The organism is Rothia sp. P13129, assembly GCF_048512865.1.
Lineage (GTDB): Bacteria > Actinomycetota > Actinomycetes > Actinomycetales > Micrococcaceae > Rothia.
The window spans coordinates 57672-115342 of sequence record NZ_JBLXYA010000006.1; the positions used below are offsets into that span (position 1 = coordinate 57672).

At 48.3% G+C, this 57671-nt stretch carries 54 protein-coding genes and 1 tRNA gene (2 of these 55 cut by a window edge); 16 read left to right on the top strand and 39 right to left on the bottom strand.

Translation table 11 applies throughout. The features are described from left to right. Nucleotides 1-168 carry the 3' portion of a glycosyltransferase family 2 protein gene (locus ACN081_RS05475; RefSeq protein WP_419107195.1) on the top strand. The gene continues 804 nt to the left of window position 1, outside the view, so the window shows 168 of its 972 coding nt (coding positions 805-972); its start codon lies off the left edge, out of view; its stop codon occupies nt 166-168. Nucleotides 169-214: 46 nt separating this feature from the next. After that, on the top strand, nt 215-1276 hold the full coding sequence (locus ACN081_RS05480; RefSeq protein WP_419107196.1) for an acyltransferase family protein: 1062 nt from the start codon (nt 215-217) through the stop codon (nt 1274-1276). Between the two features lie 54 nt (nt 1277-1330). On the opposite strand, the gene ACN081_RS05485 is transcribed toward ACN081_RS05480, so the two are convergent. The 9 genes from ACN081_RS05485 to ACN081_RS05525 form a co-directional block, all read right to left on the bottom strand. Next, nucleotides 1331-2320, bottom strand: coding sequence for a 4-(cytidine 5'-diphospho)-2-C-methyl-D-erythritol kinase (locus tag ACN081_RS05485; protein WP_419107197.1), 990 nt, complete (start codon nt 2318-2320; stop codon nt 1331-1333). Nucleotides 2321-2342: 22 nt separating this feature from the next. Then, on the bottom strand, nt 2343-3242 hold the full coding sequence (rsmA, locus tag ACN081_RS05490; protein WP_419107198.1) for a 16S rRNA (adenine(1518)-N(6)/adenine(1519)-N(6))-dimethyltransferase RsmA: 900 nt from the start codon (nt 3240-3242) through the stop codon (nt 2343-2345). A gap of 63 nt (nt 3243-3305) precedes the next feature. Further along, a complete protein-coding gene (locus ACN081_RS05495; RefSeq protein ID WP_419107199.1) occupies nt 3306-4397 on the bottom strand; it encodes a TatD family hydrolase in 1092 nt (363 codons plus the stop codon). 45 nt (nt 4398-4442) lie between these two features. Beyond that, a complete protein-coding gene (rsmI, locus tag ACN081_RS05500; protein WP_419107200.1) occupies nt 4443-5417 on the bottom strand; it encodes a 16S rRNA (cytidine(1402)-2'-O)-methyltransferase in 975 nt (324 codons plus the stop codon). Next, nucleotides 5374-6975, bottom strand: a complete 1602-nt coding sequence (locus ACN081_RS05505; RefSeq protein WP_419107201.1) for a dolichyl-phosphate-mannose--protein mannosyltransferase — start codon at nt 6973-6975, stop codon at nt 5374-5376. The genes rsmI and ACN081_RS05505 overlap by 44 nt, the downstream gene beginning before the upstream one ends. 36 nt (nt 6976-7011) lie before the next feature. Next, nucleotides 7012-8142 carry a TIGR01906 family membrane protein gene (locus ACN081_RS05510; protein WP_419107202.1) on the bottom strand — a complete coding sequence of 377 codons (1131 nt, stop codon included), beginning with the start codon at nt 8140-8142 and terminating at the stop codon, nt 7012-7014. Nucleotides 8143-8261: 119 nt separating this feature from the next. Continuing rightward, nucleotides 8262-9509 (bottom strand): Ig-like domain-containing protein, encoded by a 1248-nt coding sequence (locus ACN081_RS05515; protein ID WP_419103356.1) that lies wholly within the window; start codon nt 9507-9509, stop codon nt 8262-8264. Between the two features lie 240 nt (nt 9510-9749). Further along, the gene (locus ACN081_RS05520; protein ID WP_419103421.1) at nt 9750-10019 is read right to left on the bottom strand and encodes a DUF3499 family protein; all 270 of its coding nucleotides are present in this window, start codon (nt 10017-10019) and stop codon (nt 9750-9752) included. Nucleotides 10020-10039: 20 nt separating this feature from the next. After that, entirely contained in the window at nt 10040-10594 is a 555-nt protein-coding gene (locus tag ACN081_RS05525) for a WhiB family transcriptional regulator (RefSeq protein WP_419103357.1), read from the bottom strand. Nucleotides 10595-10866: 272 nt separating this feature from the next. Here ACN081_RS05525 and ACN081_RS05530 point away from each other — a divergent pair, with 272 nt between their 5' ends. The 4 genes from ACN081_RS05530 (at nt 10867) to ACN081_RS05545 (ending at nt 14606) form a co-directional block, all read left to right on the top strand. After that, nucleotides 10867-11610 (top strand): TIGR03089 family protein, encoded by a 744-nt coding sequence (locus ACN081_RS05530; protein ID WP_419103358.1) that lies wholly within the window; start codon nt 10867-10869, stop codon nt 11608-11610. A gap of 64 nt (nt 11611-11674) precedes the next feature. Continuing rightward, the gene (locus ACN081_RS05535; RefSeq protein WP_419103359.1) at nt 11675-12880 is read left to right on the top strand and encodes a 5-(carboxyamino)imidazole ribonucleotide synthase; all 1206 of its coding nucleotides are present in this window, start codon (nt 11675-11677) and stop codon (nt 12878-12880) included. 1 nt (nt 12881) lies between these two features. Continuing rightward, nucleotides 12882-13493, top strand: a complete 612-nt coding sequence (gene purE / locus ACN081_RS05540) for a 5-(carboxyamino)imidazole ribonucleotide mutase (RefSeq protein WP_419103360.1) — start codon at nt 12882-12884, stop codon at nt 13491-13493. Between the two features lie 123 nt (nt 13494-13616). Then, entirely contained in the window at nt 13617-14606 is a 990-nt protein-coding gene (locus ACN081_RS05545; protein WP_419103361.1) for a lipid II:glycine glycyltransferase FemX, read from the top strand. A 115-nt stretch (nt 14607-14721) separates the two neighbouring features. Here the strand turns inward: ACN081_RS05545 and glpX are convergent, their stop codons facing one another. Continuing rightward, nucleotides 14722-15741 carry a class II fructose-bisphosphatase gene (gene glpX, locus ACN081_RS05550; protein ID WP_419103362.1) on the bottom strand — a complete coding sequence of 340 codons (1020 nt, stop codon included), beginning with the start codon at nt 15739-15741 and terminating at the stop codon, nt 14722-14724. A gap of 231 nt (nt 15742-15972) precedes the next feature. Here glpX and ACN081_RS05555 point away from each other — a divergent pair, with 231 nt between their 5' ends. The 4 genes from ACN081_RS05555 to ACN081_RS05570 all read left to right on the top strand — a co-directional run bounded on the left by ACN081_RS05555 (nt 15973) and on the right by ACN081_RS05570 (nt 20795). Beyond that, a complete protein-coding gene (locus tag ACN081_RS05555) occupies nt 15973-16647 on the top strand; it encodes a DUF4245 domain-containing protein (RefSeq protein ID WP_419107203.1) in 675 nt (224 codons plus the stop codon). A gap of 35 nt (nt 16648-16682) precedes the next feature. After that, nucleotides 16683-17336 carry a carbonic anhydrase gene (locus tag ACN081_RS05560; protein WP_419103364.1) on the top strand — a complete coding sequence of 218 codons (654 nt, stop codon included), beginning with the start codon at nt 16683-16685 and terminating at the stop codon, nt 17334-17336. Between the two features lie 91 nt (nt 17337-17427). Next, a complete protein-coding gene (locus tag ACN081_RS05565) occupies nt 17428-18837 on the top strand; it encodes a class II fumarate hydratase (protein WP_419103365.1) in 1410 nt (469 codons plus the stop codon). A gap of 203 nt (nt 18838-19040) precedes the next feature. After that, on the top strand, nt 19041-20795 hold the full coding sequence (locus ACN081_RS05570) for a pyruvate dehydrogenase (RefSeq protein WP_419107204.1): 1755 nt from the start codon (nt 19041-19043) through the stop codon (nt 20793-20795). Nucleotides 20796-20818: 23 nt separating this feature from the next. On the opposite strand, the gene ACN081_RS05575 is transcribed toward ACN081_RS05570, so the two are convergent. From ACN081_RS05575 to uppS, 3 genes are read right to left on the bottom strand one after another with little or no spacing between them, the layout of a single operon-like run. Continuing rightward, nucleotides 20819-21304 carry an NUDIX hydrolase gene (locus ACN081_RS05575; RefSeq protein WP_419103367.1) on the bottom strand — a complete coding sequence of 162 codons (486 nt, stop codon included), beginning with the start codon at nt 21302-21304 and terminating at the stop codon, nt 20819-20821. Nucleotides 21305-21328: 24 nt separating this feature from the next. Next, on the bottom strand, nt 21329-21862 hold the full coding sequence (locus ACN081_RS05580) for a prepilin peptidase (RefSeq protein WP_419103368.1): 534 nt from the start codon (nt 21860-21862) through the stop codon (nt 21329-21331). Nucleotides 21863-21881: 19 nt separating this feature from the next. Next, on the bottom strand, nt 21882-22643 hold the full coding sequence (gene uppS, locus ACN081_RS05585; RefSeq protein ID WP_419107205.1) for a polyprenyl diphosphate synthase: 762 nt from the start codon (nt 22641-22643) through the stop codon (nt 21882-21884). Between the two features lie 160 nt (nt 22644-22803). On the opposite strand from uppS, the gene trhA reads away from it, so the two are divergent. Next, entirely contained in the window at nt 22804-23490 is a 687-nt protein-coding gene (gene trhA, locus ACN081_RS05590; RefSeq protein ID WP_419103370.1) for a PAQR family membrane homeostasis protein TrhA, read from the top strand. Nucleotides 23491-23522: 32 nt separating this feature from the next. Here the strand turns inward: trhA and ACN081_RS05595 are convergent, their stop codons facing one another. Then, the gene (locus ACN081_RS05595; protein ID WP_419103371.1) at nt 23523-23807 is read right to left on the bottom strand and encodes a hypothetical protein; all 285 of its coding nucleotides are present in this window, start codon (nt 23805-23807) and stop codon (nt 23523-23525) included. A gap of 72 nt (nt 23808-23879) precedes the next feature. Beyond that, a complete protein-coding gene (gene mca, locus ACN081_RS05600) occupies nt 23880-24821 on the bottom strand; it encodes a mycothiol conjugate amidase Mca (RefSeq protein ID WP_419107226.1) in 942 nt (313 codons plus the stop codon). A 188-nt stretch (nt 24822-25009) separates the two neighbouring features. Here mca and ACN081_RS05605 point away from each other — a divergent pair, with 188 nt between their 5' ends. Beyond that, complete coding sequence (locus tag ACN081_RS05605) at nt 25010-25432, top strand: DUF4307 domain-containing protein (RefSeq protein ID WP_419107206.1); 423 nt, start codon at nt 25010-25012, stop codon at nt 25430-25432. A gap of 134 nt (nt 25433-25566) precedes the next feature. Further along, complete coding sequence (gene greA, locus ACN081_RS05610; protein WP_419103373.1) at nt 25567-26064, top strand: transcription elongation factor GreA; 498 nt, start codon at nt 25567-25569, stop codon at nt 26062-26064. Between the two features lie 111 nt (nt 26065-26175). On the opposite strand, the gene ilvA is transcribed toward greA, so the two are convergent. The 20 genes from ilvA to ACN081_RS05710 form a co-directional block, all read right to left on the bottom strand. Beyond that, the gene (gene ilvA / locus ACN081_RS05615; RefSeq protein WP_419103374.1) at nt 26176-27429 is read right to left on the bottom strand and encodes a threonine ammonia-lyase; all 1254 of its coding nucleotides are present in this window, start codon (nt 27427-27429) and stop codon (nt 26176-26178) included. A 76-nt stretch (nt 27430-27505) separates the two neighbouring features. Then, nucleotides 27506-28753: an AI-2E family transporter gene (locus tag ACN081_RS05620; protein ID WP_419103375.1), complete on the bottom strand. Its 1248-nt coding sequence runs from the start codon at nt 28751-28753 to the stop codon at nt 27506-27508. Nucleotides 28754-28885: 132 nt separating this feature from the next. Continuing rightward, on the bottom strand, nt 28886-29755 hold the full coding sequence (locus ACN081_RS05625; RefSeq protein WP_419103376.1) for a Bax inhibitor-1/YccA family membrane protein: 870 nt from the start codon (nt 29753-29755) through the stop codon (nt 28886-28888). Nucleotides 29756-29968: 213 nt separating this feature from the next. Then, nucleotides 29969-30042, bottom strand: a tRNA-Leu gene (locus ACN081_RS05630). 137 nt (nt 30043-30179) lie between these two features. Then, nucleotides 30180-31565, bottom strand: a complete 1386-nt coding sequence (locus ACN081_RS05635; RefSeq protein WP_419103377.1) for an NAD(P)/FAD-dependent oxidoreductase — start codon at nt 31563-31565, stop codon at nt 30180-30182. 226 nt (nt 31566-31791) lie between these two features. Beyond that, nucleotides 31792-33285, bottom strand: a complete 1494-nt coding sequence (locus tag ACN081_RS05640; RefSeq protein WP_419107207.1) for a S8 family peptidase — start codon at nt 33283-33285, stop codon at nt 31792-31794. A gap of 76 nt (nt 33286-33361) precedes the next feature. Beyond that, nucleotides 33362-34303: an exopolyphosphatase gene (locus ACN081_RS05645; RefSeq protein ID WP_419107208.1), complete on the bottom strand. Its 942-nt coding sequence runs from the start codon at nt 34301-34303 to the stop codon at nt 33362-33364. Between the two features lie 18 nt (nt 34304-34321). Continuing rightward, nucleotides 34322-34927: a DUF501 domain-containing protein gene (locus tag ACN081_RS05650; protein WP_419107209.1), complete on the bottom strand. Its 606-nt coding sequence runs from the start codon at nt 34925-34927 to the stop codon at nt 34322-34324. A 46-nt stretch (nt 34928-34973) separates the two neighbouring features. Further along, complete coding sequence (locus ACN081_RS05655; RefSeq protein ID WP_419107210.1) at nt 34974-35615, bottom strand: FtsB family cell division protein; 642 nt, start codon at nt 35613-35615, stop codon at nt 34974-34976. Nucleotides 35616-35915: 300 nt separating this feature from the next. Beyond that, nucleotides 35916-37196, bottom strand: coding sequence for a phosphopyruvate hydratase (gene eno / locus ACN081_RS05660; RefSeq protein WP_419103382.1), 1281 nt, complete (start codon nt 37194-37196; stop codon nt 35916-35918). Nucleotides 37197-37436: 240 nt separating this feature from the next. Continuing rightward, a complete protein-coding gene (locus ACN081_RS05665) occupies nt 37437-38117 on the bottom strand; it encodes a MazG family protein (RefSeq protein ID WP_419107211.1) in 681 nt (226 codons plus the stop codon). 2 nt (nt 38118-38119) lie between these two features. After that, a complete protein-coding gene (locus ACN081_RS05670) occupies nt 38120-39322 on the bottom strand; it encodes an adenosine deaminase (protein WP_419107212.1) in 1203 nt (400 codons plus the stop codon). Nucleotides 39323-39424: 102 nt separating this feature from the next. Then, on the bottom strand, nt 39425-41317 hold the full coding sequence (locus ACN081_RS05675) for a hypothetical protein (RefSeq protein ID WP_419107213.1): 1893 nt from the start codon (nt 41315-41317) through the stop codon (nt 39425-39427). A 47-nt stretch (nt 41318-41364) separates the two neighbouring features. Then, nucleotides 41365-42672, bottom strand: a complete 1308-nt coding sequence (locus ACN081_RS05680) for a thymidine phosphorylase (RefSeq protein ID WP_419107214.1) — start codon at nt 42670-42672, stop codon at nt 41365-41367. 48 nt (nt 42673-42720) lie between these two features. Then, complete coding sequence (locus ACN081_RS05685) at nt 42721-43128, bottom strand: cytidine deaminase (RefSeq protein ID WP_419103387.1); 408 nt, start codon at nt 43126-43128, stop codon at nt 42721-42723. Nucleotides 43129-43246: 118 nt separating this feature from the next. Further along, nucleotides 43247-44533: an ABC transporter permease gene (locus tag ACN081_RS05690; protein ID WP_419107215.1), complete on the bottom strand. Its 1287-nt coding sequence runs from the start codon at nt 44531-44533 to the stop codon at nt 43247-43249. Continuing rightward, nucleotides 44533-45822 carry an ABC transporter permease gene (locus ACN081_RS05695; RefSeq protein WP_419103389.1) on the bottom strand — a complete coding sequence of 430 codons (1290 nt, stop codon included), beginning with the start codon at nt 45820-45822 and terminating at the stop codon, nt 44533-44535. The genes ACN081_RS05690 and ACN081_RS05695 overlap by 1 nt, the downstream gene beginning before the upstream one ends. Beyond that, complete coding sequence (locus ACN081_RS05700; protein WP_419103390.1) at nt 45819-47423, bottom strand: ABC transporter ATP-binding protein; 1605 nt, start codon at nt 47421-47423, stop codon at nt 45819-45821. Before ACN081_RS05700 ends, ACN081_RS05695 begins: the two co-directional genes overlap by 4 nt. A 168-nt stretch (nt 47424-47591) precedes the next feature. Continuing rightward, nucleotides 47592-48689: a BMP family lipoprotein gene (locus ACN081_RS05705; RefSeq protein WP_419103391.1), complete on the bottom strand. Its 1098-nt coding sequence runs from the start codon at nt 48687-48689 to the stop codon at nt 47592-47594. A 259-nt stretch (nt 48690-48948) separates the two neighbouring features. Continuing rightward, on the bottom strand, nt 48949-50202 hold the full coding sequence (locus ACN081_RS05710; RefSeq protein ID WP_419107216.1) for an amidohydrolase: 1254 nt from the start codon (nt 50200-50202) through the stop codon (nt 48949-48951). 560 nt (nt 50203-50762) lie between these two features. On the opposite strand from ACN081_RS05710, the gene ACN081_RS05715 reads away from it, so the two are divergent. Beyond that, nucleotides 50763-51461: a hypothetical protein gene (locus ACN081_RS05715; protein ID WP_419107217.1), complete on the top strand. Its 699-nt coding sequence runs from the start codon at nt 50763-50765 to the stop codon at nt 51459-51461. A gap of 543 nt (nt 51462-52004) precedes the next feature. Next, nucleotides 52005-52778, top strand: a complete 774-nt coding sequence (locus ACN081_RS05720) for a hypothetical protein (protein WP_419107218.1) — start codon at nt 52005-52007, stop codon at nt 52776-52778. A 231-nt stretch (nt 52779-53009) separates the two neighbouring features. Here ACN081_RS05720 and ACN081_RS05725 read toward each other — a convergent pair whose 3' ends face one another. Genes ACN081_RS05725 through sdhC form a run of 4 tightly spaced genes read right to left on the bottom strand, consistent with a single transcriptional unit; the run spans nt 53010 to nt 56476 of the window. Next, complete coding sequence (locus ACN081_RS05725; RefSeq protein ID WP_419102013.1) at nt 53010-53795, bottom strand: succinate dehydrogenase iron-sulfur subunit; 786 nt, start codon at nt 53793-53795, stop codon at nt 53010-53012. A 1-nt stretch (nt 53796) separates the two neighbouring features. Continuing rightward, on the bottom strand, nt 53797-55560 hold the full coding sequence (gene sdhA / locus ACN081_RS05730) for a succinate dehydrogenase flavoprotein subunit (protein WP_419103396.1): 1764 nt from the start codon (nt 55558-55560) through the stop codon (nt 53797-53799). 43 nt (nt 55561-55603) lie between these two features. Next, nucleotides 55604-56092 (bottom strand): succinate dehydrogenase hydrophobic membrane anchor subunit, encoded by a 489-nt coding sequence (locus ACN081_RS05735; RefSeq protein WP_419102011.1) that lies wholly within the window; start codon nt 56090-56092, stop codon nt 55604-55606. Between the two features lie 6 nt (nt 56093-56098). Further along, nucleotides 56099-56476 carry a succinate dehydrogenase, cytochrome b556 subunit gene (gene sdhC, locus ACN081_RS05740; protein ID WP_419103423.1) on the bottom strand — a complete coding sequence of 126 codons (378 nt, stop codon included), beginning with the start codon at nt 56474-56476 and terminating at the stop codon, nt 56099-56101. 323 nt (nt 56477-56799) lie between these two features. On the opposite strand from sdhC, the gene ACN081_RS05745 reads away from it, so the two are divergent. Further along, nucleotides 56800-57671, top strand: the 5' portion of a protein-coding gene (locus ACN081_RS05745) for a mannose-1-phosphate guanylyltransferase (protein ID WP_419107219.1). Its footprint extends 238 nt past the window's final position; only the first 872 of its 1110 coding nucleotides appear in the window; the start codon lies at nt 56800-56802; the stop codon falls past the right edge of the window.

Here is a 57671-nt window from a genome sequence, read left to right on the forward strand (position 1 = left end):
AGCAAGCTTAGCGATGAGCAAATTCAACAGGTCTGGGAAAATATTTCTTCAGGAAAACCTGATGAAAGAATTAAGTTTGCGGCTGAGGGTCCGATGAAACGCAGTAAATTCTTGCAATGGACTTCATGGAATCAACAAAAGTTAGATAGTATTCGTCCCCTTAACTAGATATTTTTATTTTGCTTTATCCATCACCGTTTTCTTCAGAGGAATTATGTCCCACGCACAACCGGTATCTTCTGCACAGATATCAAAAAAACCCAAAACAACACGAGCACAATGGATTGATACAACACGAGGAATAGCTGTATTTTTCGTGATATACCATCACGTCCTTCTATTTATTCAACATAATATAGGCTTATCTGTGCCTCGTTGGCTTCTTCTCTTTGATGATTTTCTTATTCTTTTCAGGATGCCTGCTCTGTGTCTTGTCTCAGGCATATTTCTTTATAAGAAAGTCTACGAACCAGCTGATAAATATTGGGTTAACCGAGTAGCACGTTTAGGATATCTCTACATTGTATGGAGTCTCTTTTACGCTCTTATGCAGGTCGTTCTTGTCTCGGTTAGAACAGAAACCAATCTCACAACCGAACTTCTGCATTGGGCTAAAGTAACGTTAATGCTTCATTCAGAATTGTGGTACTTCTTCGCGCTGATGCTCTTCTACGCGTACTGGCGTCTTACCCTCAAAATACCCAAATCTATACAGTTCCCAGTACTGCTGACGATTTATTTCCTCTACGCGACTGACATCATCAAAACTAGTTCGTGGGGTTGGGACCACTGCCTCCATTACCTCATCTATTTCATGATTGGTGCGTGGTATGGAACGAAAATACTCAACGTTGTTCCTAAAGTTTCTGTATTCCAGGGAATAACGTTAACTGCCGTTTTCTTCGCCTCATTTATAGTTTATGCAATCTGGGGTTTCCGTACCTATTTCCCATGGGCTGAAGCCTTTGTAGGCCCTATAGCACTGGCGTGGTTCATTTGGCTCTGCGACCAAATCGACAAAATCAACGGCATTAACAAACTCACACGTTACTTAGGTTTCAGAACTTTACCCGTTTATGCCTTACATATGGTTATCCTCGACTTCGTGACAAGAGCTACACTGGTAGTCTTTGGTCTACAATTCTCCAAACTAGAATATCTTCTCTTGCCTTGGGGAATTTCTATTATGGTGACTCTTATCTGTCTTTTCATTTGGAAGATGACATATAAAGTGGCCCCTTTCATGTATGACCTGCCTCGCAGGTTCTACCGATAAGAACCTAAAAGAGGGTGTGCGAAACTAAGAATTTTCGCACACCCCATTTTGATGTTATTGAATGTATGCAGCGATAGCGTAACCGCCGCGTCTCCGCAAAGACGATGCAAGTTTTTGAGCTTCTTCTGCCGAGTCCATCAGCAAAACAATGGTGGGGCCAGAGCCTGATACAAAACTTGCAATAAGTCCTTCGGAATCGATCCCTAATACCTTCGTTAGTTCTGGAGCTAAGGTACAGGCAGGTGCCCCTAAATCGTTACGGATATACCGTGAAATTTCATAGAGACGAGCAATAGGTGCGGTATCGGCGACCAAAGCTTCTAAAAGACCGTCGGGAACCGCCAAAACATCTTCTGCAGGTGGATAATCTCCGTGCATACGACCCCTGTCCAACTCATGAAAGACGGTTGGTGTAGAAAGCCCTTGGGCTGAAGAAACCAGCACAACAGGTAAAGGCTCCACGGTAGAAGGTAGTTCCAGAAGCTGAAGTTGATCTCCTACCCCACTGCCAATAGCGACACCCGTGTGAAGGGCAAAAGGAACGTCAGCGCCTAAAGATGCTGCAATACGGTGGTATGCGCTATCAGGTAGTAATGATGTTGTCATAGAACTTTTGAGGAGAAACTCATCTACGGCGCGAATTGTTGCTGCAGCATCAGCTGAACCGCCACCCATACCACCAGCAACAGGAACAGCTTTCACCAAGTGAATACGGAATGCAACGTCATGTGTTCCTAGCCCATGTTCGTGCAGAACAGCCTCAGCAGCACGATACGCAAGATTACGAGAGTCTAAAGGAACAACAGATAGATCGAACACTCCGTCTTGTTGCATTTGGTCTAGTAATGAATCAGAAGCAACTTCTGCACTGAGCGTTATACCGGCATTTTTAGTGCTATGAATACTAATAGTTTCTTTTAATGAAGTTGAAGCGTACAAGCTGGCAACAGGATGATAGCCGTTAGCTTCGGGGGCACCTACCGCAAAATACATATTAACTTTGCCGTATCCGTAAGCAACAACTGATGGTTGGGAAGCACTCATAGGTTCTAACCTCTTCTACCCTTTAGTGAGCTTGTCCGCGAGTCATTGAGCCGTGGTCATAGCCAAGATCGCGAGCTGATTCAGCGATACGAACAAAATCATGAATGGAAAGCTTCTCACCACGCAATGATGAATCAATCCCAGCATGGTTAAGGATCTCTTCAGCTTGAGCCGGCGAACCGGCCCAAACACCCAAAGCAGCGCGTAGAGTCTTACGACGTTGAGCAAACGCCGCATCGATGATAGAAAAAACTAGTTCTTGACGAACATCCGATAAAGGTTGCTCACGTCGGGTAAAGGATACTAACCCAGAATTGATTTTAGGGGCAGGCCAAAAGACATTCTTACCGATAATTCCAGCCTGAGAGACTTCACAGAACCAGCTGGCTTTGAGCGAGGGCACACCATAAATTTTTGAGCCGGGAACTGCTGCAAGACGTTGAGCAACTTCTTCTTGAACCATGACCAAAGCATGACGTAGTGAAGAAATATGGGTGAACAGGTGAATCAGGATAGGAACAGCAACGTTATAGGGAAGATTTGCAACCAGCGCAGTAGGGTTTTGTTCAAGCTGGTATACCTTCATGGCATCACTGTGAATAACGCTAAGGTTTTCCGCCCGTTCTGCTCTGAAGCGTTCTATTGTGTGTGGAAGTTGTTGTGCCAGTGGAGGGTCTATCTCAACTGCAACGACAGCAGCAGCAGCGTCTAAGAGTCCAAGGGTCAAAGAACCAAGCCCAGGCCCAACTTCAAGGACAGTTTCATGAGGATCAATATGTGCTGCTGCCACGATACGACGAATCGTATTCGGGTCAATCACAAAGTTCTGTCCCAAAGTTTTCGTGGGCCGAATACCAAGAGAATCTGCAAGTTCACGAATCTCTTGAGGGCCTAATAGTTGCTGTTCGTTCACACCGTTCATCTTAGCAATCTATGCCAAGAAGAGCATAATACTGGCAAGAATCCACATCACTTATAGCAGGGTTCATCTCATTCTTTCTGCCCACGAGCCGTAAACGATATGTGAGTTTTGGGTCAGTAGTTCACAGAACTGTTCAAGCTCAGATTCTCTGCGTTCTGCCATAAAACGTACCGTATAGTTCGTCATATAAGAGGCGTTAGGTCGCCCGCGATAAGGGTGAGGTGTCAAAAATGGGGCGTCTGTTTCGACCAGAATAAGAGATGGGTCTGCTATTTCTAGTGCTTTTTGGATGCCATGAGAGTTTTTGAAAGTGACGGTTCCTGAAAAACTCATATACCATCCTTGTTCCATGCAGATTTTAGCTAGGTGTTCGTCACCTGAAAAACAATGAAAAACAGTTCTCTCGGGTGCGCCTTCTTCTAGGAGGATACGTACGACGTCCTCATGAGCGTCCCTGTCATGTATTTGAAGTGCTTTACCGTATTTTTTAGCAATACGAATATGTTCACGAAAACTTTCGTGTTGTGGAGAGCGGCCTTCTTCGTCCGTTCGAAAATAATCTAGTCCAGTCTCTCCGATAGCGCAGACTCGTGTCTGTTGAGCTAAACGATCAATAATAGCTAAAGATTCTTCTAGCTTCCCCTGTTGGTGTAGGCGTGGTGCTTCGTTAGGGTGTAAGGCGACAGCAGATAACACTCGTGTATCCATATTCGCTACAGCTAATGAGTAGAGAGAAGACTCAACGTCACAGCCCACCTGAACAACATGTGAGATGCCGAGGGCCTCCCCTGTATCTAAGGCGTCGCGCACGCTAATGTTGACGTTTCCATCGAGTAGATCCATATGTGTGTGGTTGTCGATAACAGGTGCTGGTAAGGGTTCTGGCGCTGGAGGGAAGACAAGGTTGCGAGCGCTTCCGTTCGTTCCGGTGTTTGATCGGCGTCCGGTGCCTTCTCCTGTTTCGGTGTTGTGGAGGTTGTAATGTGAGCTTTCGTAAGCTGGTGGTGTTTGCCCTGTTGTTGGGTGTGGTGTGTTGGTGAAGATACTTTGTTGGGCTTCTTCGGTGGGAAGATGGATACCGAGTTTTTGGGCGTAGTGTGTGAGTTCTTCGGTGGTGAAGTCTCTATCGTTAGGTTGATTTTTTGAGGTGCACATTGGGGTCTCTTTTCAACAGTAGATAGGGTTATGTGGTGTGGGGTGTTAGTTTCGTGAGGCGAGAGTGGCGTTGTATAGCTCTTTTGTGGAGACCCCGTGCTGTTTTCCGATGTGTGCGCAGGCTTGTTTGAGTCGCATACCTTGGTCGACGAGTGTGTGGACTTGGTCGACAAGGCTTTCAGGTTCTGGTGTTTCTGGTGTTTCTGCGCCTGCTACGACGAGTGCGATTTCTCCGCGGATGGTAGTGTTTTGAGCCCATGTTGTCAGTTCGGCGAGGGAGTTGCGGAGTATTTCTTCGTGGAGTTTGGTGAGTTCTCTGCAGACGACGGCTTGTCGGTCTGGGCCGAAGGTTTGGCTCATATCTTGTAGTGTTTTTGCAAGGCGGTGTGGGGATTCGTAGAAGATCATGGTTCGTTCTTCGGTGGCTAGGGAATTGAGGCGTTTGGTGCGTTCGCTTCCTTTACGGGCGAGGAATCCTTCAAAGGTGAATCGCCCGCTGGGAAGACCAGAGACTGCTAGAGCGCTAAGTACTGCAGAGGGGCCAGGCGCGACTGATACGGGGAGGTTTTCTGCGGCGACGGCTTGTGCGGCAATATATCCGGGGTCTGAGATGGTGGGCATGCCTGCGTCGGATAGGAGGAGGACTGTTTCTCCAGAGCGTACAGCGTGGATGATTTCTTCAGTTTTTTGTGTTTCGTTGTGGTCGTGGTTAGTGATAATTTTTGCGTGGGTTTGGAGTCCTAGCCCGCTGAGTAGTCGGCGGAGGGTTCTGGTGTCTTCTACGGCGATGAGGTCTGCTGTTTGTAGGTAGTGTTTAAGTCGGTCTGTCGTGTCGGAGAGGTTTCCGATGGGTGTGCCTCCGAGGATGAGCACTCCGGCAGATTCTGGTGTTGTGGTGTGTTGCAGGGTGTTGGTTTCTGTGTTGTGTGTCATCGGGGTGTTGCTCTTATCTTCAATGGTGGTGAGGGTTGTTTGTTTATATCCAGCGGTTGAACCACATTCGCCAGCGCCAGTGTTCATAAGGAATCATTTCGGCTGTCCATATGGGCAGGTAGAAGATGGTGATAAGTAGTGCGGTGATGATGAAGAGGCCCACGATGATGAGGCCTTTTTTCTTGCGTTGTGGAGTGTCGTTGGGGCGTCCTAGTGCTAGTCCTAGCGTTCCTGCAAGTAGAAGTATGGCGTAGGGTTCAAAAGATAGTGCGTAGAAGAAGAACATGGTTCGTTCTGGGTAGGCGAACCATGGAAAGTAGCCGATAGCGAAGATGGCCCAGAGAGTGGCAAATCTCCAGTCACGTTTGAGGATGACGATGAATAGTGTCAGTGCCATGGTGACGATGAAAGCCCACCAGATGAGTGGGTTTCCGACGTTAAGGATTGCTTCTGAGCATTTTGCGACGGGGCATCCGTTTTCTCCGAGGTGGAGGGATTCGTAGTAGTAGGAGGTAGGGCGTCCAAGGATGAGCCATTGCCATGCTGGTGACTGGTAGGTGTGAGGGCTGTCTAGGTGGGTGTGGAAAGAGTACGCGGAGACATGGTATTCCCAGAGGGAGCGTAGCGCTGGGGGTAGCCAGAGCAGTCCTGCTGTTGGGTGTTTTTCTGCCCAGTGTCGGTGGTAGGCGTTATCGGAGAGGAACCACCCTGACCAGGTGCTGATATAGGTAAGGAGTCCAATACCGATGATGGAGAGGAAGGCTCGTATCCCGTCGTCGAAGATACCGCGTATCCACCATTTTTTGATACCGAGTAGTTGGCGTGCACGGTTGTCCCAAAGGACGGTAATAACACCATATATTGCGATGAAGAATAGTGCGTTCCATTTTGTGCCAACGGCTAGTCCGGCACAGATTCCGGCGAGGATACGCCATGGACGGATACCTATTTTAGGTCCGTATTGCAGTAGTTTACTGGTGGGTTCTCCCCCATTGTGTTGGGCGTTGTGGTGCAAGGCTTGAGCAAGTTTTCTACGTGCTTGTTCTCTGTCGAGAAGGAGGCAGACGAAGGTGGCAAGAAGCCAAAACATGAGGAAGATATCGAGTAGGGCAAGTCTTGATTGAACGATAGCTAACCCGTCGACACCTAGTAGTAGTGCGCTGAGGCTTGCGACGGTAACAGATCGGAAGATAAGCCATCCGGCGAGGGCGATAAGACCAACGCTGAGTGTTCCGGTGAGTGCTGCTGCAAAACGCCATCCGAAGGGGTTGTTGTCTCCGAAGAGTGCCATTCCGAAGGCAATCATCCATTTTCCAACGGGTGGGTGAACGACGTATTCTGCGGTGTCTCGTATTCCGGTAGGTGTTCCGGCGACGAATGTTTCGTTAGCGTGTTCTGACCAGTTTCTTTCGTATCCGTAATGGAGGAGGGAGTAGCCGTCTTTGACGTAGTAGGTTTCATCAAAGACGATGGCGTTGGGGTGGGCAAGGTTCCAGAATCGTAGTGCTCCGGCAAGGAGGACGATGAGGGCGGGGGCAATCCAGCCATAGCGTGGTAGTGCAATGTATTCGACGTGGAGTCGGGTATACAGTTCTTCTAGCTTCCAGCCTTTTGTTAAAGCTATGGGTGTTTGTGGGGCTGTCACTCTTGCTCCCTGAGATTCTGGTTCATGGGGTGTTGTTTATCCAGCTAGTTTTTGGCGGAGTTCTTGGCGTTCTTGTTTGCGTTTTTCTTCTTGTATTTTGCGGTATGTGGTGGGCCAGGTTATGGCTGCTAGAACGGCGATAGTACTCAGGCATAGGGTGCAGAATACGAGTGCTGCGTCAACCCAGAATTGTGGTGGATAGAGTCGGATGAGGGTGTCTGATTCTCTAAATTGCCAGTTTCCTTGGGGGAAGAAGATGTGGTGGAATTGGGTGAAAAAGACGTCCCATCCGGTGATGGCGATAATGGCTAGTACGGCAAGGATGAGTGCAGTGGCAAGGTTTCCGTACCAGATGCTACGACGGATGATTCCTGGTGCTCGCAGGCTTAGGGTTCGTGCGCAAAGTAGTGCGCTGATGATGCTCATGATGGCAAGAACGGTGAGTGTGAGCATGAGGTGCTTGACGTCCGTCATGTGTTGTACTTCGCTATCGAGGAAGAGTTTTTTCCCTTCGAGGTTTTTGATACTGCTGAGGTAGCTAGCTGGTGCGAGGTTGAAGATGTAGTCTAGCCCGTAGTTGCCGTAGGTGAGGCGGTCTTGTGTGTCGAACCCGTAGCGGTCTTTGGGGAATGCGGCGCGGTGGTATTCAATCCAGAGAAAAGTTGAGGAGGCTACGAGTTTGAGGCTGAGGAAGAAGGTGAGTAGTGGTACGCTCAGCCCGATAAGTGTTGCTCGCAGTCCAAGTAGTTTGGGTTTGTCTTCGACGGCGGTTTCTCGTGTGCTGAGGCGTTTTTGTTGTTGTTCGGGATTTTCTTCTGCACGTGCTGCACGTCGTGTGCTGTGTTGTTCTTCTTGGGTAGCTAACGGTTGTTCTGGGGTGGTAGCAGTTTCTTCTGCGGCACTTGTGGTTGGTGCTGTGTGCTGTTCCTGTTGGTTGTGGGATTCAGGCGTTGTACTGGTGTGAAGCACGGGTGAAGGCTGCTTTTGTGATGCCCAAGGGGTGGTGCCGCTATGTACAGTACCTGTATTTGAGGGGTTAGAAGTTTTATCTTTTTCTTGGGTTTCTTGTCTGCGAGCGGAGAGTAGTTCGTCGGCGTTAGCTACCTTATGGGAGATAGCTGGGGACAGTTTTGCCCATTCGTTCCGTCGTTGCGGAGGGGTTGTCATTTTATAGCTCCTGCTCGTGCGCGCTTATTTTTGCTGTACTTGCAATAAGTATAGGTCAGCTCAGATAGTATCAAGTCCCTCACCGGTGTGGGGTGAGGGACTTGAGGTATAGATTATTTTTACCAGTTGCCGACGTATGATTCGTCGTCGTAGTGTTCGAAGGGGATGTTCCAGTCTCCGTAACCGTCATCGGGGTCGGCGTTGGGGTATCCGGTGTTGATGGTTTCGAGGATGTCGCCGACGCGGAATGAGTCGAAGAAGTATTTTGCGTCTGCTGGTAATAATCCGATACAGCCGTGGGAGACGTTGGCGTTTCCTACGTAGGGGTATGCGCTAGGTAGTGCTTGGTGTACGAAGGCTCCCCCTGCGGTGATGCGTGAGGCGTTTGTAGCCCAGAAGGGTTCGTAGTAGTGTGGGTCTCCTTTTTTGAGTCCGAGTGAGCCGGAGTCAAAGAAGTAGGTGCTTGCTTGTTCCATGATGACAAGTTGCCCAGTCACAGAAGGCCATTCGGGGTCTCCTAGGGTGATAGGAGCTTGGTAGACTTGTTCGTCATTGACGTACATGGTGAGTAGTTTAGTGTTGTTATCAGCTAATGCGTAGTGTTTATTGCCAGTGTGGAAAGTTCGTTTGATATTTGCGTTACCGATCATTCCTTGTCCGAAATCTAGTCCAAGGATGTCGATATTGACTGTGACGGTGGAGTTAGGTGCCCAGTAGTTTTCGGGGCGGTAGCGCACCATGTGGTCGGAGTACCAGCGGAATTTTCCAGGTTGTGCTTTGTCGGTGGTGATGGTAATGGCTTTTTCCATGGATGCTTTGTCGATGACCGGTTCTGAGAAGCGGATTTCGATGGGCATTCCAACACCGTAGGTGGCTTCGTTAATGATGTTAGTGTTCGCGTCAGCTTCATATGCGGCGGAGACAGTGGAGAAGGTTGACGTTCCGTTGGTTTTTCCGCCGTCGGGGTCTTCGGCTGTCCAGCTCATGGTGTAGTGGTCTTTGAAGTTGAGGGTTTCGGCGGACGTCCACACGGTTTTGTCGGCATTGTATTCACCGTTAACGGATTCTCCGTCCTCATTTTTGAGGGTGACGTTGCTGAGTGTTCCGCCGGTGACGGTGAGCGTCACAGGGTGAGTGGGGTTATATTCGGTGGTTTTTTTGGCAGGAACAGCTTCGACAGTTCCTGTAAATTTTTTGGGGCTGGGGCTCGCACTTGGTGTTAGGGTTGCTGAGCTATTTGCATGTGGTGTCGTGTTTTTAGTTGCTCCACAAGCGCTCAATGTAGTGAGCCCTAACAATGCCGCCGATGCGCTGAGGAAGGGGCGTCGCGCGAAGGTACGAGAGGAGTTTGGTCGTGTTTGACTCACGAAGTTTATCCACCTTAGTTACTGTGTTTGTGATTACTGAAGAACATACGACGGGGAGGGACTTACCGAGTGTGGTGCGCGTGAATATCCGCCATTTTTAGTGTGGCGGTATCAGTGGCACTGGGGATTGAGGTGAGTCTGTGTGTGTTGTGATGGTGCAAGTTAAACTTGCACTCGAAGTTATCAGTTTACTGATAAGTAGTTTGATATGTAAAGTTCTAAACTGAGAAAAACAGCAGATTAGTCTTGTACGCTACGCAGTGTCGGGTACTCGCGCTCATTGGAGGGGGATTCCTGTGTGTCAGGTTGCGACTCGTCCAAACGCATCACATCCCACCCTTGAGGTGCAGTAAGTCTCTCTGCGTGAAATGCGCAGAGGTCGTAGGCGTGTGGTTCACGGTGTGCCGAGAGCGGACCGATAACTGCCGTTGATTGACTGTATGCATAAGTCAGAGTGAAGATAGCTTCACGTTGGCAGGTTTGTCGTGAGCAAAGGCGAACTTGTGCCATCACAGCGTTTCTCTTTTCTGCTAAATAGTCTGTTTGCGCAGACGACGACGTTCGCGCTCGGATAGTCCACCCCAGATGCCAAAGCGTTCGTCATTATCCATTGCATATTCTAAACATGCTTCACGTACGGGGCATTCATTGCACACACGCTTTGCGTCGCGTGTTGAGCCACCTTTTTCAGGGAAGAATGCTTCTGGGTCTGTTTGTGCACAGAGAGCATCTGCTTGCCAAGCAAGTTCTCCGTCGTCGCCTTCGGTGCTATATAAGCCGGCAGCAGCTTCCCAGAGGGAAAGCGCTTCTGCAGAGAACGGGTCAAGGTTCTTCTTTTGCTGTGGAGGCTGTTTTGCTTTTTCTTTAGCGTCGGCGGCAGCTAGTAAAGCGTTTGCTCGTTCTTCAAGGTATTGAGCGGATTGCATAGTATAACGTTGGGTCTGTGTTCCGCTATATCGCGATTCGCTCCCGTAGTTGCGGTGAGCATACACACCCATTTTCGTCCCTTCCGTGTCCCTATATCGTGGAGGTTTTCTATTGACCAATCTGCTGATTCTTGATTGGCGTGGTTTATTGGCACTCATACACTGTATAGCTCGCAACGATGCTGAAGCAAAATCAAAAGTGCAATAAACCTTGAACCTAATTACACGCGTGTAATACCGGTTTAGTCAAGCTGAGAGCAAAAACTTTTATATTTTATTCACTGAAACAGCGTCTTTTATACCCTCGATGTGGTATCTACCCTACTGTGTTATGCGATGTTTTTCCATATCGGCCAAAAAGTATGGCTCTTATCTCAAAAGTTAAGTGATATACATTATGTTTCGAGGAGTTTTTCGCTAAAGTTATGTGCATGCTCACCCAAAAACCCTCCCAAAACTATTCTTTTGAAAAATTTTTTACCACGCTTAAAACACGTCAAAGCCCAGCTCTTATCTGGTACAGCACCCATTCAGAACGTATTGAACTCTCTGGTCGAGTCCTCGAAAATTGGGTAAGCAAAACAGCAAACCTTCTCAGTGAAGAATGTGAGCTTGATAGTTCAGAACCAATACATTTAAACACCAGCACGCATTGGCGCTCTATCATCATTGCATTAGCTGCCCTCCGCATCGGAGCGCAATTACAGTTCACATCAGCAGAAGAAGAATGTGCCGATATATTTTGTACCGATAACACTGATAATCTTCACAAAAACTCTGCCGAATATCAGCTCATGATTGAAAAAAGCCCTCTCGCACCACGCTTTATGGGTGTTCTACCCGATGACACCATGGATTATTGCGCTCTTGTTCGTTCCTATGGCGATGTCTACCATGGGTTATCAACACCATCTCTCATGGATACCGCCTGGGAAGACACCAGCTATCAGCAACTTCTCAACAATATGGCGCTAACAGTCCAAGAGACATCACCGGAACAGTCCTACGATATGAGCGCTCCTACCATGCTCAACGCTAAGTATCTTCAACAGGTCCTACATTATCTTTCTCAAGGAAAAGCTATTATTCTACGAGATCCGAATGTCCTCTGGAGTGCCGAAGAAATCGATCGTATTCTCCGTGAAGAAAAAGCGGTATGCGCACCAAACCTCTAAGCACCTTTATCGATATTTCATGAAAAGACATTTTTCCCTTCCAACCAGAAAAGAAGGTAGCCTTATGGTTGTGAACTCTCCCATCATTGGCATTGTTGGTGGCGGTCAGTTAGCACGTATGATGGCAGCTCCCGCCCATGAATTAGGTCTTCATCTGAAAGTCATGGCTGAAGACAAAAACTCTTGTGCGCGTCAAACCATTCCTGAGGCACCTGTCGGCGATTACACCGACTACACACAACTTCACGATTTTGCTCAGAACGTTGATGTATTGACCTTTGATCATGAGCACGTCCCCACCGATTTCTTAGAACGGCTCATCAGCGAAGGTATTAACGTTCAGCCACGCCCTCAAGCTCTCATATATGCTCAAGATAAATTACAGATGCGTCAGGCAGTTCACCGCCTAGGATTAGCTAACCCACCGTGGGCTGAGGTACGTACTCGTGAAGAACTTTTTAGCTTTGGTGAAAAATATGGTTGGGATATTGTTCTCAAAACTCCACGTGGAGGGTATGACGGCAAAGGTGTCATGGTTATCAGCTCTCCAGAGCAAGCACACGGCAAAGACGTCGCACGATGGTTCGCTCAGCTTGAACACAACACGGCGTTTTCCTCACTTTTAGTTGAAGAGAAAGTCCCTTTCACGAGAGAGTTATCGGCACTTGTTGCACGCAATGACAACGGAGAGATTCGTCTTTGGGATATTAGTGAATCACGGCAAGTTAATTCTGTCTGCGATGAGGTTATTGCCCCAGCTCCAGCATTATCCGAGCATTTAGCGCAAAAGATACGCGATACTGCACAGACCCTTGCCCGTGAACTTAACGTAACAGGCGTTATGGCAGTTGAGTTATTTGAAGTGCCAGATTCGCCAGAGGGCTTCTACATCAATGAATTAGCAATGCGCCCACACAATACTGGGCATTGGACTCAAAACGGGTCAAAGACCAGTCAATTCGAACAGCATTTACGAGCAGTACTTAATCTTCCTCTAGGAGACACTCAGCTCACAGAGCCTAGTGCACTCATGAAAAATATTCTCGGTGGAACTCATGAAAATATTTGGGAACTTTACCCGCAAGCATTAGCGTTTGAACCTCAAGCCAAAATACATCTTTACGGTAAAGATGTCCGCCCCGGACGAAAAATTGGGCACATTAACATCACAGGTTCTGAACAATCATTACCCCAGCGGCAACTAGCCGCTGAAACATTATCCCGTCTCTTCAGCACTGGCGCAGAGACACTCACCTCTTCAAAGGAGTAACATGATGCTCTCATCGTACGAGAACACCCAGCCCATAGTCGGTATCGTCATGGGTTCTGATTCTGATTGGCCAGTTATGGAAGAAGCTGCTGCCGTTCTTGAGGAATTTGGTATCGCATACGAAGCTGATGTAGTTTCAGCTCACCGTATGCCTGAAGAAATGATTGAGTATGGGCTCCGTGCGCATGAGCGAGGTATTCGTGTCATTATTGCCGGAGCTGGTGGTGCTGCACATCTTCCAGGGATGTTAGCTTCTGTGACGCCGCTGCCAGTTATCGGTGTGCCAGTGCGTTTAAAAAATCTTGAGGGAATGGACTCTTTGTTATCTATTGTTCAGATGCCAGCCGGTGTTCCGGTAGCAACAGTGTCTATCAATGGTGCACGTAATGCGGGTCTTCTTGCTTTACGTATCTTAGGTGCTGGTGTTGATGACCAAGCTCAGCAGATTCAAGCTGATATCAAACAGTTTGCGCAGAATCTCAAACGTTCTGCTCAGGATAAGGGTGCAGTTCTCCGGGCTAAAGTTTCATCACGCACCCAACAGCAAGAAGATGATTCTACAAACCTGCCGACAGTAGAAGATGTACCGTCTGATAAACCTTATGCACCCTAATCATTAGCCCAAAGATATTCGAGCAGTGGAACTTTTTCTTTTCTCTGATTCTTCATTAAATGTGGGATAACTCAGCTGTTATAGAGTGAGCAAAGAGGCTCAGTGTTCGGTATGCTGAAAACCATGAGTAATATCCTGCAATCAGATATTTGGGCAAAGTTCCAAACAGCAAATGGTCACCAGGTGTTCCGTGGTAGCGGAGATGGGTGGAGCTATCTTGCAACGTTAGAAGGCGGTAAAACCGGACGATACCTCTACTCCCCCTATGGCCCTGTTGCCGATAGTTCGGAGGCTTTTGATGAGGCTATCGCAGAGATGAAGAAGGTTGCTGCCGAGAATAAATGCTGGTTTATTCGTATTGAACCTACGCAAGAAGCTATTTGGGGTTCTCGTTCGGCAGATACATTCTTATCTGCACGAGGTTTTAAACTATCTCCACGGCAGATTCAGCCCGGACACACTCAGATTATCGATTTGGAATTATCTGAGGATGAACTCTTACAGCAGATGCAATCCACCAACCGTAACTTGCACCGTAATATTCATAAGAAGGGTATTACCTTTGAGGTCTCACATAATCCTGAGGATATTGAGATTCTTACCAAATATCTAGAGCAGACAGCGCAACGTAATCAGTTTAAGCGTCAGCAAGATGATTATCTTAAGCGTGTTGCTCAAACTCTTATGCCTGAAGATGCTGCTCGTCTTATTATTGTTCGAACTGCTGAGGGTGAAGCTATTGGGGCGACGTTCGTCTATGACTCTGACGACACACGCACCTATGCCCACACGGGGACGTCTTGGGAACACCGTAAGCTACGCATCAACAAACCTCTCGTGTCGTGGATGATTATGGATGCGAAAGAAAAAGGTCTCAAATACGTTGACTTGTTCGGAATTGCTCCTAATGATGATCCGAATCATGAGTGGGCAGGTTTCACCGAATTTAAGAAGTCTTTTGGTGGACGTTCAGTCGCTTACCCTGGAACATGGGATTTGCCCGTCTCTGCGGTCGGTTACCGTGCCTACGAAGGTATCCGCGCTGCTCGTGAGGGCCTTCAACAGCTTAAGGCTAAGGTTGCTGAGGTTCGTTCAGCTCGTCAAGAATCTTAAGTTTTTGTTCTGAGCATTTTGCTCAAAGTGTCTTAACAGACTGCAGGTGGGGTGAAAAAACATACTGTTTTTCACCCCACCCGCAGTTTTTGTTGGTAAAGCCTTCTACGTATGGTTATCGGCGTACACTTGCTTTACGCTGAAGAATACGTTCCCAGCGTTCTAGGTTATGTTCTGCGTCGATAATGCGCACTGTTCCTGATTTACTACGCATGACCAATGACTGAGTGGTAACGGTGTTTCCGTTGTATCTCAAACCACGTAGGAGTTTACCGTCGGTAATTCCTGTTGCCGCGAAGAAACAATTGTCACTGGTGACGAGGTCATCAGTGGTGAGGACACGGTCAAGGTCATGTCCGGCTTCAATAGCTTTTTCACGTTCGGCATCATCGACAGGTGCGAGTCGGCCTTGAATGATTCCACCAGTAGATTTGATAGCGCAAGCAGCAACAATTCCTTCTGGTGTTCCGCCGGTTCCCATCATGAGGTCTACACCTGTTCCTTCACGGCACGCTGCGATAGCTCCGGCAACGTCGCCATCAAGAATAATGCGAGTACGAGCACCAGCGTCACGAATTTCTTGAATCAGTTTTTCGTGACGAGGGCGGTCAAGCACACAAACGGTAAGTTGGCTCACGGGTTTGCCTAGCGCTTTTGCGGTCAGGTGAAGGTTTTGTTTAACAGGTAGTCGTAAGTCTACGAGCTCGGCTGCTTCTGGTCCAGCAACAAGTTTTTCCATGTAGAACACGGCAGATGGGTCGAACATGGAGCCAGCTTCTGCAACGGCAATAACCGATAGTGCGTTATCCATTCCCAGAGCCGTTAGCCGTGTACCGTCGATAGGGTCTACGGCAATATCAAAGGAGGCACCTATGCCTTCTCCTACTTTTTCTCCGTTAAAAAGCATGGGCGCTTGGTCTTTTTCGCCTTCTCCGATAACGACTGTACCGCTAAAGTTGACGGTGGAGAGTCGGTATCGCATAGCGTCAACGGCTGCGCCGTCAGCGAGGTTTTTGTCGCCTGCCCCTACCCAGGGTCCGCTTGCTATTGCAGCAGCTTCAGTTGCGCGCACGAGTTCTAGTGCGAGGTTTCGATCGGTGTGGTAAGTATCGTTCTGCGCCAGATTTTCTGACATGTTCCCTGACCTTCGAAGTGGATGATATGTACTTAAGATGTGGTCATAGGTCAGTCATTACGTCGTCGTTATGACTGGTTCCCTTTTTCCGTCATCATTCTATAAGCTTAGTTCCATATATTGATTGTTGTGATTCAAATTGCTAAATTTTTCTCTCTATTACCTGAGTTTTTCTGAGCTCTTTAGGACGTCTTAAGGTTTTTTATGAGAAAGATAGGGGAAAATAGTTAGGTGAGCACAGAACAACATCCTTCATCTCAAGACACCTTTTCTACTGATGATTCTTCTGAACCGGTAGTTCCCCTGATTACGCAAAAACAGGCACAGCGTATTCATGCTCCGGCTCGAAATATGATTATTTCGATGGCGGTGATGATTCTTATTCTGATTCCTATTCTCTGGTTAACCCCTGCTTTGACGTCCAATAAGAATCATTACAATCCACAAGTTGATTTAGATTCTATTGCGTACCTGTCTTCTCAAGAGGCTGGTTATCCTGTAGCAGCGCCAGAGATAGACGGCTGGCGTTATAACTTTGCTCGATGGAAGAGTCGTCAAGCAGATGGTATTAACTTCTGGAACACTGGTCAGCTCACTGCTCAAGCAGGATATATTGAGCTGGTTCAAGCCCAAAACACTAACCCTACGTGGATTGCTCAGCGAGTCAATAATGCTCCTGTTCAAAGAACACAGGAGGTTGCTGGAGTACTCTGGGATGTGCGTATATATACCCCTAAAGATGGTGAACCAACCATTTCGTATGTGGGTACTGTTTCAGGAACAACGGTCATTCTCAATGGGCAAAGTTCCGAGGACGAAATTATTCAGTTAGCTCACGCTGTGATTGCATACGAGAAGAACCCCACAAAAACTGTTGAACCGACACCGTCTTCGGGTATTCAGTAGATAAAAACTCTGTGGGCCTTGAGAAAAGAAAAAGAATGAATACTAGCGAGCGAGTTTTTACTCCACAACAGGCTCTTGAACGGTTGATTGAAGGAAATTGGCGTTTTGTACACGGGCAGGTGGAGCATCCGAATCAAGATGCAGAACGTCGCAATGATTTAGTCAGTGGACAATTCCCTTATGCAACGTTGTTTGGTTGCGCCGATTCTCGTATTGCTGCTGAAGTGATTTTTGATCAGGGTCTAGGCGATATGTTCGTGGTACGAACGGCGGGGCATGTGATGGAGAGTGCGATTACCGGTTCTTTAGAGTATGCGATTGCACATTTACATACCCCACTGATTGTTGTTCTTGGACATGATTCGTGTGGAGCTGTTTCGGTCACTCAAAAAGCGTTGAAGACGGGTGTTTTTCCTGGAGGCTTTATTCGTTATTTGGTGGAGAGAATTATTCCTTCAGCAATCTCTGCCCATTTGTCGTCTACTCCGAGTATCAATGAAGTGGTTCGTGAGCATACTGTTCAGGTGTCGGAACGTATTTTGGAGCAGTCACGTCTTATTGCGAAGGCAGTGGATGAGGGACGTACAGCTGTTGTGGGGATGTTTTATCACCTTGCAGATGGAAAAGTTGAGCTGGTGTATTGTTCACAGAATATCGATAAGAATGCTGCGATGAGGTTTTTAGCTTAAGGGATTGTGTGGTTCTTAATTTTTGGTTTTTTCTTGTCAAAAACCCGCAAAGTGAGCTGTAAGTCACTTTATGGAAGCTAAGCTGGTAGTCATGGCTGAACATATTGAATACCGTATTGAACATGACACTATGGGTGAAGTGCGCGTCCCAGCACAGGCGCTGTACCGTGCACAAACCCAACGAGCAGTAGAAAACTTTCCTATCTCAGGGCAACGTTTAGAATCTGCACATATTCGCGCTTTAGCGCTCATTAAAAAGGCTGCTGCTACCGCGAATGAAGAACTAGGTGTTCTTGATTCCCAGCGTGCTCAAGCTATCCGTGAAGCCGCCGATGACGTCGCAACCGGAGCATACGATGAGCACTTCCCTATTGATATTTTTCAAACCGGTTCGGGAACCTCCTCTAATATGAACACCAATGAGGTTCTAGCAACTCTTGCAACACGTCGTCTCAAGGAGCAAGGTCTTGAGGTTCACCCCAATGACCATGTCAATGCTTCACAATCTTCTAACGATGTTTTCCCTACATCGGTTCATGTGGCAGCTACTTCTGCTCTGATTAACAATCTCATTCCAGCTTTGGATACGTTGGCTTCATCTTTAGAGCAAAAGTCTGAGCAGTTCAAAGATGTTGTGAAATCTGGTCGTACGCATCTTATGGATGCAACCCCCGTAACGCTCGGACAAGAGTTCTCTGGTTATGCCGCACAAGTACGGTATGGCATTGAGCGTGTCGAAAGTTCTTTGGCGCGTGTTGCAGAAGTTCCTTTAGGCGGAACTGCTGTTGGTACGGGTATTAACACTCCAGAAGGTTTTTCTGCGCGAGTCATTGAGCTACTTGCGCAGGAGACTTCTTTACCGATTACTGAAGCTCGTAACCATTTTGAGGCGCAAGCAAACCGTGATGCTCTAATTGAAGCCTCAGGGCATTTGCGCACTATTGCGTATTCGTTGATGAAAATTTGCAATGATATTCGTTGGATGGGTTCTGGCCCTAATACGGGTCTAGGAGAATTACAGATTCCAGATTTGCAACCGGGCTCTTCTATTATGCCCGGAAAGGTGAACCCTGTTATTTGTGAGGCAGTGATTCAGGTAGCCGCTCAGGTTGTTGGTAATGATACGACGATTGCGCTTTCTTCTACCAACGGCGCATTTGAGCTTAACGTTGGTATTCCCGTCATGGCTGCTAACCTTCTACAGTCAATTCGCTTACTCGCTAATGCTTCAACAGTGATGGCGTCCAAGATGATTGATGGTTTAGAAGCTCATGTTCAGCGGTCTCGTTTCTTAGCGGAGGCTTCTCCTTCTACTGTGACTCCGCTCAATAAATATATCGGTTATGAAGCTTCTGCGAAGATTGCCAAATATGCGGTAGCGCATCAGAGCACTATTCGTGAAGCGGTATTAGCTCTTGGGTACCTTGAGCGCGGAGAGATTACGGAAGAACAGTTGGATCAGGCGTTAGATGTGATGAGCATGATTGGTTCTTATCGTTAGTCTCTTAAGTCCGGTCAAGACGCTGAGCATAATATGCCGTTGGTGCAGATACACAAGGTATCTGCACCAACGGCATATTGTTTTTTCTCTAAATGTTGAGGGTCTTTTTTATTCTGAGATTTTCAGTTCTTGACTCTAGATGTTCTTAGGAAACGGGTCTATCGTTAACCGTAAGAATACTGATAACGATTGAGGGGTTTTCCATGAAGTTAGCAGAACAGATTGTCCAGCAACTCATCGACGCTGGGGTTAAAAGAATTTATGGCGTAGTAGGAGATTCTCTAAACCCGATTGTTGATGCAGTACGAGCATCCGGCGGTTCAGACAATGGAGGAATCGACTGGATACACGTCCGGCATGAAGAAGTTGCAGCTTTCGCCGCTGGAGCTGAAGCACAACTCACCGGCAAACTAGCGGTCTGTGCAGGTTCCTGCGGACCGGGAAATACTCACCTCATCAACGGGTTATACGACGCGCATCGTTCTCAAGCTCCAGTTCTTGCTATTGCCTCGCATATTCCTTCGGGACAAATCGGCACCGGTTATTTTCAAGAGACCCATCCCGAAAGAATCTTTGAAGAGTGCTCTGTTTATAACGAGATGGCTGTCTCCCCCGAACAAACATTGCGCATTGTCAATTCAGCTATGCGTCACGCAATTGCTCGGAACGGTGTTGCCGTCGTCTCTATCCCCGGCGATATTGCTTCAGAAGATGCCGTCGAAGCAGTTCCCGAATGGGGTACTTTGTGTCGAGCGGCCTTAACCCCAACCTCTGAGACGCTTAAAGAAATTGCAGAACGCATCAATAAAGCACAAAAAGTCGCTATTTTTGCCGGTGCTGGGGTAGCTCAAGCACGCGAGCGCGTTATTGAACTTGCCGAAAAAATCGGTGCTCCTATCGGACATACGATGAGGGGTAAAGAGTTCATTCAATACGATAACCCGTACGATGTGGGAATGACTGGGCTGTTAGGTTATGGTGAGGCAGCTGAGGGTCTTAAGGAAGCTGACCTGATGTTGCTTTTGGGCACGGATTTTCCTTATGACCAGTTCTTGCCTGATACTGAGACGATTCAGATTGATCGTCGTGCTGAGGTGATGGGCCGACGTACTAATGTGGGGTTGCTTGTTGAAGGCGATATTGAGACAACTCTCAACGGTGTTCTTCCGTTGGTTTCGAGAAAAGAAGACCGTAGTTTTCTTGAGACTCTTGTGAAAAAGAATCAGAAGATTATGGAGAAAGTTGTCAATGCTTACGCAAAGGAGCCTAATACTTCTGCGCTCATTCACCCCGAATATGCTGCTACAGTACTGGATGAAGTTGCTGCTGAGGACGCTATTTTTACGGCTGATACGGGAATGTGTAATGTGTGGACGGCTCGTTATATTACGCCAGGTCCAAAACGTCGTCTTTTAGGTTCGTTCTTGCATGGGTCGATGGCTAATGCGATGCCGATGGCATTAGGTGCCCAGATTTCTCATCCTGAACGTCAGGTAATTTCTGTCTCGGGTGATGGTGGTTTGTCGATGCTTCTTGGAGACTTGCTCACAGCCAAGATGTATAACCTGCCGATGACCGTGGTGGTGTTTAACAATTCGACGTTGGGGATGGTCAAGCTTGAACAGTTGGTTCAAGGTTTTGAGGATTATGGTGTAGACGTTCCTGAGGTTAATTATGCGGATATTGCTCAGGCGATGGGTTTTCAGGCTCAACGTGTGACAAATCCAGAAGATCTTGAGGATGCTTACCGTCAGGCGTTGGAGCACCGTGGTCCGTCGTTGGTGGATGTTGTGACAGATCCTAATGCTCTTTCGATGCCTCCAGAAGTTGAGGCGAAACAAATTATTGGTTTTGCCTCCTCGCTATCGAAGATTGCTCTTAATCGTGGTGCTGGTGAGGCTGTTGCTATGGCTCGTTCGAATCTGCGTAATATGAGTGCTTGGAGGCAGATTCTTTAGGTTTGTGAACGGTCTTTAGTGTTTTAGGCTTGTTCGTAGCCGAATCGGACGCCGTCTTGCCAGTGCAAGGCGGCGTCTATTCTGTCAAGCATCCTTGGGGAGCAGAGTTCTTGGGCTTCTTCAAGGCTTACCCAACGAACTTGTGTGCTTTCTTCGTCGTTGACGCGTTCTTTTCCACTGATGTAGTGGCAGTAGAAGGTGTGGTCAAGGAATTGGCATTGGTCACCGTTGTTGAAGGTGTGTGGAGGGTCTGCTTTGAGCTGTGCTAAGGCGATAACTTCGATGCTGACGTTCGCTTCTTCTTGAGCTTCTCGGCGGATGGTTAGGGCTGGGTTTTCTCCGGGGTCGACGATTCCTGTGATGGGTGTCCATGCTCCGGAGTCACTTCGTTGAACCAGCAGAATCTTTTGGTCGCTTTGTCGTTGGATGACGGCTGTTGCGCCGGAGAGCCAGAGCATGTCGTTGCCAATTTTTTCACGTAGTTTGGTGATAAATGATGGTGTTGGCATAGTGTTTTAGAGTTCCTTTGGGTTTTAGAAAAGGGTGTTTGATGGTGGGAAAAGTATTGCAAGGGTGGTGCCAAGGAGCATAAACGGGCCAAAGGCGATGTGTTGTTGTGGTGTTTTGGTGCGTTGTAGGAGGATGATAAGACTATATATGCCACCTAAGGTGAAGGTGAGCAAGGTTGCCCAGCATAGAGTCATAGGTGATATGAAACCGGTGAGCGCTCCAAGGATTCCGGAGAGTTTGACGTCTCCTAGGCCCAGTCCACCGCGGGAGAATACTCGTAGTACGTAGTAGAAAAGTGTTAAGAACACAGCTGAGTAGAGGGTATTTTTAACACCGATGATGTTGTGTTCAAGGAGGTATACCGCTATGAGCGGTAGCATAATCGTCAGGTATAGCGGAAGAACGATACGGTTAGGTAGTCGGTGTTCTCGTATGTCGATGATGCTCAGTTCTATGGCTCGATAGATGAAGTATATGAGGGTTAGGCTTAGTATGGTTCCTTGCGTGTTACTGAGCACTGTTCCACGATGAAAGTATTCAACGATGATATTCAGCATGGTGGTTCTTCTATGGTGTTTAGGAGCCGAAACGTCGTTGTCTGAGGGCGTAGTCGGCTAGGGCGTGAACGAAGTCTGTTCGGGTAAAGTCTGGCCAGAGCGCTTCACAGAAGTAGAACTCTGAGTAGGCAGATTGCCATGTGAGAAATCCTGAGATGCGTTGTTCTCCAGAGGTTCTAATTAAAAGATCGGGGTCGGGTAGTCCACGGGTGTAGAGGTGTTCGCTGATATCTGAAGTTTCTAGTTGTTGCACTAGTTCTTCGAGAGAGGTTCCTCTCTGCTGCGCTTGTTGTAGAAGTTCTTTGACAGCATCGACGATTTCTTGTCTTCCACCGTATCCAACGGCAATGTTGACTTGTAGTGTGTTGATGTCTTGAGTTGCTTCTGTTGCTTTGTTGATGCTCTGTGTCAGAGTTTTTGGTAAGGCGTGGAGCCTTCCTACCGCATGTATTTTTGCAAGGTGTTTGTGGGTGAGCTCTTCAAGGAGGTTTTCGATAACGTCGAGGAGGTCTTGTAATTCTTCGGGGTCTCGTTTGAGGTTTTCAGTGGAGAGCATGTAGAGGGTGACCATGGGGACGTTGAGTTCTTGGCACCATTGGAGGAAGTCGATAATGCGTTGGGCTCCACGTTGATGCCCGTATTTGGTGTTTTTGCCTTGTTGTGCTGCCCATCTTCTGTTGCCGTCGACAAGGACACCCACATGTTGTGGAAGTTTCTGGGGCGGAATGTTCTGAAACATCTGAAGCTGTTCAAGGCTTTGAGTTGATGAGGAATCTTCCACCTATAGCTCCTTATGTCATATTTTCTTCTGGTTTGAGTAAACAACGTCTTCTTTCATCGTACCGTGCTGAAGTCGTTCCACAATGTTTATTGCCTCTTGTCCTTAATGAGTATCGCAGAGATAATGGAGGAAACCACATTTTTAGGATTGGCGTTCACCAGTGACACACCGTTCATCTTCTTCAACTTCTTTATCGTCAGATACTTCTCATCGTCCTTTTGAGAAGAAACCTCTGCTGCGTGGCTGGATACATGCCGGTTTTTCTCCCATTGTTTTTATTGCGGGGATTGTTCTTGTGGTGCTCTCTGGCGGTGGTGTTTTAGCAGTTGCGTGCGCTATTTTCTCGTTGACCGGTGTCATACTTTTTGGTGTTTCTGGAATGTACCACCGAGGGTATTGGGAAGATCGGGTGCGTCTTCTTCTCAAACGTCTTGACCACGCTAACATTGCGCTGGTTATTGCCGGAACATATACCCCGTTTGCGTTTACGCTCCTTAACGGCCCAAAGCGTCAGATTCTTTTATGGAGTATTTGGGGCTGTGCCTTAGGCGTGGTTCTTTTTAGGGTGTTATGGACGTACGCTCCACGCTGGCTTTATACCCCTATTTATGTGGTGATGGGTCTTATGGCGGTGTTTTACCTTCAAGATTTTTGGAAGGTTTCTGTCATCGCAACGATTCTTATTGCAGCTGGTGGCGCTTTCTATATTCTTGGCGCTGTTTTTTATGGGACGAAAAGACCTCATCTTGCTCCCCATATTTTTGGGTTTCATGAGTTATTCCATGTGTGCACGGTTATCGGTTTTATTCTGCACTATATCGCAGTGGTGTTCTCCCTCTACGCATAAGAATATTCTGGCGAAGACAGCGCGCACTTTATTTATTTTTCTGTTGGTGAGGGCTTAGACGAAGTATCGTTATCGCCCGTCTGGGGTTGCTGACGTTGTTGTGATTCTTGTTCCATAGCGTATTGGTTACGGTACCTCATACGACGTACACGGCGCGTAAAATCCAACATCAACAAGATGATGAAGACACCTACGGTGAAAGTTGCGACAAATCCAAGGAACCCTGGAGAACCCGTTGGTGAGCCGTCCTGATTATATTGTGTGGTTGAGTTTGCCAGAAGTTGGGCTGTCTCCACAACAGCAAAAAGATACGTCATGCGTTACACCAGATTTTCTTGGTCGTTGTTGTTCTAAGGATAGTCTTGTCACGAGAAGAGCTGTCTCTTATTCTACGCGTTAGGTTCGGAACTCTTATAGTCGATTCCTTCTGCAAAGCACCATTCTGGTAGTTCTGAGTGGACTCTACTTTTTGCTAATACGTATTCTTCCCAAGGCCAGATTTCTTTTTGCTGTTCAGGTGTGAGCGCGAAGAATGCATCGGTTGGGCGAACCTGTGAGCGGTGCGCAAGAAGTGCACGGTCGTGGGTTTCAAAAAACTCCCAACACGAGATACGTGTCGTTGTCTGGTGGGAGGGGTACGGCGAAGGATGACGTTTTTCGTCTTCTTCTCTCTCATCAAGACGAGCCACCCACTGGGTGAAAGGACTTTCACCTTTGGTGCTCGTGAGGTATCGGTGGAAGGTTCTAATACGTTCTGGGTTGAAAGCACGGTCATAGTATATTTTTTGAACTTCCCATGGTTTCCCTAATTGCGGGTATGCTTCTTCGTCACCGGATTTTTCGTAAGCTTCCATTGCGACTCGGTGGGTCATAATGTGGTCGGGGTGAGGGTATCCGCCTCGTTCATCGTAGCTCAGAATAATGTGTGGACGGTATTCTCTCACGAGTTGGATTAACGGTGCAGCTGCTTGTTCTAGAGGCAGTGTTGCAAAAGAGCCCCAAGGAAGTTCTGGTAGCGGGTCACCTTCAGGTAGTCCAGAATCCACAAACCCTATCCAACGATGCTCAATACCAATAATATTGGCAGCTTCTGCCATTTCTTCACGTCGGACACCGGGGAGGTCTCGGTGGGCTTTAGGGTTTTCATTCACCTGTTCGTTGAGAATATCGCCGCGTTCTCCGCCAGTCATCGTTGCTACCATAACTCGTGCCCCACGATGTATATATGCTGCCATTGTTGCAGAGCCTTTAGAAGACTCGTCATCGGGGTGTGCGTGTACCGCTAAAATACGTAGTCCTGCATAGTCCTCTGCTAAGGGTGAAGGCACCATATCTTTGAGGATACTGTTAGGGTGTTTTGAGTCGGTCACGAAGAACTCCAATATTTTTTCGTTAGAGTAGCTAAAATAGTACATCTAGAACGTCAGCAGATGATGCAAGAGCAAGAGGACACTCTATTCTAGCGAATATCTGATGGTGATAACCCAATCTAGGTTAACGAATATGAACGAAGGATGTCGTGACAACTAGCTTAGATTCACGCTATGGCAGGAAGCCTGCTCAAAGGAACATACCGACGTGGGTATGGGTTCTTTTAGCTGGTTGCGCTACCATCATCTCGATGCTTTTCGCTTGGTGGGTGCAAAGTGACTCTTCAGCAACATCTCCTCAAGCGCGTGATCTTTCACATCAGCTCACCAGTTCCGATGAAGTATCACTGACTTTTGAAGTGCTCAAGGACCCTCAGGTGAAAACCGTCTGCGCGGTTAAAGCGTTGAACTCTTCACGTGCACCAGTTGGTTGGAAAGAAGTCACCATTCCTGCCGATACCGCTGGTGAGAGCTCGTCTCGAGTGCATGTTCAAACTGTTAACATACGGGTTCTCTCCCCCGCTGTCACCGCGACCGTTGATACCTGTTGGAGTATGCGAACCTCGTCATAAGGTTTAGAATTCACACCACAAACTAGCACTTGCATGTTAGAACGGGTAAAGTTCGCTACAACTACTCTAATTTTGAGGTTGAGGATAGCCGACAGATAGCTCCTTAGGCTCAAGATTTTATGAAAGGAAGATATATGAGCGCTCATGAAGGTGCTTGGCTCACCCAAGAGGCATACGACCGCCTCAAAAAAGAACTAGAACATATCTCTGGCCCTTACCGTCAAGAAATTATTGATCGTATTTCGGCTGCTCGTGATGAGGGTGACCTCAAAGAAAACGGTGGCTACCATGCTGCCCGTGAAGAGCAAGGCAAAAACGAAGCACGTATCGCTCAGCTAACTCAGTTGCTCGAGAACGCTCAAATTGGCGAAGCACCACATAATGACGGAGTTGTCGACTCTGGAATGGTGGTAGAAGCCGAACTTGCTGGTAGACCTTTTAAATTCCTGCTCGGTTCACGTGAGGTTGCAGATTCTTTGGTCGGTGATTCTGGTCTTCAGGTCTTTTCTGAAAATTCACCGATGGGCTCTGCTATTTTGGGTTGCCGTGCTGGTGACGAAACCTCATATGTTGCGCCCACCGGTAAGACAATTGATGTGAAGATTATTTCTGTCGTTCCTTTTGAAGGCTAAGAAACTCCACTGACGCCGTTACTCGGCTCAAAACAGTGATGCCACCGCATACCCTAGCAATGGGTCAAAGGCGGTGGCATCATGCATATTACAACACGTTTAATCAATGTTTTAGTATACGACGATTGGCTTATAGCCAGCACTTGTAAGGCCATCAAGCACCTGCTGGATGTGCTCATTTCCTTTCGTTTCCATATCAATGGTGATAGAAACATCTCCCATAGAAAGGGCACCGCCGACACGTGTGTGGTCTACTCCGGTCACATTCGCATCTAAAGAAGAAATAATGGATGAGATAGTTGTTAGCTCGCCAGGGCGGTCATTTAACATCATCTTGATAGTTAAGTACCGTCCAGCAGCTGAAAGTCCTCGTTGAATTACTTTGAGCATCAGCATTGGGTCAATATTTCCGCCAGAGAGCAAACATACTGTTGTCCCAAGGTTCCCGTATTGTTGGAGAAGTTTTCCATCCATCAAAGCAGCAACAGGAACAGACCCTGCCGGCTCTACGACTAGCTTATTACGTTCCATCAAAAAGATGAGTGCCCGAGCAATATCATCTTCAGAGACGGTATGCACGTCATCAACAAGTTCTTTAATGATAGAGAAAGGCATCTGCCCAGGTCGCCCGACAGCAATACCGTCAGCGATGGTAGATACTTTTTTCAGGGGCACTAAAGCGTCAGCAGCTAAAGAGAGTGGGTATGCTGCAGCATGTTCTGCTTGAACACCAATAATACGAATCTTCCGACCAGTTTTTTGTTCAAGTTCTCGAACAGCAACAGATAGACCAGCAAGTAGCCCTCCCCCGCCAACACCGACGATGATAGTTTCAACATCAGGTACTTGTTCTAGGATTTCAATACCGATAGTTCCTTGACCTGCGATAATATCAGGGTTATCGAAGGGGTGAACAAAAACGGCGCCAGTTTCTTCGGCATAACGTTTTGCTTCTGCTAGGGCGTCGTCAACAGTTGCGCCGTGCAAGATAACCTGTGCCCCACGACTTTTAGTTGCAGCAACTTTCGGAAGAGCTGCACCTAAAGGCATATAGATGCGCGCTTTAATGCCTAATTGTTGGGCAGCTAAAGCGACGCCTTGTGCGTGATTACCTGCTGAGGCGGCAACTACTCCACGTGATTTTTCGTCTTCAGTAAGTTTTGCCATACGGACGTATGCTCCGCGTACTTTAAAAGATCCAGAACGTTGTAGGTTCTCACATTTAAAGTAAACTTCTGAGCCAATCATTTCTGATAGTGCTAAGGAGTGGTCCACCGGTGTGCGTTCAATGACCGGCTTGAGAAGATGAGCGGCTTGTTCGATATCTGCATATTGAACAGGTAATTGTGTTGAAACAGTGGACACAGGTGTTTCCTTTATGCGTTAGAGAATATCCGAAGAATAGTTGTAAGAAACAAAAACTATCTCAAGAGTAGTGCAGTTATAGTGTTGATTCTTCTTGTTCGTGTTCTTTAAGCCGTTCAAGACGTTCTTTGACTTTATCAGCCACAGCTTTACGTTTTTTACGAGCAATTTCATGGTCGTAGAGAAACTCTTTAGTACGAATTTCTGGGTCTTTTTCCCACTCGCGTCGGGCCAGATAACGCACGATGGTATTCATCACGGCAAGAACAGGCACAGAGAACAACGCACCAAGTGGCCCATAAAGGATAGTTCCGCTAGCTACCGCAAAAATGACGGCGAGAGGATGTAAGGAGACGGCTTTGCCCATTACTAGGGGTTGAAGGATATGTGATTCAATCTGTTGTACGAGCAGAACCATCAGCAACATAATCAGAGCGTTAAACCATCCATTAGCAACAAGCGCTAGAAGCACTGCAATTGCGCCGGTTACGAGAGCACCCACAATAGGGATAAAAGAGCCAAGGAATACGAGTACGCCCAGTGGAATAGCTAGCGGGACTCCGAGGAAGAACGCTGCTAAACCGATACCAAGAGCGTCCACGAAGGCAACAAAGACTTGGACGTGGACGTAGCTTACGAGAGAACGCCAGCCACGACGTCCGGCGCCGTTTACTGCTTCACGTGCGGTTACAGGGAAAAGCCCTACCAAGAAAATCCAGATTCTTTCACCTTCAAGAAGGAAGAAAATCAGGGTGAAAAGGACAAGGGCTGTGCCAGTTCCGATATCGGCAGCGGTAGAACCGAGTGAGGCAACTCCCGAGAGGATGGAGTCAGAGTTATTTTTGACGAATTGTGTAAACTCCGAAAAGTGTGAGTCTATTTCTTTCAGGTCTAGGGTAAGAGGAGATTGATCAATCATCCCGAGAACAGTATGATACCCCTGCACAATCTCATCTGATAGTGAAGAGAATCCAGAGGTAATTTGTTGTCCGACAAGGGTGAGTAGTCCAACAACAAGCGCGATGAATCCTAACTCGACGATAGCTGTTGCGTATCCTCGTCTAAGACCGTATTTGCGCAGGAAAAATACCGCTGGTGATATGAGCGCAGCGAGCAGTACTGCCACGGCGATAGAAATAATAATGATACTAATTTTTGCGGCAACCCAATGGAGGCAAGCTAATGCGAAGAGGACGATGATGAGTCTCCACGACCAAGCGGCAGCAGTGCGTAGGGCAAATGGAATGTATCGTTCGTCGCCGTGGTACCAAGAACTTTGTTCAACATGGTTTTTCGGTACTGGTGAGGGGGTAGTTTCGCTCATGCATACTATTCTTTCACATCTTTAGACAAGTCGTTATTTTCGGGGCGAAACAAACGTAAGAAAAGGTTGTATATAAACGTCAGGGCACACGATAGGTATCGTGTGCCCTGACGTTTAATGCTTTATTGGCGTTTAGCGTTCCATCATTTCACGAACGTACATGAGGATACGAAGAATCTCGATGTAGAGCCATACCAGAGATGAGGTCAGGGCGAATGCCATGCGCCATGATTCACGTTCTGGTGCACCGTATCGCACAGCTTCGCTGACGTGGGTGAAGTCAAGAATGAGGGAGTATACGCACAGAGCAACAGCAAAGAGCCCAATAATGAGACCGAGAGGAATGCCCATGACTTCGATGCTGCGAACGTTTGTTCCGCCGAAGAGGGTCATGCCAAGGTTGACGAGACAGAAAATTGCGTATGAGATAGCTGCGATGGTGAAGAATTTCGTCATCTTAGGTGATTCACGCAATTTACCGTTGCGGAAGAGAACCAAAACCGTACCAAAGACGATGAAGGTTGCTAGAACAGCCTGCCCAACGATACCGGGGTAGCGTGTTTCTGCCATGGCGGAGAAACCGCCAAGAAGCATACCCTGTGCTAGGGCGTATGCCATCACAAGTACGGGAGAAACTTCTTTTTTGAAACCGTTAACAAGTCCTAGAACAATGGAACCGACTAAACCGGCTACAACGAGTATGGGGAACATCACCGATGCGGCTGCGCCAACCAGTAGGATAACAAAGTTGATAGCAACTTTGACGATGACGTCGTTCATGGTCATCTGCCCCGTTTGAGCGCTTGTTGCACTGGGGGACTGGTACATTGCGTTGAGGTCAGCGGCGGTAGGAGTCTCCTCACGAGGTGAGGTAGGTGTATATCCGTACGGTGCGGAAGAGCTCTGACCGTTGGAATATGCGCCACCAGCGCCGAATTGTCCAAAGCGAGAATCCTTCTTTTGAGAATCTAGCATGGAATTGATGAGGGGGTTGCCTGCCACGAGAACAATCTCCTTTAGTTCTATAATTCTGTCTCTACCAGACTATCGGAGAACCGTGATATTCGTGGGGACTTTTGGTGAAAAGCACAGTATTTCCTAGGGTTCTAACAGTTTTTAGAGAGGCTGAGTATCGTGGCATAGGAGCTCAGAATTCTTATCGTGCATAAAAAAGTGACCCCATCAGTATGTACTGATGGGGTCACCTTTTGTCTGTGCTCCTACTGGGACTCGAACCCAGAACACAAGGATTTTAAGTCCTCTGCCTCTGCCAATTGGGCTATAGGAGCAATATCGGCAGCTAGATTTTAGAAAACAACTACCTTACCACTATACCGTATAGAACGAATAGTGTTGTCCTGCACCTAGATAACTCTAGGCACAGGACATTATTATAGCCATAAAATTGCGTTGAACGCACTTTTTATTACAGGCGTGCCTTGCTCTTTTCAGGAGCAGTTCCGGTTGCACTTTGGAATGCGCGACGTGGAGAACGCTGATGGCGGATAGAAGAAGTGTCACGACCGAAGATTTGGTTCAACGCCCAAATGCTCATAACACGTACAGTACGCTCAGCGGTAGGAATCGCCATACCGTGGTATCCACGGTGCATCAACCATGCAAGAGGTCCACCAATGGTCTTACCCTTGAAGTTCGCAACACCCTTCCACAAGCCGAGTCCAGCAACAACGCCGATGGTCTCATGGTAGTAGTCGGTGAGTGCTTCACCGCGACGAGAAGCCAATAGGTTCTGTGCAAGCTTAACAGCCTGACGGGAAGCGTGCTGTGCGTTAGGAACGCAGAAACCGCCGACTCCGCCACCAGAAAGGTCAGGAACAGCAGCGTTATCGCCAGCTGCCCATGCACCTTCAATCACACCGTCGTCGCCGGTAACACGTAGGTCTGCGCCGACACGTACACGTCCACGCTCATCCAAAGGAAGGTCAGTGTTCTTGAGCATTGGGGATGCTGCAACACCAGCAGTCCAAATGAGGGTGTCGGTATCAAGTTCACCGGCAGGAGACTTATCTCCCATGTTAATCAACGCGAGGTGACCGTCAGTAGCGTCTGCCAAGGAGGTGTTGAGAAGAACCTCAATACCGCGTCCACGGAGTTCTTCAACAACCTTCTCCGCACGGTCTGCAGGAACCTCAGGCATGATACGAGGTGCAGCTTCAACGAGAACGAAGCGAAGGTCAGATACGCGAAGGCGACCATTACGTTCTACCGCTACACGAGCCATATCTTCAAGTTCGGAGATGGTCTCGACACCAGCGAAACCGCCACCAACAATGACGAAGGTGAGGGCGCGACGGCGTTCATCTGCATCATCAAGCATGGAAGCAACTTCGATACGCTCAAGAACCCAGTTACGGACAGAAACTGCTTCTTCTACGGTCTTCATACCGATAGCAATTTCTGCAAGACCAGGAATGGGGAATGCACGAGTAACAGCACCTGCACCGATGACGATTTCGTCGTACGTTACCTCGAAAGATTCTCCAACGTCGATGGGTTCGATTGTTGCGGTGCGAGTTGCATGGTTAATTGCGGTGACTCGGCCACCAACAACTTCGCAGTTCTTGAGGTGCTGGCGTAGAGGAACGGTAGCGTTGCGACCTTCCATAGAACCTGCAGCAACTTCTGGCAAGAAGGGCTGGTAAGTCATATAAGGGTTAGGGTCTACAACGGTAACGATACCGCCAGTTTCTTTAATGGTCTTCTGAATTTTTTTGGCGACGGTGAATCCTACGTAGCCACCGCCGACGATGAGAACTCGAGGACGATCCTGAGCTAGTTTGGTGAATGCCATATTTATTTTGCTACTTCCTTAGGTTGAGATACGGGAGCTGTCTATGCACTCGTATCTGTGTCTGCACCGCATGTTTAACTATTAAAAGTACAACATCCTTTAGAGCGCAAAACAGCGCGGTGAGAGGACAATTGCTCAATATGCTATCTTGCCACTTAAGCCGAAGTTTTCCTACTCTACAGGGCATTTTTTTCTTCAAGGATTTAGCTTTTCTTGATTCTTGATTTTATCGACCTTGTGGTCTACGCCTCTTCTGATGGGTTCTGACTAGCTGACTTAGCGAACGAATAGAAAATCTCGTAATAATAAATACCCAGAGAAAAAATCCGCCCAACACAATAAATGGCAGAATCCCAGAATCTTCAACTGGACGACGAGGTGTCGGTGCCGATGCCACTGGAACATTCTCATCAGCATGGTGTATCGGAACACTCGCGCTAGGAGCAGGCTGGCTCTGGCTTTTACGATGGACCTGTATCCATTGGCTCATAGACCCTAAAGGGTTCTCTTGAACGTCATCAGAGGTTTTAGAGCTCAGAGCTTTTGCTGGATTAATAATGCCATACCCGTACAAGGCATCTCGCCCCGTTTCTCCAACATCATCAGCTGAAGAAATAATACGCTGGATAATCTGTGAAGCAGTAAGGTTTGGGTATTTTTCTTTAATGAGAGCTGCCAAACCCGAGACAATAGGTGCTGCCCCAGAAGTGCCTGACCACACCGCATATTTGTTATCGGGAGTAGCTCCCATAAGGTTTTCGCTGGGGGCGACAACAGCAATCGAAATGCCCTGAGAAGATGAAGACCAAGAATCTTGTTTATTTTGGTTCACTCCCCCAACGGTCAGCACCCCCGGCATCGTTGCAGGAGCGCCTACCTGCGTAATACCAGAACCACGGTTACCGGCAGAGGCTACGATGATGACACCTTTTTCCTCGGCATAGGCGAAGGCGCTATCCCATTGTTCTGGCCAGTTTGTGCTATCTGAGCCGACAGAAAGATTAATAATATCGGCTCCGTGATCTACCGCGTATCGTACGGCTTCAGGAAGTTGTTCATCAATACTTTTAGCGCCTTCAGAGACAGTACCAATTTCTAAAGATATTGGAAGAATTTTAGCTTCTGGCGCCACTCCAATCATGCCAGCTGGACGCTTACCGCCGACCCCTGAGAAGGACGGTGTTTGGGGGTCGCGGTGCCCATGCCCCGCAATTAATGAGGCCACCATTGTTCCGTGTTCAGGCTCAACTCCAAGACCTTTCCACCCTCGAGCAGAACCAACACCGGAAACGTCTGTACCGGGTAAAACGTTGTCTCTAAGGTCTTGGTGGCTTTGGTCTACGCCAGTATCAATCACCGCAACGGTGATACCGCGTCCGGTAGCTTCTTTCCAGACGGAACTAAAACCATAATCTTTAAGCCAGTATTCTCGTGCGCGAACAGCATCACCTTCAGGTACCTCAATAGTCGGTATCGAGGGAAGCACCCTTGGAGGTTCTGACGGTACGCTTGGTACTTGAGGGGCGCTCGGTGGTTGCGGTGCAGGTGAAGCTGATGACTTTGGTGTAGGAGTCGGTGCAGCCACAGGTTGCGCCACCGATGCCGAAGAGAGCGCAAAAATACTCAGTAATAGTGTTGCCGTGAAACAGGCATATTTTCTCATTCGGTGCGAGGATGAAGGCATCGAAGAACAAGAATCAGGCGTTATGTGGTTAGGCATAGGCTCTCCCCAAAGAATGTTATCTCAAGAAAAACAACAAACATCACGATCAAACGGTGTTGAATACCTGAACGTGTTATCGCTGCGAGAGTACCAACCCATCAAGAATATCGTGTTCACTAGCAGTAGCGCTATAGACGGCCCCACCTGTGAGCTGTTCTAAACGTCGAATAATATGCGCCCAAATCACAGCTCCAGTGCCAATCACATCGACACGACCGGGGTGCATAAACCCACGTCCGGCACGTTCTTCAGCGGTCATTTGAGCCAGAGAATGGCATGCCTGCTCAATATCTTGGATGCTAAGTTCTGCACCGTTGATTCTTCGAGGATCGTAGCTTTCAAGACCGTAATGTTCTGCAACAATGGTGGTAACGGTACCAGCCACACCAACTACTCGTTGTGCTTGTGACAGTTGAACATGTGCAAGAGCTTCCTCAAGAGCTTCATCAACGTCAGCAATAATGCGTTGTTTCTGTTCCTCAGTCATAGGGGCACTGACCTGATGACGCTCGGTAAGACGCACACAACCAATGTTGACAGAACGAGCAGCAAACAGTGACTGATTATCGCCTAGAACAAATTCTGTTGAGCCTCCACCCAAGTCAATTACAAGGGTTTTCCCCTCATAGGGGTCAAGAGAGGAAAGCGCACCGTAGAAAGAAAGTTTGGCTTCTTCATCACCAGTAATAACTTCTGGGCTCACACCTAAAATATCTTGTATTCCCTGAATAAAAATATCTTTATTGGTGGCGTCTCTCGTCGCACTTGTTGCGCCAAAGCGAAGAGACTGAACACCGTGCTCAGCAATAATTTGTGCATATTCGCGGGCAACGTTAAAGGTTCTTTCAAGGGCTTCTTCTGAGAACTTGCCCGTAGCGTCAACGCCTTCTCCGAGGCGTACAATTCGCATAAGACGTACGACATCGTGAAGGGTACTCACACCGTTCTGCGTCTCAACATCTGCAATGAGTAGTCGTAGGGAGTTTGTTCCGCAATCAATAGCACCAATACGCACGGTAGGGTCTTCTTTCTCCTATTGAGTGGTTTCTTCGTTGGTTGCCACAAAGCTATGGCGCCATTGTGGGTCACACGCGCATTGTTCAGGAGTCCACCATGGTGCAATCAGATCAAGTGTTTCATCGCCCATAGGGTTGATTCCACGACCGACAGAGAGGGTGTGCCCAAGTACCGCGTGGAGGCATTTTACGCGTACGGGCATACCGCCAGCAGAAATACCGTCAATTTCAGGGACCTCTTCGGTATGAGTCTTGAGGCGGATACGTTCACGTTCACTGAGATAGTTTTCGTGGGCTTGCTGATATTGCTGAGCCAAGTCAGTATCCTCAGCAAGACGATCAGTCATCTCGTACATTTTTCCTTCAGCTTCTAAACGGCTGGCAGCTGCAGTAATAGCAGGATGGGCTAGGTAGAAGACGGTTGGGAAAGGTGAACCGTTCGATAGTCGCGGTGCGGTCGCAGCGACGAGAGGGTTGCCACAACGGCAGCGGGCGGGAATCTCTGCGACATCACGTACTTTTCGTCCCAGTTGTTCAGATAACACGTGGATATCTAGTTCGGTGGGTTCTAGGGTTTCTGCGCTCACGCCGAAACCTTGTGGGTTGGTAGTGTTCGTCATCATGAAGTTCCTCGTGATATTGGTTTTAGTTAGTGAATAAAGTCTATTTTTAGGGTGCTGGAGTAGAGCTAGCTGGCGGGGTGGTTGGGGCGCTCGGATCAACTACGGGACGAGAAGTATCAGCAGGGGCTATCTCATCGGTAGGTGTTGTATTTGCCGGTTCCGAGGTGTTATCGGATGGTTTTTGGTGGGTTGCATCGTGTGCAAAAGCTGATTGTTCGAAAGAACTCCATAACCCTTTTGTCCAAGATTCTTTAGGGGCACTTTGTGCTGCTGCTGATGTATCGTCTGCACGATGCGCTGCTGGGTCTACTCCCACCACAAGATAGGGTGTTTCGCCTTCAGACATGTAGTATAGACGGCTCTTTGCTTGCTGTTTGACGTAGTTTTCATCTTGCCACCAGCTCAGCTGAGTTTGTAAACTATCGTGATTTTGTTGCAAGGCATCAATGTGCGATTCAACTTGGTGTATTTCTGCCTGTTGGCGAATATATGTTGAAACCGGCGCATAAGAAGAGATGAGAATAACAGCAAAAATGACCAGAGGTGCGACCATTCTGCCCGAAAAGGCATGTGCAGCAACAGGAGCATCAGAATCTTCTTTAGCGTTAGCGTCCTGAGAGCTTTGATATTTTTCTGTTCCAAAAAAGTTTGCCCATGAGCGACGACGTTGCTTATTATCTCGTGACATTTTACCCCTGACTACGTTTTTCACTCGCTCGATAGCTTTTTGTATATCTTCTAGCACAGAGAAAGAAGATACTGCGCATTATCTATTCTACCCACCCAAAAAGTAAATCACTTCTAGGTTTTTGAAACGTACCCGTTAGATTCTAATTTTCGTGGTGTCTTCTCAGCTGTTTTAAAGTTTGTCTCTTACGCGGACACTCTTTAAAACGACGTATCTCCACCAAGAAAGCTCCATATCAGAGACTCTCTTGGTGGAGATACTATCTATGAGTTTTTAGCTCCCTCGCGGAAACAGAAAACTCTATGCTTTGAAACGGGGGAATGAAGATGCCCCAGCGTAAACAGCTGCGTCGCCCAGTTCTTCTTCAATGCGTAGAAGCTGGTTGTATTTTGCAACGCGCTCAGAACGTGCAGGCGCACCGGTCTTAATCTGGCCCGCGTTGGTTGCAACAGCGAGGTCTGCGATGGTGACGTCTTCGGTCTCACCGGAGCGGTGGGAAACCATGCAACGGTATTCGTGACGCTGTGCCATTTCCATAGCGTCAAGAGTTTCAGTCAAAGAACCAATCTGGTTGACTTTCACCAACAGCGCATTTGCAGCACCAGATTCGATACCCTGAGCTAGGCGCTCTGGGTTGGTGACGAAGAGGTCGTCGCCCACAATCTGTACTTTGTCGCCGATTTCTTGGGTGAGGTTCTTGTAGCCTTCCCAGTCGTTTTCATCGAGAGGATCCTCAATGGAGACGAGTGGGTATTTAGCGACGAGGTCTGCATAGTATGCGGACATTTCTGCAGCGGTCTTCTTCTGACCTTCAAACTCGTATGCGCCGTCGTTGTAGAACTCAGAGGAGGCAACGTCTAGTGCCAAAGCAATTTCTTCGCCGGGCTTGTAGCCAGCTTTTTCGATTGCTTCGATGATGAGGTCAAGAGCAGCAGCGTTTGACTCTAGGTTAGGAGCGAATCCGCCTTCGTCACCCAAACCGGTTGCAAGACCGCGGTCTTTGAGAACAGACTTGAGTGCATGGTATACCTCAACGCCTGCCTGCAATGCTGCAGAGTAGGTATCGAAACCGATAGGAGCAATCATGAACTCCTGAATATCAACGTTGGAATCTGCGTGAGAACCACCGTTAAGGATGTTCATCATAGGAACAGGAAGAACGTGTGCGTTAGGTCCGCCTAGGTACTTGAACAGCGGAAGGTCTGCAGATTCTGCAGCAGCCTTTGCAGCGGCCAAAGATACGCCAAGAATAGCGTTTGCGCCGAGCTTACCTTTGTTCTTTGTGCCGTCAAGCTTAATCATTGCAGCGTCAAGTGCACGCTGGTCAGTTGCATCGATGCCGATGATTTCTTCAGCGATTTCGTCGATGACTGCACCGACAGCACCAAGAACAGACTTGCCAAGGTAGACGGATTTGTCGTCGTCACGACGTTCTACTGCTTCCCATTCACCGGTAGATGCACCGGAGGGAACTGCTGCGCGACCGAATGCGCCGTCTTCGAGAAGAACCTCTACCTCAACGGTAGGGTTTCCACGAGAATCGAGAATCTGACGTGCGTGAACTGCTGTAATTAAAGCCATGAATATGCTCCTTGAAGCTTAGATTGGTTGGCTATGAGTAAGCTCAGGCAAGTTTCACTAGTGCGCACTTACGTGAGCGTACGTTCAGCTACGATTTTACCAAAGAAACCCACATAAGCACACAGGGATTCAATAATTCCCACCAATATCTTTGAGATATTTTCCTACGCTACTCCCCTATCCACCCAAAGACATTCCCACGAATAACAACATCAGCGGCAGATAACACCGCACAGCACATTACTTCTCAGACGACTGAATCAGCGCATACATTAAACGACGTAACGCACCTTCAGCATCAATCCCTTGAGCACGAGCACGCTGAACCATCTCAAACAACTCCACAGCACAAGCCGATTCTTCACCTCCATCAGCGGCAACACCAGCGACATCAAGCGACACCTGTCCCTTATCAGCCTTAGAAATCACCTTATCTGCTAAAGCTAACGCCGGAAGATGAGGAGGAATACCATCAAAAACAGATAAACGTTCCGGCTTCTCCTGCTTCTTCAGCTCATCCCACTGAGCAGTTACCTCTTGATCACTCAGCAAGTGAGCAGAAGAATCACCAAAAACGTGAGGATGCCGACGCTCAAGTTTCTGGTTCAGCCCCTCAACAACATCGGCGATACTAAAACCGCCCTCTTCTACGCTACGCTCACCAGCAATACGAGCATGAAAAAGAACCTGCAAAAGCACATCGCCCAGCTCTTCTTTCAAAAGCTCATAGTTCACTTGCTCTTGAGACTCAATAGCCTCAATTACCTCATATGATTCTTCAATCAAATACCGAACCAACGAGTGATGTGTCTGCTTCCCATCCCAAGGGCAGCCACCCTCAGAACGCAAAGTATCCATCAACTCAATCAAACGCTCAAACGCTTCCGGCGCACCCTGCGGAATAATACGTTGCTCTGCCATGACTACTCCTGCTCCTGAGCGACACGATTCTGCTCTTCAAAAACACTCATATACGCACCCTGAACAGCACGCATTAGATGCTGTTTCTCCTCCATCGAAATAAAAGCACCTTCGATAGCATTAGTTGTTAGTTCAAAGAAATCTTGCACCTGATACCCAAAAATATTCGCCAAATGCACAAATTCAGCAGTAACACTACTACCGCTCATCAAACGATTATCGGGGCTAATGGTCACAGCAAAACCAGCCTCACGCAAAGCATTGACGGGGTGTTCCGAAAGATTCTCAGCGATACGAGCAGAATCAACCACACCATGTTCAACAGCATAAGCGGCACGCGTTTGAATATTAGAACAAGGACACACTTCCAACGTGATACGACGATCTTTAACCCAGCTAGCGAGCGCACCAAGCTGAAGAATTTTCTGATCTTTGGGTGATTGGGGCATCATCTTCCCCTCGGGGTCAATCTCCCCGACCGTTGTATACGAAAAGTCTTCGGTAATACGTACGCCATGACCGATGCGTAGGGCACGTCCCACCAATAATGCAGAGCGAATCGAGCGTAGCCCCTCAGCTTCACCGGCATGAATCGTGACCGGCATAAAATTCTCTGCAAGATAATCTAGAGCTTCACGGTGTTGCTCTACAGGGTGGTTTTCTTCTGCACCGGCAAGGTCAAAACCTACCACACCTAAGGTGCGATATTTAACAGCAAGTTCTGCTATCTGCCGTGAATTATTGCGGTCTCTCATGGCGCAAAGTATCTGGTTAACAAGAACTCTTCCGCCTGCTTGAGCTACCATTTCCATACCGTCGTTGAGTCCTGTAGCAACAGCACGGACTGCTTCGTCAAGGCTAAGACCTGCACGCTGGTGCTGTTCTGGTGCCCATCGGACCTCTGCATAAATCACACCGTCTGCCGCGCACGCAAGAACATGTTCTTGAGCAATACGTTGCAAATCTTCTGCTCGTTGCATGAGAGCTAAAGTGTGAGTAAAGGTTTCAAGGTAGCGGTCAAGAGAGCCAGAATTTGCGGCGTCAAAGAACCATTGTTGGAGAGTTTCACGTTCTGTGCTGGGTAGTTCATACCCAATGTCTTGTGCAATATCAATCATTGTTTGTGGTTGCAGACCACCATCGAGATGATCGTGTAGACATACTTTTGGTAGTTTTTGAATCCATTGCTCATCGTGCTGTGTCATAGGTGATGTTCTTTCCTGATACGAGTATTTACGTCGATACGAAAACGCTGCCGAGTAGCCCCACTAGTGGAGTTTCTCGACAGCGTTCTATGCTCTAAAGGTTTAGAGAGTCCATGAAGCAAGCGCCCGATTCATATGTTCAGGAATGTTTGCTCCCGTACGGGGGAAGAGTCTGAGCTCTTCAACATATTGCTGTGCAGGTAGAGTGTCCTGGTATTTAGCGAAGGCGCCTTCATCGTTGTAGCTAAAGGACGCTACCGGAGGGATTCCAGGGGTGAAACGTAGGCTCATCGCTAGTGGGGAGCCCGCGCCTTCTTTATAGGAATCTGCTTTGAGTTGCAAAATAGCAAGAACATCTTCAGGGATGAGGTCGAAGGTTCGTTGTTGATCCCAGAAGCCGTTACGTCGTACGTGTGTTAGTGCGTCGTAGTAGGAGCCGAGGGCTCGTACGCGAATAAGTACGGTGGAGACGTCCCGTGCTGTCCCGTTTTCTCCGAAGAGTTGTTCTTGTGCTTTAAGTAGTCGAGCAACAACCTGTGCTTCGGTGAGGACGAGATTTCCTTCTGCTAGTTCGGTGGTAGAAGGCGGTTGCACCTCTTCTGTGGGGTTGTTGTAGGAGGGTGCTACGTCTACGCCTTGAGCGGCCTCAGGGAGGTCTGTTCCACGAGAGTTGGTAGCTGAGGAACCAATAAGAGTATCTGGTTCCTCTTCTTCCCACTCGTCATCGACGTGTTCTGGCAGTGACGCGCTGACCAGCGAAATATCATGTGCGGAAGTGAAGGTCTCTGCATCTGAGTGGTGGGTTGCTGATTCTGCGTCTTCAGATGGGACAGGAGGAGTGTTCTCGCTGGCTTCGGTATTTGTGGTTGGAGTTTTAGCGTCCCCTGCAGAATTTTCAGTAGCTTCTGTGGTGGTATCAGCTGCTGTTTCTACACTCGCAGTATTTGATGGGCGGGCAACAGCCAAACGCGCATGAGGTTCAACCCGTTCAGCTTCTGGAGCTGTTTGTTCAGTGCTTTGAGCCTGCGGAGCAACCACTGATGCAGTATTTTCTTTAACGCCCTGAGGGACATCTTCACCAGTTTCTGCACCAGTTTCAGCTGTAGCTGCCTCTGAGGTTTCTTCAGATTCTTCTACAACATCACGAGCAGGGTTGTGAGTGGCATCGTCTGCTGGCTCAGCCACGGTACCCGCTGCGGTGTTTTCCTCAGCTGGTGAAGTTTCAGTCTCGATATTTTTAGCAACAGATGATGTTTCTTCGACAGAGTCGTGAGCATCGGTTACTGATGTTGCAGAACTATTCTCTTGTGTAGCTTCTTCTGCGTTGACGTTATGCGCGACAGCAGTTTTTTCTGTTGACTGTGCTGCTTCAAAACGTTCTGAAACGCGTGCAAGAGGAGAGTCATCGGCAATGCCGTTCTGCTGATTTTCAGATGATACGTCTGCTCCAGCTACTTCTGTAGCTTCTGTAGCAGACGTTTTCTCTGCTGGCTCGTTCGCCTTTTCCTCCACTTGATAATGCAGGTTGCAAGAGGTCTCATTCTTTGAGTTGAGGTAAGAGACCTGAGCATTAGTCCCTAAGAGAATGATGAGTGCACGAGTCCATGCACCGCGCGGGCTTTTTTCTTCTTCGGTGTAGAGTGCCGCAACGTTTTCGAACCAAGGGTTTCCAGGAACAACAATGGTTTCTTCTACTTTTTTACCGTTCTCTTCAAAGCTCAACAACATGTCGTTGCCTGCTTGCTTCAGGTCAAGGGTCAGCTGACCATCACCTTTAGATTGCATCATACAAATCAGCGAGTGAAGAGCACTCTGTTCATTGAGCTCTTCAGAGGTTATAAGAGTAGAGGTGCTTTCTTCTACGGGAGGGGTTGGTACCTGTTCCTGCACCGGCGTTGCTGGTTCTGCAGGTTGCGCAACAGGTTGTGCTTCCGGTGTTGTTGTCGCTGCCGATTCAGCAGCTTTCTTGTCTTTGCGACGGCTAAAAAGTCCCATGATGTTCTCTTTCTTCGGTGCGAACTATGAGTGTTCTTACGGGTAGTTTACTGCTGTTCAGTACTCACTTTACCTAGAATCAGCGGTTGAGGCTCATATTCTTTGCCGATAGTATAAGCATCTTCTAAGGATTCTAGCGCTCGTTCAAAGCGTTCGGGAGTGTCGGTCATCAATGTTATGAGGGGTTCGCCAGCACGCACAGTGTCTCCTGGTTTAGCGTGGAGACGGATTCCAGCACCGGCTTGTACTTGGTCCTCTTTACGAGCTCGTCCAGCGCCCAAACGCCAAGAAGCAACACCCACGCTCAACGCATCGAGACGAGTTAGCACACCGCTGTCTGTTGCATAAACAGTGTGAGTTTCACGAGCTTGAGGTAATGCAGCATCGGGGTCGCCACCTTGTGCACTGATCATGGCGCGCCATTTATCCATAGCTCGGCCATCGGCAAGAGCTTCAGCAGGATCTTCATCGATACCGCATGAAAGGAGCATTTCACGGGCAAGCGCCACCGTTAGTTCAACGACATCGGACGGTCCCCCACCGGCAAGTACTTCTACAGATTCTTCCACTTCACACGCGTTGCCAACGGTCAGCCCCAAGGGCGTGTCCATGTTGGTGAGCAAGGCTGTTGTTTTGACTCCGGCGTCTGTTCCTAAACGCACCATAGTACGTGCTAGTTCTTGTGCGTAGTCGAGGTCTTTCATAAAAGCACCGGAGCCAACTTTAACGTCAAGTACCAGAGAATCTGTTCCTTCAGCAATTTTTTTAGACATGATAGAACTTGCGATCAGCGGTATTGCCTCTACCGTGGAGGTGACATCACGTAGCGCATAAAGTTTTTTATCTGCTGGGGCTAGTCCACTTCCGGCAGCACAAATAACAGCGCCTTCGTCCGAGAGTATTTCGAGAGTTCGTTCGTTGCTCAAATATGCTTGCCAACCGGGGATGGACTCTAATTTATCGAGTGTTCCACCGGTATGCCCTAGTCCTCGACCAGATAGCTGCGGAACAGCAACGTTGTATACTGCTACCAATGGTGCTAGTGGCAGCGTGATTTTATCTCCTACACCACCGGTAGAATGTTTGTCGCTGGTTGCAATTTTCTTACCGGCACCAACAATAGAGGAGAAATCGAGTCGTTCACCCGAGTTAATCATGGCTTGGGTCCACTGTTGAATTTCAGTAGCGCTCATTCCGTTCAAGAAAATCGCCATAGCAAGTGCACTCATTTGTTCGTCAGCGACGACTCCACGCGTATATGCATCAATAACCCAGTCGATTTGTTCTTTCGTGAGTTCTTCGCGATCTCGTTTAGTGCGGATGACGTCTACAGCGTCGAATGGTTCGTAGGACATGTGTTTTCCTCCATCAAAGGTGTTAGGTGAGGTCAAGTGTGAATATTTTTAGAGCCGTTCAGGACCAAAAGCGTCGGGAAGCATCTGTTCGATAGAAAGTATTCCACTCACTGTTTTGATGAGCATATCTTTAGTGCTGTGTTCGTAGAGTAGTTGTCTGCACCGTCCACAAGGCATGAGTGCTTCACCATTTTTATCCACACACGTAAAGGCAAGGATTTTCCCTCCACCTGTTCTAAAAAGCTCTGAGATGAGGGAACATTCAGCACATAAGGTAAGCCCAAAGGACGCATTTTCGACGTTGCAACCGGTGATGATTCTGCCGTCGTCGGTGAGAGCAGCTGCTCCTACTGCGTAGTGTGAGTACGGTGAGTAGGATTTTTTCATCGCGCAGGTGGCATGCTCTGTGAGTTCTTCCCAGTTGATGGGGTGTTCTAGGGTTTCACGTTGGCTCATGCTTGGGGTCCTTGCAGGGGTGAAGATGTGCATATGGTGCCAGAGGGCACAATGAGGTTCCGACAGTGTGCACTATCGAAACCTCATCATTAGTATTTTCTCATAAGACCGAGGGCGGTTATCCCTTGGTGTACGCTTTACCGGCTGCTGCAGGTCCACGCGAACGACCGACCAGACCAGCCACTGCAAGAATCGTTACGACGTAAGGGAGCATAGCCAATAGTTCAGTAGGGATATCCGTTCCGAGTCCAGAAAGGATGAACTGCATCTGTAGGGAGAAACCGAAAAGGAGTGATGCGCTGAGTGCACCAAGTGGTTTCCACCGTCCAAAGATGAGAGCAGCCAACGCAATGTAGCCTTGTCCTGCTGTCATATCTGCGTTGAAGGAGCTGACGGCAACAAGGGTGAAGAATGCTCCACCCATACCAGCAACAGCGCCAGCAATCATAACGTTGCTAAAGCGTAGACGGTTCACGTTGACGCCAAGGGTATCTGCAGCTTGGGGATGTTCGCCAACCGCGCGGGTACGAAGCCCCCAACGTGTTTTGTTCAGAGAGAACCAAATCGTACCAACCACAATGTACATCAAGTACACGATAACGGACTGGTTGAATAATACTGGACCAATCACAGGGATTTGTGAAAGAACCGGAATTTCAAAGCTAGGTAGACGAGGAGCCGAGTTGAGGTGTGCTGCGTCTTGTTGGAGTACACGGGAGTATAAGAATCCGGTAAGTCCGGAGACGAGGACGTTCACCACAACACCAACGATGGTCTGATCAACAAGATATTTAATGGAGAAAGTTGCTAGTAGGAAGGATACGAGCATACCGCCGACCATCGCTGCGATAAGACCAATCCACGGGTTTCCTGTCATAGAACCAACAAGTACGGCAGAGAATGCACCAAAAAGAAGTTGACCTTCAATCGCAATGTTGATAATTCCAGAGCGTTCGCAAAGGAGTCCTCCCATCGAACCAAAAATCATGGGGACTGAGAGTGCAACAGCACCGGTAAGGATGGTAATCAACGATATTTCGGTCATACGTGCAGAGCCAATAGCCCAGATGAGTACGCCAAAGATAAAAGAGAACCAAAAAATAGCTGAGAGGTATAGCGGTGTTTTCTTACCGGAGAACGTGAGCTTAGCACACCATAAGGTGACGGCAATGAGGACGGCGGTAACAACCCAACCCGTTGTTGGCGTTGATAGGTTCAGCGCCGGAAGTTGAATGACGTCATTTTTGGTGGACAGGCCAAGTACCACGTGTGAGGCAGGAGCGTTCAAGGCAAGAACTAGTAGCGATATGACGCTTAGCGTGCCGAAAATCCACGTGTTTTTCCAGTGACGTACGAGCACGGTATCTTGTGGTGTTGCGGTGTCGATAACAGCTGTCGTGCTCATTATTTTGCCTCCGCGGACTGAGTAGTTTTTTTCTTCTTTTTGGGCTTGTCGGGGTCTGGAAGCCTAAAGATGGCTCGTACCAGTGGTGGTGCAGCAATGAAGAGCACAATCAGTGCCTGAACCACGTCGACAAGGTCTACAGACGTTCCGGTACTGACTTGCATGGTCACACCACCTGCTCGAAGTGCCCCATAGAGAAGAGCTGCCAGAAGGGTTCCAACGGGTGTTGCTCGTCCAAGAAGTGCCACAGTAATAGCGTCAAAACCATAGGAGGAAGCGATACCGGTGCTCAAGACTTTTTCGGTTCCAGATACTTGGGCGACACCGGCAAGACCTGCTAGCGCACCAGCAATAGCCATCACAATAATGTATCCATTAGCAACAGATACGCCCGCAGTTTTTGCAGCATGAGGGTTTGCCCCTACCGCACGGAGTTTGAATCCGATAGTTGAACGGTTAATCAGCCACGAGACAAAGAGGACAGCCAGTAACGCGAGGATAAATCCGGCGTGAAGACGGAAGCTTTGTCCAAAGATTCTGGGGAAGATTGCTTCATCTGCTAATACAGGTGAAATGGGGTTTGAGCTTCCTTCGCGTTGCCATAGTGGTGTTTTGAGGAGGAAGAGAAGTAGGTTCGCAGCAATGTAGTTGAGCATGATGGATAGGATGACTTCATGCGCACCAGTTTTTGCTTTGAGTAATCCGACGAGACCACCCCACAGGCTACCACCAAGGATACCGCCAAGGACGATAAAAGGTAGTAGTAAGTAGCTGGGTAGGTGCCAGTTGATAGCAACGTAGCTGGCAACAATTGCGCCAAGGATAATTTGTCCTTGTGCACCGATGTTAAAGAGTCCGGTACGGAATGCGATTGCTACGGCAAGACCAGCAAAAATAAGTGGTGTTGCTACCGTGAGTGTTTCGGTCAGCGGGTAAATCGCTTTTGTGAAGGTGCTCGCTTCATAGTTGAAAATAGCGCCTCTAAATAATGCGAGGTATGCATTGGTTGCTGCTTCCCAGCCGGCGCTGAGTGTGTCTAGGGGGCGGGCGAAGAAGTAGCGTGAGGCTTTTTGTGTTGCGGGGTCAGTGACCGCGATAAGAATACCACCGACGATGAGTGCAGCAAGTAGTGCGAAAAAGGACAAGCTGACGGAGCCGGATAGTATACGAGTCAGTACAGGAAGTTTTTCTTTTTCGGAAGGTTGTGTGTGTGCCGGTGGTACTGTTTCGGAGGCGGTGAGCACTGTATCGGTGGCTTCTGCGACGGTGGATTTACCTTCGGCGCTCATGCTTGGTCTCCTTCTGCCCAGGGGATATTTTCGGTTTCGGGGGTTTGTGTTTGGGGAGTGTTCTTATCTGTAGTAGAAACTTCCCCTGCCGCTTTGAGAGCTTCTTCATAGGGTGTTCCAGCCATCATCATACCCAAGACGTTACGTGGCGTTTCAGGTGGTGCAATGCCCATAAGTTCACCGTGGAAGAAGACGGCAATACGGTCTGCTAAGGCGTGTACTTCGTCCAATTCTGTAGAGATAATGATGACGGGTACGCCTTTGTCTCGTTCTTCAACGATTCTTTGGTGGATAAATTCGATAGATCCAACGTCTACACCGCGAGTTGGCTGTGATGCGACAAAGAGTTTGAGGTCTCGGGTGAGTTCTCGTGCAACCACAATTTTTTGTTGGTTACCGCCAGATAACGTTGAGGCTGCATCGTGTTGTGATCCAACACGAATATCAAATTCTTTGATGGCTCTTTCTGCGTTCTGAGCGATTTCGCTGTTGCGCAGTGTGCCGTATTGGGAGAATTCTTTACGATTGTAGAGGTCGAGAATGAGGTTTTCTGCGATAGAGAAGGAACCTACTAGCCCGTCGACATTTCGGTCTTCTGGGACGAAGCCAACGCCTGCGTCGAGTACTTGTCGAGTATTTTTGCCGAGGAGTTCGGTCTCCCCCAGCTTCATCGAACCGTGCGCTTTAGGGTGTAGCCCGATGATAGTTTCAGCGAGTTCAGTCTGCCCGTTTCCTTGTACACCGGCGATGGCGAGGATTTCGCCTCCGCGAACGTTGAAACTGACGTTTTTGAGAAGTGGTACGCCTTGGTCAGAGATGAGGTTGAGGTTTTCAACAGTGAAGTTTGCGTCAGTTAGTTGTGGGGTGTCTTTGTCGACGACGAGTTTGACGGCTTTTCCGACCATGAGGGATGCGAGTTCGTCGGTGGTGGCGCTGGGGTCAGCGGTGCCGACGACTTTTCCTCGTCGGATGACGGTGATGTGGTCTGATACTTCGCGTACTTCTCGTAGTTTGTGAGAGATGAATAAGAGTGATTTACCGTCTTTGCGTAGCTGATCCATGATGCCGAGCAGCTGGTCAGTTTCTGCGGGGGTGAGCACGGCGGTGGGTTCGTCAAGGATGAGAATTTCGGCGTCTCGTACGAGCGCTTTAATGATTTCTACGCGCTGTTGCACACCTACGGGGAGGTCTTCAACGATGGCGTCTGGGTCGACGTCGAACCCGTAGCGTTGGGAAATTTCACGGATTTTGGTGCGGGTTGCTTCGAGGTTGAGAACGGTTCCGCGCGTTTCTTCTGAGCCGAGGGCAATATTTTCTGCGACGGTGAAGACGGGTACAAGCATGAAGTGCTGGTGTACCATGCCGATGCCGGCCGCCATGGCGTCTGAGGGGCCGGAGAATTCAACGGGTTTGTCGTCGATGAGGATTTGCCCGTCGGTGGGTTCGTAGAGTCCGTAGATGACGTTCATGAGTGTCGATTTTCCGGCACCGTTTTCGCCGAGTAGGCAATGGACAGTACCTGGTTCTACGACTAAATCAATGCTGTCATTTGCGGTAAAATCACCAAATTTTTTTGTGACTTTTCGCAGTTCGAGTTTCATCGATGTGCTTTCTTGTCATTGCTCAGACTCTGCTGGTGAGGGTTGGGGTTGGTTCTCTCAGCGTTTGAGCGGGGTTATCCGTGTGAATATGTGGTGGAGTTTTAAGCGCTGAGCGGCTGGCACGAAGAGGTGTCCCTCTGAGTGCCAGCCACTGAGCCCTATAAGGTTTTATTTCTGTGGTTTTCCGTCGGTGTTAACGGTAATTTCGCCAGAAATGATTTTGTCTTTGATGGTGCCAAGTTCAGTCTTGGTTTCGTCAGAGACTTTGGATTCGAAGTTGTGGAATGGAGCGAGTCCAACACCGTCATTTTCGAGGGTTCCAACGTATTTTTCGGAGGTGAACTTGCCTTCGAGGCTGTCGTGGATGGTGGATTCTACAGCTTCTTTCATCTTCTTCTGGATAGAGGTGAGGATGATGTCTTGGTAGTTCGGGTTGGTTTCGTAGCCGTCGGAGTCTACCCAGATAACAGATGCGGGTGCGTCTTGGTGGCTTGAGTTGTATTCGGTCACGGCGTCAAGGGTACCTGCACCAACTGGTCCTGCTACGGGCAGGATGATGTCTGCCCCTTGGTCAAGGAAGTTTTGGGTGTTGGTCTTGCCCTTGGTCTGGTCGGAGAAGTCGCCGGTGAAGGTTCCGCTCTTGGAGTCGTGATCCCAGCCGAGCACCTGAACGTTAGCGTTCTTTTGTTCGTTGTAGTATTTAACGCCTTGTGCGAAGCCGTCCATGAAGGTGGTAACGGTGGGGATTTCTAGACCACCGTAGGTTGCGACTTTACCGCTCTTGCTCTGTGCTGCAGCAAGGTAGCCGGCTTGGAAAGCTGCTTGTGCTGTGTCGTAGACGATGGGGCGGACGTTTTTAACGTCGATGTCGCCGTAGTCAACGATGGTGAAGTTGATGTCGGGGTTCTGCTCTGCGTATTCTTTAGTTGCGTCTGCTAGTGAGAATCCAACGGTGACGATGATGTTGCAGCCTGCTTGGACCATGTTGGTGAGGTTAGGACCAAATTCAGACTCGGAGTTTGATTCTGCTTGTGCAGTTTGAATGCCGTAGTCTTTTTCTGCTGCTTTGAGTCCAGCGTAGGAGTTTTCGTTGAAGGATTTGTCTTCGAAACCGCCGGAGTCGGAGACAATGCAGCCTTTGAAGTTGGAGTCTTTAGCTTGTGCATCGCCGGAGGATGCTTCGGGTGCTGCACCACAGCTTGCAAGGAGCATAGCTGAGATACCCAGGACTGAACCTGTTGCTGCAAAACGTTTACGATTGGTCATCGTCGTCCCTTCATGATGTGTTGAGTGGGGGTGCACTCATGGTGTGCCAGAAAGGTTCTGCCGTCCTAGCTCTGTTGAGGATGAGAGTGCGGTATATACGTTATATAGTAATGGGTCACACGTGGTTATGTCGTATCACACTCCGTGGGGCGGGGTACTGTTATCTGTCCGCGTTGGTGAGTGTTCAGGGTTTAGCCTAGCCACTATCTCTTTTCTGGTTCAATTTTTTCTTCCTGTAACACTTATTTTCTGTGGTTATTTAGTAGGTGTTGCTTGTTCGGAATTGTTCGGCAGAACGTTTTGCGATTTCCCAGCGTACGGCTCGTAGTGCCGTGGAGGCCATGACTTGTACCCCGTACCCGATAGCTCTTTCGTCGGGGTTGTAGTCTCCTCGATGCAAGTCATAGGTGATACCGCCGGGGGTTCTTGTTCCTAGTCGTATCATAGTTCCGGGAACTTTTTGAAGCATCCATGCGAAGTCTTCTCCGCCCATAGATTGTTCGACGAGAACAACGGAGTCTTCGCCAAGTTCTGCTCGTGCCGCGTTTTCGACCATGGTTGTTTCGTCTTCGGTGTTTACAACTGGTGGTACTCCCTTGATATGTTCTAGCTCAACGGTGACCCCATAAGGTGCTGCAACTTGTTCGACCACTTCGTCGAGGATTTCTCCGGCTTGGTACCAGGCTTGGGCGTCGAGGCAACGCATCGTTCCGGCAAGGTAGCCTTCGGCGGGGATTGCGTTGGGTGCAACACCTGCTTGAATTTGCCCCCATGCGAGGAGTACGCCTGAGCGCACGTCGATTCGTCGCGAGAGAACTGCGGGGACGTTGATAGCGATTTGGTTCATCGCATAGATGAGGTCTTCTGTGAGGTGTGGACGCGATGTGTGCCCGCCTCGTCCCGTGAGTCGTATTTTGATGGTATCTGAGGCTGAGGTGATGGGACCGATGCGGGTTCCAATTTTTCCGACATCCACTTTTGGTTCGCAGTGTAAAGCGAAGGCGCGTGGGACTCCTTCTAACGCATTTTGAGCGATAACTTCTACGGCTCCACCGGGGAGTTGTTCTTCAGCCGGTTGGAAGATGATGCGAATAGTGCGGGCGAGCGGGCTTTGTTGATGTATTTCCCAGAGTGTTAGCGCGACTCCGAGCATGACGGTTTGGTGAATATCGTGACCGCAGGCGTGCATAATGCCGGGGCGAGTGGAGCTGTAGTCTAAGCCGGTGTATTCGTTGATAGGTAACGCATCAATATCTGCCCGTAGTGCGGCGGCGATGGCGCCTTCTCCAATGTCTACGTAGCATCCGGTGTTTTTGTAGCGCTGGGGACTCATACCGGCGATTTGTAGTCGGGCAATGATTCGCTCTGTGGTGTGGTGTTCTTTGAACGAGAGTTCTGGGTTTTGGTGAACGATTCTGCGGAATTGGCGCAGTTCTTCGGTGAGGTGTTTAATGCGTGTTCCGATGACGGGGCCAGATTCGTCGAGAAGTGCTAGTGCGGGTTTTTCTGCCATTTTTCTAATGTAGCGCGCTTTGGTGTTGTGGTGGGAGTTTTGTGAGGCTTCCCTTTGTTATCGCTACAGGATTCGTCAGTTAACGGTATCAACGTCAAAAATCAATATATACGCATGTAATTAAAGATACATTTTTAGTCTATTTTTTATATTTATTTTCGTAAAAATGGATATTTTTTACACGTGTTACACATTCATTAAATGCTTTTTCACTACTCGCACCGAGGATTCTCACAGAAACTTAATATTAATTTTCAATCACTATTTTCTATATTGAAAGTTTGTCCCCTAAAAAGAGACTGCTTTTTATTAAAAAATCCCTTAAGTCTTGCGTAATAAGCACGAAACAGGCTGAATATTCGGAAGGGATTCATTAGCGTTGAGGGTGTTATCGTTGTCCACCAAATAGGGTACTCATATTTAAGGGACAGTATATGAACCACTCAACAAAGCGTGGTGACAATAGATAACACGGCACCATAACTTCATATTTATTTCAATATATTATTGATTATTTTATATTTCCGCACCGCTAATGAGAGCATTCTAAGGAATACACCATGACTCAACACATTTCGCGACGAACCCTCGCAAAAGGTGCAGCGATTGCTGCACCCCTTGCCGTCGCCACCACTCCCGCTTGGGCAGCGCCTACCGTGCGTAGCTCAACCGGAGTGCCACAATACGCAGCAAGTTCAAATATTCTTGCAACATGCCAATTAGACGGCTCATGCGGGCCTTTCTATATTGACCAGAGAGACGCAGGCTCACATTCATCCATTAGAGAAGGAAACTTCCATTTCCTCATCCCCGTAGGGTCAACAATTCCACCCATGCGTTGGGAAGTTACTATCGTTCCAGTGCCGAACGATGACGATAAGACCATCACCAAAAAGCGTGATTTTAAGATTGAAGACCTTGCCGGAGACGGTGGAGGATCAGCAATTCCTACTGAATTTCCACGTACCAATGTCTCACCAGTTCAATACGATTCAAAGACTGGCGTAGAAACCATTACGTTTGATACTCCTGAGTTTGTTGATAAGCGTGGCGCAAAGCGCGGAACACTGAGCGTAGGTTTCAAAATTTTCACAGGCCTTACAGGACTCTTCCCTGGAAACAGACGCGCAGACAAGGTCATTGTTCGCGGATATCAAGGAGACACCTTAGTTGTAGACTACGACTCTATCGACCGTGCTTCTCCCGACAAGCGTCGCGGTGCTTCAAAATGGGATCCAAATCAGGACGGTCGAGTCTAAAACTTCTTCGATAATAGAACTTAATAACAGGTTATTGAAAGCAGACAACGAGAGGATACTAGGCCTCTCAACCCACCCCTGCCCAAAATGATATTAAAATCACAAAGCCACTCATAGTACGTTGCAAGACGCAGTGCCATGGGTGGCTTTTGTGCTTGAACCCAAATTTCCTTCAGTGTTAAACATCAGATTTTCTATCGCTTGACGTGCTCATACTTAACACAAAATCAAAATTTTCTACAAAAACCCACTTTCCAACGCTCTAGGCTGTGGGTTTTTAGGGGGCAGTATTCTTCTTAAAAGTTATATTTTTATCGGCCATTCGGGGGATATTTCCAGAATGAACCTCTTTATTTCTGGGGATTCGCTGATATTATTAGTCGGAAACCAGTTCTGTCCCCTAAATAGCTGAGTGCCCTGCTCATGCAGGTCTCAAAGAGTATGCACCCTAGTGCACATTCGTATTCTCTAGGTTAGAGGGCGTAACTGGTGACGTATCCCGATTATCCTCACTTAGCATCTTTTTGAGAAGGAAATATACTTATGACTCAAATTTCACGCCGTACCCTGGCTAAGGGTGCAGCATGGGCAGCTCCTGTTGTAGCTGCTTCTGCTGTTGTTCCCGCATACGCGTCTTCTACAGATAAACCTTATGGTGGCATCTGTGACATTTTCTTTGGATCAGGCAACGCTAACGCGCAGCGAACTGTTATTGGTCTCTCTGTCATCACACCAAACGGCATGATGAAAAAAGGCGATACTGTTAGCTGGGTATTCGACGCTACAAGCGCTCGTGTTCCCGGCCTTAACTACTCTAAGAGCGGTCGTTGGTCTCTCTCAGTAACTCCTCCAGAGCGTTCCAACACCGACAACGGTAAATTCACTGTTACTCTTGTGGCAAACCAAGAAATTTCTACCAGTGAAGTTAACTGTATCGCTAGCTTACTTTGGGATAGCAGCTCTTCATCTAACTCATCTAACATTACCCCAGGTAGCACAATTAAAGTTAGCTCATCCAACGGAACTGATTCCTATGGTCTCACTGTTACCATTCCTCGTCGTAACGGCAAGGTTAATGACCGTCAATACAAGCCGGTTCGTATTGATGGCTCATGCTACCCCACCATTAAGTTCTCCTACCTTGGTAACTCTACTCGTTACAACCAAGATACCGAGATTTACTTTAACGGTAACAAGCTACCTGATCCAACCGGCGATGATGGTAACAACCAGCCAATTACTTATGGCACTTGCGAAGGTTCTCGTACGCCGTCAGGAGCTCCCCGCTCCGCTGGTGACATCTCTACCGGTGGCTAAAACTTCCTAAAGGTTCTCTTCAAATAGAAGAACAACCATAAGGCAAAGCCCCTTAACCTATCGGTGATAGGTCAAGGGGCTTTGTGCTATCCACTCACACAACACCAACGCACATTTTCTGTATCACGACATAAAAATGTGGTGTCAGCTTCTACAGAAGCTAACACCACATCATCAAGAAAAGGGCACTTTTCTACAAGCTCTATACGAAAAAACAGAGCCGCCATTGTCTTAAAGAGAACGAGCTAGAATAGCCTGCTTCACCTCAGCAATAGCCTTCGTAATCTGAATACCGCGAGGACACGCATCAGTACAGTTAAACGTCGTACGACAACGCCACACGCCCTCTTTATCGTTGAGAATCTCAAGACGCATATCACCAGCATCATCACGAGAATCAAAAATAAAACGGTGAGCATTCACAATAGCTGACGGACCAAAATACTGGCCGTCCGTCCAGAACACAGGGCAGGACGTCGTACACGCTGCACACAAGATGCACTTTGTTGTGTCATCAAAACGTTCACGATCTTCAACAGACTGATAGCGTTCACGCTCTGGCTCATGCCCCTCATTCATCAAGAACGGCATAATCTCACGATACGACTGGAAGAACGGTTCCATGTCCACGATAAGGTCTTTTTCGCAAGGCAAACCTTTAATAGCCTCAATCGTAATCGGCTGAGAAATATCTAAATCCTTCAGCAAGGTTTTACACGCCAAACGATTTCTACCATTAATACGCATAGCATCAGAACCACAAATACCGTGAGCACATGAACGGCGGAACGATAACGAACCATCAATCTCCCACTTAATCTTGTGCAAGATATCAAGCACCCTATCGGTACCATACATTGTCACCTTGAATTCGTCCCAATGCGCTTGATCCGAAACTTCAGGGTTATAACGACGAATTCTAACCGTCACATCATAGGTTTTAATACCTTGGGAGCCACCTTGCTCCGAGGCGATAGCAACCTTAGATTCTGGTTCGCGTGCTTCAAAATCAGACATTTTAGTACTTACGTTCCTTCGGCTCATAACGGGTAAAGACAACAGGCTTCGTACCAAAACGAAGACCGCGAATACCCTCAAACTCTGAGTTTTCGTCTCGATATACCATCGAATGTTTCATAAAGTTCACGTCATCACGATCCGGATAATCTTCACGGAAGTGACCGCCACGAGACTCCTGACGATGGAAAGCAGCAACAGACATCACCTTAGCGAGCTCAAGTAAGAAGCCCAGCTCTACGGCCTCCAACAAATCAAGGTTGAAGCGCTTACCTTTGTCTTGAATAGAAATACGCTGATAACGTTCTTCTAATTCTGCAATCTTTGAAAGAGCGTTACGAATCGTATCGGCCGTGCGGAACACCTGCATATCGGCGTCCATCACATCTTGTAGTTCTTTACGGATGACACCAACTTTTTCGGTTCCCTCACCATCACGTAGAGACGTCAAAAGCTCTAAAGTGCGGTTTGCGGCATCCTCAGGGATAGGTAAGAACTCTGCAGAAGCAGCGTACTCTGCCGCTTTAATGCCGGCACGTTTACCAAAAACGTTAATATCAAGCAGAGAGTTCGTGCCCAAACGGTTAGAACCGTGCACAGATACGCACGCAACCTCGCCAGCGGCGTAAAGACCGGGGATAGTGTTCTCCGAATCTGCAAACACTTCTGTTTCGATGTTGGTGGGAATACCGCCCATTGCATAGTGTGCAGTGGGGAACACCGGAACAGGTTCGGTGTACGGTTCAACGCCTAGATAGGTGCGAGCGAACTCCGTGATGTCGGGAAGTTTCGCATCAATGTGGGCTGGTTCGAGGTGGGTCAAGTCTAGAAGAACATAATCCTTGTTCGGTCCACAACCGCGACCTTCACGCACCTCGTTTGCCATAGAACGCGCCACAATATCACGTGGGGCAAGGTCTTTGATGGTCGGGGCGTAGCGCTCCATGAAACGCTCACCGTCAGAGTTACGAAGAATACCGCCCTCACCTCGAGCAGCTTCCGATACGAGAATGCCTAGTCCGGCAAGCCCGGTTGGGTGGAATTGCACAAACTCCATGTCTTCTAGCGGAATACCGTTACGTAGAGCAATCGCCATGCCATCACCGGTGAGGGTATGTGCGTTAGATGTGGTTTTAAAGATTTTTCCACAACCACCCGAGGCAAAAATGATGGACTTTGCTTGGAATACGTGCACATCGCCAGAAGCAAGGTCGTAGCTGACCACGCCGGCGGGGCGACGCTGTCCCTTTTCATCTTCTACCATGATGAGGTCAAGGACGTAGTATTCGTTATAGAACTCCACATTATGTTTTACGCAGTTCTGGTAGAGCGTCTGAAGAATCATGTGTCCGGTACGGTCCGCCGCATAACATGCTCGACGTACTGGTGCTTTACCGTGGTCGCGAGTGTGCCCACCAAAACGACGTTGGTCAATACGTCCAGCGGGGGTACGGTTGAAGGGCAAACCCATTTTCTCTAAATCAAGAACAGCGTCAATTGCTTCTTTAGCCATGACTTCGGCGGCGTCTTGATCGACAAGGTAGTCGCCACCTTTGATGGTGTCAAAGGTGTGCCATTCCCAGTTGTCTTCTTCGACGTTGGCAAGGGCCGCGCACATGCCACCTTGAGCGGCTCCTGTATGGGAACGAGTTGGGTACAATTTGGTCAAAACGGCGGTTCGAGCGCGAGTGCCGGCTTCAATGGCGGCACGCATGCCAGCTCCACCAGCACCGATAATAACGACATCGTACTTATGTACCTGCATGTGAAAATGCTCTTTTCTAAAATCTAGTAGTAGGTTCAGCTATTTATGGGGCGGTACAGAAAGAAGGTAATAGTTCTGGTGCCGCACCAGTTGGGCATGGGTCAAACGTGAAGATTACGAGAGTTCCAATCAGAAGAACAAAAGCGCCAGAACAGAACAACGCTAGTTTTAGGGTCAGGCGGGTACTGTCTTTTTCTGCATAGTCCATGATGATGGTTCTAATACCGTTCATGCCGTGCAACATTGCAAGCCATAACAGGAGTAGATCCCATACTTGCCAGAAAGGTTGAGCTAATTTGCCACCAACGAAACCAAAGTCAATACGATGAACGCCTTCACCCATCATGAGGTTGACGAAGAGGTGTCCAAAGATAAGGACAACGAGAATAACACCTGAGATGCGCATGAAAAGCCATGCGAACATTTCAAAGTTATTGCGTTTTGAGCTAGAGCGGTTGTATTTGACTCCGTTAACGGTGTTGTCTTTGCTTCTCGGAGCAGAAATTTTGATTTTCTGTGGTGAAACAGCCATGATGCGTTAGCCTCCGAAAGTGTTAATCATGTGGCGGATGAGGAAAGGAACCATGACAACGGCCCAGAGAAGGAGGACTCCCCAAAGCATTGTTTTATGGTTTTTTGCGCCATCTTTCCAAAAGTCAATCAGGATAATGCGAATACCGTTAAAGGCGTGGTAGACAATAGCTCCCACAAGTCCTGCTTCACTTAGCCCCATGATGGGATTTTTATAAAGCTCCATCACGGAGTTATAGGATTCGGGGGAAACTCGAATAAGAGCGGTATCTAAGACGTGGACAAGAAGAAAAAAGAAAATAGCGATACCGGTGATGCGGTGAGCTACCCAAGACCACATGCCTTCACGGCCGCGGTACAAGGTTCCTCGTGAATTATTCGGCACTGAATAACCTCCTGCAAGCTGTTCGTGGCTGTGACCTTGTTTTGGCTCATCAAACAAGCGATGTCTACCATCGAATAGCTAATTAATGTGTGTTCATCTAGTCACACACAGTACCAGTTCACTTACGGTTTTATTGACAGTTAGTTGATAAAAAACCGGCTTATTTTAGCGTAATTAGCACAAATTTTTATGTCGATATTCAACTTTTCCGCGAGAACAAGGGAAATCCTCATCACATTGGGCTTAAAAAGTGACCAGCAATAGTTAGACATCTCAAAAAATTTTCAGAATTATGACGTAAAAATTCGCTATTCTTAGAGGTGATGAGAACACCACTAGATAAGTTTTACCCGCTCATTCCGGCCGGTGGGGTAGGGTCCCGCCTATGGCCATTATCGCGGGCACACGCACCTAAGTTTTTACTAGACCTTACCGGTAACGGATCTTCACTACTACGCCAAACCTACGACAGGCTCAGCGGACTCACCCAAAGCTCAGTGATGATTGTGACCGGAGAATCGCACGCTCAAGCAGTACGCGAACAAGTTCGTGAACTCAACGACACCGACTTCGTCCTTGAACCCTCCCCCAAAGACTCGGCGGCAGCTATCGGATTAGCTTGCGCTATCCTCTACAAAAGAGATCGAGAAGCTATTATTGGCTCTTTCGCTGCTGACCACGTCATCACACCGGTTGAGGAATTCCAAAAAGTAGTCAAAGAAGCGGTAGAAACTGCAGCTACCGGAAAAATCGTGACCATCGGTATCACCCCCACCGAACCATCCACAGCTTTTGGATATATCAAAGCAAAGTCTTCGCTCGGTATCGACAATGCCCCCTCAGCTCTAGCCGTAGAGTCATTTGTCGAAAAACCTGACGCAGCAACAGCAGCAGACTATGTGAACTCCGGAGAATACACCTGGAATGCAGGAATGTTTGTCGCACCAGCAGAACTGATGCTCAAACACCTCAAAGAAAACGAACCAGAACTCTACGCCGGAATTAACGCCATCGCAGAAGATTGGGACACTCCACAACAGCACCAAACTCTTCAAAAACTATGGGATACTCTCCCCAAAACGGCCATCGACTACGCTGTTGCAGAACCAGCAGCAGCCGCAGGAGATGTCGCCATGGTGCCAGGCTCCTTTATGTGGGACGACGTGGGAGACTTCGACGCAGTCACCCGCCTGAA

What these genes read in the sequence shown, in the direction of transcription:
- ACN081_RS05480 (WP_419107196.1), top strand. Translation starts at nt 215, where the DNA reads ATGTCCCACGCACAACCGGTATCTTCTGCACAGATATCAAAAAAACCC.
- ACN081_RS05485 (WP_419107197.1), bottom strand. Translation starts at nt 2,320, where the DNA reads ATGAGTGCTTCCCAACCATCAGTTGTTGCTTACGGATACGGCAAAGTT.
- rsmA (WP_419107198.1), bottom strand. Translation starts at nt 3,242, where the DNA reads ATGAACGGTGTGAACGAACAGCAACTATTAGGCCCTCAAGAGATTCGT.
- ACN081_RS05495 (WP_419107199.1), bottom strand. Translation starts at nt 4,397, where the DNA reads ATGTGCACCTCAAAAAATCAACCTAACGATAGAGACTTCACCACCGAA.
- rsmI (WP_419107200.1), bottom strand. Translation starts at nt 5,417, where the DNA reads ATGAACACTGGCGCTGGCGAATGTGGTTCAACCGCTGGATATAAACAA.
- ACN081_RS05510 (WP_419107202.1), bottom strand. Translation starts at nt 8,142, where the DNA reads ATGACAACCCCTCCGCAACGACGGAACGAATGGGCAAAACTGTCCCCA.
- ACN081_RS05520 (WP_419103421.1), bottom strand. Translation starts at nt 10,019, where the DNA reads ATGGCACAAGTTCGCCTTTGCTCACGACAAACCTGCCAACGTGAAGCT.
- ACN081_RS05525 (WP_419103357.1), bottom strand. Translation starts at nt 10,594, where the DNA reads ATGAGTGCCAATAAACCACGCCAATCAAGAATCAGCAGATTGGTCAAT.
- ACN081_RS05530 (WP_419103358.1), top strand. Translation starts at nt 10,867, where the DNA reads ATGCTCACCCAAAAACCCTCCCAAAACTATTCTTTTGAAAAATTTTTT.
- ACN081_RS05535 (WP_419103359.1), top strand. Translation starts at nt 11,675, where the DNA reads ATGGTTGTGAACTCTCCCATCATTGGCATTGTTGGTGGCGGTCAGTTA.
- purE (WP_419103360.1), top strand. Translation starts at nt 12,882, where the DNA reads ATGATGCTCTCATCGTACGAGAACACCCAGCCCATAGTCGGTATCGTC.
- ACN081_RS05545 (WP_419103361.1), top strand. Translation starts at nt 13,617, where the DNA reads ATGAGTAATATCCTGCAATCAGATATTTGGGCAAAGTTCCAAACAGCA.
- glpX (WP_419103362.1), bottom strand. Translation starts at nt 15,741, where the DNA reads ATGTCAGAAAATCTGGCGCAGAACGATACTTACCACACCGATCGAAAC.
- ACN081_RS05560 (WP_419103364.1), top strand. Translation starts at nt 16,683, where the DNA reads ATGAATACTAGCGAGCGAGTTTTTACTCCACAACAGGCTCTTGAACGG.
- ACN081_RS05565 (WP_419103365.1), top strand. Translation starts at nt 17,428, where the DNA reads ATGGCTGAACATATTGAATACCGTATTGAACATGACACTATGGGTGAA.
- ACN081_RS05570 (WP_419107204.1), top strand. Translation starts at nt 19,041, where the DNA reads ATGAAGTTAGCAGAACAGATTGTCCAGCAACTCATCGACGCTGGGGTT.
- ACN081_RS05575 (WP_419103367.1), bottom strand. Translation starts at nt 21,304, where the DNA reads ATGCCAACACCATCATTTATCACCAAACTACGTGAAAAAATTGGCAAC.
- ACN081_RS05580 (WP_419103368.1), bottom strand. Translation starts at nt 21,862, where the DNA reads ATGCTGAATATCATCGTTGAATACTTTCATCGTGGAACAGTGCTCAGT.
- ACN081_RS05595 (WP_419103371.1), bottom strand. Translation starts at nt 23,807, where the DNA reads ATGACGTATCTTTTTGCTGTTGTGGAGACAGCCCAACTTCTGGCAAAC.
- mca (WP_419107226.1), bottom strand. Translation starts at nt 24,821, where the DNA reads ATGGTGCCTTCACCCTTAGCAGAGGACTATGCAGGACTACGTATTTTA.
- greA (WP_419103373.1), top strand. Translation starts at nt 25,567, where the DNA reads ATGAGCGCTCATGAAGGTGCTTGGCTCACCCAAGAGGCATACGACCGC.
- ACN081_RS05620 (WP_419103375.1), bottom strand. Translation starts at nt 28,753, where the DNA reads ATGAGCGAAACTACCCCCTCACCAGTACCGAAAAACCATGTTGAACAA.
- ACN081_RS05635 (WP_419103377.1), bottom strand. Translation starts at nt 31,565, where the DNA reads ATGGCATTCACCAAACTAGCTCAGGATCGTCCTCGAGTTCTCATCGTC.
- ACN081_RS05640 (WP_419107207.1), bottom strand. Translation starts at nt 33,285, where the DNA reads ATGCCTAACCACATAACGCCTGATTCTTGTTCTTCGATGCCTTCATCC.
- ACN081_RS05650 (WP_419107209.1), bottom strand. Translation starts at nt 34,927, where the DNA reads ATGATGACGAACACTACCAACCCACAAGGTTTCGGCGTGAGCGCAGAA.
- ACN081_RS05655 (WP_419107210.1), bottom strand. Translation starts at nt 35,615, where the DNA reads ATGTCACGAGATAATAAGCAACGTCGTCGCTCATGGGCAAACTTTTTT.
- eno (WP_419103382.1), bottom strand. Translation starts at nt 37,196, where the DNA reads ATGGCTTTAATTACAGCAGTTCACGCACGTCAGATTCTCGATTCTCGT.
- ACN081_RS05665 (WP_419107211.1), bottom strand. Translation starts at nt 38,117, where the DNA reads ATGGCAGAGCAACGTATTATTCCGCAGGGTGCGCCGGAAGCGTTTGAG.
- ACN081_RS05670 (WP_419107212.1), bottom strand. Translation starts at nt 39,322, where the DNA reads ATGACACAGCACGATGAGCAATGGATTCAAAAACTACCAAAAGTATGT.
- ACN081_RS05675 (WP_419107213.1), bottom strand. Translation starts at nt 41,317, where the DNA reads ATGGGACTTTTTAGCCGTCGCAAAGACAAGAAAGCTGCTGAATCGGCA.
- ACN081_RS05680 (WP_419107214.1), bottom strand. Translation starts at nt 42,672, where the DNA reads ATGTCCTACGAACCATTCGACGCTGTAGACGTCATCCGCACTAAACGA.
- ACN081_RS05685 (WP_419103387.1), bottom strand. Translation starts at nt 43,128, where the DNA reads ATGAGCCAACGTGAAACCCTAGAACACCCCATCAACTGGGAAGAACTC.
- ACN081_RS05690 (WP_419107215.1), bottom strand. Translation starts at nt 44,533, where the DNA reads ATGAGCACGACAGCTGTTATCGACACCGCAACACCACAAGATACCGTG.
- ACN081_RS05695 (WP_419103389.1), bottom strand. Translation starts at nt 45,822, where the DNA reads ATGAGCGCCGAAGGTAAATCCACCGTCGCAGAAGCCACCGATACAGTG.
- ACN081_RS05700 (WP_419103390.1), bottom strand. Translation starts at nt 47,423, where the DNA reads ATGAAACTCGAACTGCGAAAAGTCACAAAAAAATTTGGTGATTTTACC.
- ACN081_RS05705 (WP_419103391.1), bottom strand. Translation starts at nt 48,689, where the DNA reads ATGACCAATCGTAAACGTTTTGCAGCAACAGGTTCAGTCCTGGGTATC.
- ACN081_RS05710 (WP_419107216.1), bottom strand. Translation starts at nt 50,202, where the DNA reads ATGGCAGAAAAACCCGCACTAGCACTTCTCGACGAATCTGGCCCCGTC.
- ACN081_RS05715 (WP_419107217.1), top strand. Translation starts at nt 50,763, where the DNA reads ATGACTCAACACATTTCGCGACGAACCCTCGCAAAAGGTGCAGCGATT.
- ACN081_RS05720 (WP_419107218.1), top strand. Translation starts at nt 52,005, where the DNA reads ATGACTCAAATTTCACGCCGTACCCTGGCTAAGGGTGCAGCATGGGCA.
- ACN081_RS05725 (WP_419102013.1), bottom strand. Translation starts at nt 53,795, where the DNA reads ATGTCTGATTTTGAAGCACGCGAACCAGAATCTAAGGTTGCTATCGCC.
- sdhA (WP_419103396.1), bottom strand. Translation starts at nt 55,560, where the DNA reads ATGCAGGTACATAAGTACGATGTCGTTATTATCGGTGCTGGTGGAGCT.
- ACN081_RS05735 (WP_419102011.1), bottom strand. Translation starts at nt 56,092, where the DNA reads ATGGCTGTTTCACCACAGAAAATCAAAATTTCTGCTCCGAGAAGCAAA.